Annotated in this window: 56 protein-coding genes (2 of these 56 cut by a window edge); 12 read left to right on the forward strand and 44 right to left on the reverse strand. The window is 69.5% G+C overall.

The window, feature by feature from the left end; genetic code table 11:
* The 7 genes from FHG54_RS11540 to FHG54_RS11570 all read right to left on the reverse strand — a co-directional run.
* A protein-coding gene (locus FHG54_RS11540; protein WP_139417397.1) for a pyridoxal phosphate-dependent decarboxylase family protein crosses the window boundary here: on the reverse strand, positions 1 to 221 show its start. It extends 1,225 nt beyond the left edge of the window; only the first 221 of its 1,446 coding nucleotides appear in the window; it begins with the start codon at positions 219 to 221; the stop codon falls past the left edge of the window.
* A 97-nt stretch (positions 222 to 318) separates the two neighbouring features.
* A complete protein-coding gene (locus FHG54_RS11545) occupies positions 319 to 1,119 on the reverse strand; it encodes an SseB family protein (protein ID WP_139417398.1) in 801 nt (266 codons plus the stop codon).
* A gap of 9 nt (positions 1,120 to 1,128) precedes the next feature.
* Entirely contained in the window at positions 1,129 to 1,875 is a 747-nt protein-coding gene (gene priA, locus FHG54_RS11550) for a bifunctional 1-(5-phosphoribosyl)-5-((5-phosphoribosylamino)methylideneamino)imidazole-4-carboxamide isomerase/phosphoribosylanthranilate isomerase PriA (RefSeq protein ID WP_139417399.1), read from the reverse strand.
* A gap of 100 nt (positions 1,876 to 1,975) precedes the next feature.
* Positions 1,976 to 2,614, reverse strand: coding sequence for an imidazole glycerol phosphate synthase subunit HisH (gene hisH / locus FHG54_RS11555; RefSeq protein WP_139417400.1), 639 nt, complete (start codon positions 2,612 to 2,614; stop codon positions 1,976 to 1,978).
* Positions 2,611 to 3,225, reverse strand: a complete 615-nt coding sequence (gene hisB, locus FHG54_RS11560) for an imidazoleglycerol-phosphate dehydratase HisB (protein WP_139417401.1) — start codon at positions 3,223 to 3,225, stop codon at positions 2,611 to 2,613. Before hisB ends, hisH begins: the two co-directional genes overlap by 4 nt.
* A complete protein-coding gene (locus FHG54_RS11565; RefSeq protein ID WP_139417402.1) occupies positions 3,222 to 4,316 on the reverse strand; it encodes a histidinol-phosphate transaminase in 1,095 nt (364 codons plus the stop codon). The genes hisB and FHG54_RS11565 overlap by 4 nt, the downstream gene beginning before the upstream one ends.
* 39 nt (positions 4,317 to 4,355) lie before the next feature.
* On the reverse strand, positions 4,356 to 4,745 hold the full coding sequence (locus FHG54_RS11570) for a LysM peptidoglycan-binding domain-containing protein (RefSeq protein ID WP_139417403.1): 390 nt from the start codon (positions 4,743 to 4,745) through the stop codon (positions 4,356 to 4,358).
* A 269-nt stretch (positions 4,746 to 5,014) separates the two neighbouring features.
* On the opposite strand from FHG54_RS11570, the gene lexA reads away from it, so the two are divergent.
* Positions 5,015 to 5,692, forward strand: a complete 678-nt coding sequence (gene lexA / locus FHG54_RS11575; RefSeq protein ID WP_139418427.1) for a transcriptional repressor LexA — start codon at positions 5,015 to 5,017, stop codon at positions 5,690 to 5,692.
* Positions 5,693 to 5,743: 51 nt separating this feature from the next.
* Here lexA and FHG54_RS11580 read toward each other — a convergent pair whose 3' ends face one another.
* The 4 genes from FHG54_RS11580 to hflX form a co-directional block, all read right to left on the reverse strand.
* Positions 5,744 to 6,541: an alpha/beta fold hydrolase gene (locus tag FHG54_RS11580; RefSeq protein WP_139417404.1), complete on the reverse strand. Its 798-nt coding sequence runs from the start codon at positions 6,539 to 6,541 to the stop codon at positions 5,744 to 5,746.
* Between the two features lie 85 nt (positions 6,542 to 6,626).
* The gene (metE, locus tag FHG54_RS11585) at positions 6,627 to 8,978 is read right to left on the reverse strand and encodes a 5-methyltetrahydropteroyltriglutamate--homocysteine S-methyltransferase (protein WP_139417405.1); all 2,352 of its coding nucleotides are present in this window, start codon (positions 8,976 to 8,978) and stop codon (positions 6,627 to 6,629) included.
* Complete coding sequence (locus FHG54_RS11590; protein WP_139417406.1) at positions 8,975 to 9,985, reverse strand: methylenetetrahydrofolate reductase; 1,011 nt, start codon at positions 9,983 to 9,985, stop codon at positions 8,975 to 8,977. The genes metE and FHG54_RS11590 overlap by 4 nt, the downstream gene beginning before the upstream one ends.
* A 208-nt stretch (positions 9,986 to 10,193) precedes the next feature.
* On the reverse strand, positions 10,194 to 11,732 hold the full coding sequence (gene hflX / locus FHG54_RS11595; RefSeq protein WP_139417407.1) for a GTPase HflX: 1,539 nt from the start codon (positions 11,730 to 11,732) through the stop codon (positions 10,194 to 10,196).
* Between the two features lie 42 nt (positions 11,733 to 11,774).
* Here hflX and FHG54_RS11600 point away from each other — a divergent pair, with 42 nt between their 5' ends.
* Entirely contained in the window at positions 11,775 to 12,389 is a 615-nt protein-coding gene (locus tag FHG54_RS11600; protein WP_139417408.1) for a class I SAM-dependent methyltransferase, read from the forward strand.
* Between the two features lie 25 nt (positions 12,390 to 12,414).
* Here FHG54_RS11600 and dapF read toward each other — a convergent pair whose 3' ends face one another.
* The 14 genes from dapF to FHG54_RS11670 all read right to left on the reverse strand — a co-directional run bounded on the left by dapF (position 12,415) and on the right by FHG54_RS11670 (position 27,144).
* Positions 12,415 to 13,296: a diaminopimelate epimerase gene (gene dapF / locus FHG54_RS11605; RefSeq protein ID WP_139417409.1), complete on the reverse strand. Its 882-nt coding sequence runs from the start codon at positions 13,294 to 13,296 to the stop codon at positions 12,415 to 12,417.
* A 4-nt stretch (positions 13,297 to 13,300) separates the two neighbouring features.
* Positions 13,301 to 14,221, reverse strand: coding sequence for a tRNA (adenosine(37)-N6)-dimethylallyltransferase MiaA (gene miaA, locus FHG54_RS11610; RefSeq protein WP_139417410.1), 921 nt, complete (start codon positions 14,219 to 14,221; stop codon positions 13,301 to 13,303).
* Position 14,222: 1 nt separating this feature from the next.
* The gene (miaB, locus tag FHG54_RS11615; protein WP_139418428.1) at positions 14,223 to 15,803 is read right to left on the reverse strand and encodes a tRNA (N6-isopentenyl adenosine(37)-C2)-methylthiotransferase MiaB; all 1,581 of its coding nucleotides are present in this window, start codon (positions 15,801 to 15,803) and stop codon (positions 14,223 to 14,225) included.
* Positions 15,804 to 15,848: 45 nt separating this feature from the next.
* Positions 15,849 to 16,538, reverse strand: coding sequence for a regulatory protein RecX (locus tag FHG54_RS11620; protein ID WP_139417411.1), 690 nt, complete (start codon positions 16,536 to 16,538; stop codon positions 15,849 to 15,851).
* A gap of 35 nt (positions 16,539 to 16,573) precedes the next feature.
* On the reverse strand, positions 16,574 to 17,638 hold the full coding sequence (recA, locus tag FHG54_RS11625; protein WP_139417412.1) for a recombinase RecA: 1,065 nt from the start codon (positions 17,636 to 17,638) through the stop codon (positions 16,574 to 16,576).
* 276 nt (positions 17,639 to 17,914) lie between these two features.
* Positions 17,915 to 18,160, reverse strand: coding sequence for a DUF3046 domain-containing protein (locus FHG54_RS11630; protein ID WP_139417413.1), 246 nt, complete (start codon positions 18,158 to 18,160; stop codon positions 17,915 to 17,917).
* Positions 18,161 to 18,230: 70 nt separating this feature from the next.
* On the reverse strand, positions 18,231 to 18,539 hold the full coding sequence (locus FHG54_RS11635; RefSeq protein ID WP_139417414.1) for a helix-turn-helix domain-containing protein: 309 nt from the start codon (positions 18,537 to 18,539) through the stop codon (positions 18,231 to 18,233).
* Between the two features lie 144 nt (positions 18,540 to 18,683).
* Positions 18,684 to 19,208, reverse strand: a complete 525-nt coding sequence (locus FHG54_RS11640; RefSeq protein ID WP_139417415.1) for a CinA family protein — start codon at positions 19,206 to 19,208, stop codon at positions 18,684 to 18,686.
* A gap of 13 nt (positions 19,209 to 19,221) precedes the next feature.
* Complete coding sequence (gene pgsA / locus FHG54_RS11645; protein ID WP_139417416.1) at positions 19,222 to 19,824, reverse strand: CDP-diacylglycerol--glycerol-3-phosphate 3-phosphatidyltransferase; 603 nt, start codon at positions 19,822 to 19,824, stop codon at positions 19,222 to 19,224.
* A 42-nt stretch (positions 19,825 to 19,866) separates the two neighbouring features.
* A complete protein-coding gene (locus tag FHG54_RS11650) occupies positions 19,867 to 22,785 on the reverse strand; it encodes a DNA translocase FtsK (protein ID WP_139417417.1) in 2,919 nt (972 codons plus the stop codon).
* Positions 22,786 to 22,901: 116 nt separating this feature from the next.
* Complete coding sequence (locus FHG54_RS11655; protein ID WP_139417418.1) at positions 22,902 to 24,578, reverse strand: ribonuclease J; 1,677 nt, start codon at positions 24,576 to 24,578, stop codon at positions 22,902 to 22,904.
* A 106-nt stretch (positions 24,579 to 24,684) separates the two neighbouring features.
* Positions 24,685 to 25,608, reverse strand: a complete 924-nt coding sequence (dapA, locus tag FHG54_RS11660) for a 4-hydroxy-tetrahydrodipicolinate synthase (RefSeq protein ID WP_232331455.1) — start codon at positions 25,606 to 25,608, stop codon at positions 24,685 to 24,687.
* Between the two features lie 211 nt (positions 25,609 to 25,819).
* Positions 25,820 to 26,338, reverse strand: coding sequence for a dihydrofolate reductase (locus FHG54_RS11665; RefSeq protein WP_139417420.1), 519 nt, complete (start codon positions 26,336 to 26,338; stop codon positions 25,820 to 25,822).
* A complete protein-coding gene (locus FHG54_RS11670) occupies positions 26,335 to 27,144 on the reverse strand; it encodes a thymidylate synthase (RefSeq protein ID WP_139417421.1) in 810 nt (269 codons plus the stop codon). The genes FHG54_RS11665 and FHG54_RS11670 overlap by 4 nt, the downstream gene beginning before the upstream one ends.
* 136 nt (positions 27,145 to 27,280) lie before the next feature.
* On the opposite strand from FHG54_RS11670, the gene FHG54_RS11675 reads away from it, so the two are divergent.
* Both FHG54_RS11675 and FHG54_RS11680 read left to right on the forward strand, forming a co-directional pair.
* Complete coding sequence (locus tag FHG54_RS11675) at positions 27,281 to 27,706, forward strand: OsmC family peroxiredoxin (protein ID WP_139417422.1); 426 nt, start codon at positions 27,281 to 27,283, stop codon at positions 27,704 to 27,706.
* Between the two features lie 3 nt (positions 27,707 to 27,709).
* A complete protein-coding gene (locus FHG54_RS11680) occupies positions 27,710 to 28,615 on the forward strand; it encodes a TIGR01777 family oxidoreductase (protein WP_139417423.1) in 906 nt (301 codons plus the stop codon).
* A gap of 24 nt (positions 28,616 to 28,639) precedes the next feature.
* Here the strand turns inward: FHG54_RS11680 and FHG54_RS11685 are convergent, their stop codons facing one another.
* Both FHG54_RS11685 and dapB read right to left on the reverse strand, forming a co-directional pair.
* Positions 28,640 to 29,080, reverse strand: coding sequence for a hypothetical protein (locus FHG54_RS11685; protein ID WP_139417424.1), 441 nt, complete (start codon positions 29,078 to 29,080; stop codon positions 28,640 to 28,642).
* Entirely contained in the window at positions 29,077 to 29,829 is a 753-nt protein-coding gene (dapB, locus tag FHG54_RS11690; RefSeq protein ID WP_139417425.1) for a 4-hydroxy-tetrahydrodipicolinate reductase, read from the reverse strand. The genes FHG54_RS11685 and dapB overlap by 4 nt, the downstream gene beginning before the upstream one ends.
* Positions 29,830 to 29,947: 118 nt before the next feature.
* Here dapB and FHG54_RS11695 point away from each other — a divergent pair, with 118 nt between their 5' ends.
* Positions 29,948 to 30,406, forward strand: a complete 459-nt coding sequence (locus FHG54_RS11695; protein WP_338025680.1) for a GNAT family N-acetyltransferase — start codon at positions 29,948 to 29,950, stop codon at positions 30,404 to 30,406.
* A 16-nt stretch (positions 30,407 to 30,422) separates the two neighbouring features.
* On the opposite strand, the gene FHG54_RS11700 is transcribed toward FHG54_RS11695, so the two are convergent.
* The 9 genes from FHG54_RS11700 to FHG54_RS11740 all read right to left on the reverse strand — a co-directional run bounded on the left by FHG54_RS11700 (position 30,423) and on the right by FHG54_RS11740 (position 41,369).
* The gene (locus FHG54_RS11700; protein ID WP_139417427.1) at positions 30,423 to 31,025 is read right to left on the reverse strand and encodes a histidine phosphatase family protein; all 603 of its coding nucleotides are present in this window, start codon (positions 31,023 to 31,025) and stop codon (positions 30,423 to 30,425) included.
* A gap of 36 nt (positions 31,026 to 31,061) precedes the next feature.
* Positions 31,062 to 32,447 (reverse strand): M16 family metallopeptidase, encoded by a 1,386-nt coding sequence (locus tag FHG54_RS11705; protein WP_139417428.1) that lies wholly within the window; start codon positions 32,445 to 32,447, stop codon positions 31,062 to 31,064.
* Positions 32,448 to 32,497: 50 nt separating this feature from the next.
* Complete coding sequence (locus tag FHG54_RS11710; protein WP_233437760.1) at positions 32,498 to 33,643, reverse strand: aldo/keto reductase; 1,146 nt, start codon at positions 33,641 to 33,643, stop codon at positions 32,498 to 32,500.
* 157 nt (positions 33,644 to 33,800) lie between these two features.
* Positions 33,801 to 34,616 carry an HpcH/HpaI aldolase/citrate lyase family protein gene (locus FHG54_RS11715; protein ID WP_139417429.1) on the reverse strand — a complete coding sequence of 272 codons (816 nt, stop codon included), beginning with the start codon at positions 34,614 to 34,616 and terminating at the stop codon, positions 33,801 to 33,803.
* Entirely contained in the window at positions 34,613 to 35,170 is a 558-nt protein-coding gene (locus tag FHG54_RS11720; RefSeq protein ID WP_139417430.1) for a MaoC family dehydratase, read from the reverse strand. Before FHG54_RS11720 ends, FHG54_RS11715 begins: the two co-directional genes overlap by 4 nt.
* Before the next feature lie 9 nt (positions 35,171 to 35,179).
* Positions 35,180 to 36,301: an acyl-CoA dehydrogenase family protein gene (locus tag FHG54_RS11725; RefSeq protein ID WP_232331456.1), complete on the reverse strand. Its 1,122-nt coding sequence runs from the start codon at positions 36,299 to 36,301 to the stop codon at positions 35,180 to 35,182.
* 52 nt (positions 36,302 to 36,353) lie between these two features.
* Positions 36,354 to 38,357, reverse strand: a complete 2,004-nt coding sequence (locus tag FHG54_RS11730; protein ID WP_276528338.1) for an acetyl/propionyl/methylcrotonyl-CoA carboxylase subunit alpha — start codon at positions 38,355 to 38,357, stop codon at positions 36,354 to 36,356.
* A 281-nt stretch (positions 38,358 to 38,638) separates the two neighbouring features.
* Entirely contained in the window at positions 38,639 to 39,502 is an 864-nt protein-coding gene (locus tag FHG54_RS11735; protein ID WP_233437761.1) for an endonuclease domain-containing protein, read from the reverse strand.
* Between the two features lie 259 nt (positions 39,503 to 39,761).
* Positions 39,762 to 41,369, reverse strand: coding sequence for a carboxyl transferase domain-containing protein (locus tag FHG54_RS11740; protein ID WP_139418431.1), 1,608 nt, complete (start codon positions 41,367 to 41,369; stop codon positions 39,762 to 39,764).
* A 104-nt stretch (positions 41,370 to 41,473) separates the two neighbouring features.
* Here FHG54_RS11740 and FHG54_RS11745 point away from each other — a divergent pair, with 104 nt between their 5' ends.
* Positions 41,474 to 42,130: a TetR/AcrR family transcriptional regulator gene (locus FHG54_RS11745; RefSeq protein WP_139417433.1), complete on the forward strand. Its 657-nt coding sequence runs from the start codon at positions 41,474 to 41,476 to the stop codon at positions 42,128 to 42,130.
* A complete protein-coding gene (locus FHG54_RS11750) occupies positions 42,109 to 42,591 on the forward strand; it encodes a GNAT family N-acetyltransferase (RefSeq protein WP_139417434.1) in 483 nt (160 codons plus the stop codon). The genes FHG54_RS11745 and FHG54_RS11750 overlap by 22 nt, the downstream gene beginning before the upstream one ends.
* Positions 42,592 to 42,606: 15 nt before the next feature.
* Here FHG54_RS11750 and FHG54_RS11755 read toward each other — a convergent pair whose 3' ends face one another.
* From FHG54_RS11755 to pdhA, 5 genes are all read right to left on the reverse strand, one after another.
* Entirely contained in the window at positions 42,607 to 42,918 is a 312-nt protein-coding gene (locus FHG54_RS11755) for a 4a-hydroxytetrahydrobiopterin dehydratase (RefSeq protein WP_139417435.1), read from the reverse strand.
* A gap of 12 nt (positions 42,919 to 42,930) precedes the next feature.
* On the reverse strand, positions 42,931 to 43,992 hold the full coding sequence (locus FHG54_RS11760) for a 2,3-butanediol dehydrogenase (RefSeq protein WP_139417436.1): 1,062 nt from the start codon (positions 43,990 to 43,992) through the stop codon (positions 42,931 to 42,933).
* Between the two features lie 68 nt (positions 43,993 to 44,060).
* Positions 44,061 to 45,566 carry a dihydrolipoamide acetyltransferase family protein gene (locus FHG54_RS11765; RefSeq protein WP_139417437.1) on the reverse strand — a complete coding sequence of 502 codons (1,506 nt, stop codon included), beginning with the start codon at positions 45,564 to 45,566 and terminating at the stop codon, positions 44,061 to 44,063.
* A 2-nt stretch (positions 45,567 to 45,568) separates the two neighbouring features.
* Positions 45,569 to 46,579, reverse strand: coding sequence for an alpha-ketoacid dehydrogenase subunit beta (locus FHG54_RS11770; RefSeq protein ID WP_139417438.1), 1,011 nt, complete (start codon positions 46,577 to 46,579; stop codon positions 45,569 to 45,571).
* Complete coding sequence (gene pdhA, locus FHG54_RS11775) at positions 46,576 to 47,745, reverse strand: pyruvate dehydrogenase (acetyl-transferring) E1 component subunit alpha (RefSeq protein WP_139417439.1); 1,170 nt, start codon at positions 47,743 to 47,745, stop codon at positions 46,576 to 46,578. Before pdhA ends, FHG54_RS11770 begins: the two co-directional genes overlap by 4 nt.
* Positions 47,746 to 47,912: 167 nt before the next feature.
* Here pdhA and FHG54_RS11780 point away from each other — a divergent pair, with 167 nt between their 5' ends.
* Together FHG54_RS11780 and FHG54_RS11785 are read left to right on the forward strand one after the other, a co-directional pair.
* Entirely contained in the window at positions 47,913 to 48,374 is a 462-nt protein-coding gene (locus tag FHG54_RS11780) for an Lrp/AsnC family transcriptional regulator (RefSeq protein ID WP_139417440.1), read from the forward strand.
* Positions 48,375 to 48,379: 5 nt separating this feature from the next.
* Positions 48,380 to 49,270, forward strand: coding sequence for an ATP-grasp domain-containing protein (locus FHG54_RS11785; RefSeq protein WP_139417441.1), 891 nt, complete (start codon positions 48,380 to 48,382; stop codon positions 49,268 to 49,270).
* Between the two features lie 24 nt (positions 49,271 to 49,294).
* Here the strand turns inward: FHG54_RS11785 and FHG54_RS11790 are convergent, their stop codons facing one another.
* Positions 49,295 to 50,200, reverse strand: a complete 906-nt coding sequence (locus FHG54_RS11790; RefSeq protein ID WP_168197166.1) for an SGNH/GDSL hydrolase family protein — start codon at positions 50,198 to 50,200, stop codon at positions 49,295 to 49,297.
* A gap of 147 nt (positions 50,201 to 50,347) precedes the next feature.
* On the opposite strand from FHG54_RS11790, the gene FHG54_RS11795 reads away from it, so the two are divergent.
* Both FHG54_RS11795 and FHG54_RS11800 read left to right on the forward strand, forming a co-directional pair.
* Positions 50,348 to 50,995 (forward strand): ArsR/SmtB family transcription factor, encoded by a 648-nt coding sequence (locus tag FHG54_RS11795; RefSeq protein ID WP_139417443.1) that lies wholly within the window; start codon positions 50,348 to 50,350, stop codon positions 50,993 to 50,995.
* Positions 50,996 to 50,997: 2 nt separating this feature from the next.
* Positions 50,998 to 51,210 (forward strand): hypothetical protein, encoded by a 213-nt coding sequence (locus tag FHG54_RS11800; RefSeq protein ID WP_139417444.1) that lies wholly within the window; start codon positions 50,998 to 51,000, stop codon positions 51,208 to 51,210.
* Between the two features lie 104 nt (positions 51,211 to 51,314).
* Here FHG54_RS11800 and FHG54_RS11805 read toward each other — a convergent pair whose 3' ends face one another.
* Positions 51,315 to 53,597, reverse strand: coding sequence for a polyribonucleotide nucleotidyltransferase (locus tag FHG54_RS11805; RefSeq protein WP_139417445.1), 2,283 nt, complete (start codon positions 53,595 to 53,597; stop codon positions 51,315 to 51,317).
* 321 nt (positions 53,598 to 53,918) lie between these two features.
* On the opposite strand from FHG54_RS11805, the gene FHG54_RS11810 reads away from it, so the two are divergent.
* Positions 53,919 to 54,110 (forward strand): DUF5302 domain-containing protein, encoded by a 192-nt coding sequence (locus tag FHG54_RS11810; protein ID WP_139417446.1) that lies wholly within the window; start codon positions 53,919 to 53,921, stop codon positions 54,108 to 54,110.
* A 7-nt stretch (positions 54,111 to 54,117) separates the two neighbouring features.
* On the opposite strand, the gene FHG54_RS11815 is transcribed toward FHG54_RS11810, so the two are convergent.
* Positions 54,118 to 55,339, reverse strand: partial view of a glycosyltransferase gene (locus tag FHG54_RS11815; protein ID WP_139417447.1) — the 3' portion only. 878 nt of this gene lie beyond the right edge of the window; the window shows 1,222 of its 2,100 coding nt (coding positions 879-2,100); its start codon lies beyond the right edge, outside the window; its stop codon occupies positions 54,118 to 54,120.

Here is a 55,339-nt window from a genome sequence, read left to right on the forward strand (position 1 = left end):
GCGATGACCTCGAGATCGGGTTCCCCCACCTGCGGGAGTTCTCGCCCGAGGCGGTCCTTGATGTCGTCGGCGCTCGCATGCGGCGGAATCGCTCGTTCGCGCACTCCCGAGAGCCACCCCAGCGCGTGACCGGCCGCTGCTGCGACGACCTCGTCGTACGAGGCATCCGCTGCTGGAACGCTTTCGCCGATGCCACCGGTCGTCGTGTTCGCATCATGCATGGCACACCCGGATTCCGTGCGCCGAGCGCACACCCCGATTGTGCGCCGCATCGGTGGCCCGGTCAACGGGGTCGCCGCACGCGGCGGGCGGCAGGCCTCAGCCGGCGGGCGAGCCCACGAGCTTCACGGTCAGCGAATCCACCGAGGTCGCGATGAGATCGTCGGCGGCCCAGCGCCGCGCGAGACGCGCAGTGATCGCGTCGAGCTGCTCACGGCTGAGACCGCCGACGAGTTCGAGCCGCACGACGAGCTCGGGCCCGGTCAGGCGTGCCGTCGGATCACCCGCATGCAGGGTCACGTCGAGCACGGCGAGCTCCCGCTCGATCGAGATTCGGAAGGCCGCGCCGACGGCGGGCGACTCGAACGGCGGCTGCCAGTCGAGCGCCTGCGCGACCGACCACACCGCGGGGCGGCGCAGCACGAATTCGGTCGGCGAAGCGGGGTCGAGCACGATGAGGTCGGTACCGTCGTCGGCGGCTGCCAGCGCCACTCGAACGCCGTCGGCCGGAACGGGCCTCGCAACGGGGTTCCAGCGCGACATCGCTTCGACCGAGGCGAACACCGGCAGCACCGTGCGCCCGTCGGGCCCCTGCACCGTGACGATCGAGAGCTCCTGGCTCTTGTCGATCGCGAGCCCGTGGGCCCCGACCGCGGTTGAGCCGTCGGGCTCGCCCTCGTCTGCCGAGGGGTCGCCGTGTTCGGCGAGCAGCGGGATCAGGAGCCGGGAACGCGCGAACTCCGCCACCACGGGCGCCTGACCTGCTTCGCCGGATCGGAAGGCATCGAGCGCGGCGACGAGCGCCTCGGGCGCGCGGCCGTCGTCGGCCGCGTGCGTGTTCGGCTGGAACGACCGCCCGGCCCACGGCACGCCCGCCGAGTCGGCCGCATCACCGGTCACGCGACACCGTCACTGGGAAGCGACATCCAATGCCTCGACCAGTGTGAACGCGCCCGCGTACAGCGCCTTGCCCACGATCGCGCCCTCGAGGCCGAGCGGAACGAGTTCGCGCAGCGCCACGATGTCATCGAGGCTCGAGATGCCACCCGACGCCACGACCGGGCGATGGGTCCGCTCCATCACCTGGCGGAGCAGGTCGAGGTTCGGGCCCTGCAGCGTGCCGTCTTTGGTGACGTCGGTCACGACGTAGCGCGCCGCGCCGGCCTCTTCGAGGCGATCCATGACCTGCCAGAGGTCGCCGCCGTCTTTGGTCCAGCCGCGTGCGGCGAGCGTCGTGCCGCGCACGTCGAGGCCCACGGCGATCGCCTCGCCGTACTGGGCGATGACGGAGGCGGCCCATTCGGGGTTCTCGAGCGCCGCGGTGCCGAGGTTGATGCGCTTGGCGCCGATCTCGAGTGCATGTTCGAGCGACTCGTCGTCGCGAATGCCCCCCGACAACTCGACATTGACCCCGCGCACCTGCCGGATGGTTCGCTTCAGCACGCCCGCGTTCGAGCCGCGGCCGAACGCCGCGTCGAGGTCGACGAGGTGGATCCACTCGGCACCCTGATCGGCCCAGTCGGCCGCGGCGTCGACGGGGTCGCCGTAGCTCGTCTCGGTGCCGGCCTCACCCTTGGTCAGGCGCACCGCCTTGCCGCCGGCGACATCGACCGCAGGGAGCAGCACGAGGCGGGCGGTTCTGTTGAATTCACTCATTCACTGTCCTAGTCATCGCGGTCGCTTCTTGCGAGTCGGCACAGTCACAGCATCCTAGTCCGCCCGGGTCGAAGCGGTCTGCACGTGACGTCGAAACGGCTCAGCCGAGGGTTCCGATCCAGTTCGCGAGCAGGCGGATGCCCGCCTCGGCCGACTTCTCGGGGTGGAACTGCGTCGCCGTCAGCGGTCCGTTCTCGACCGCGGCGAGGAATCTGCCGCCGTGCTCGGCCCAGGTCAGAGCCGGTTCGGGAAACGGCGGTTCGACGTCGAGCAGCCACTCCTGTGCTGCGAACGAGTGCACGAAGTAGAAGCGCTCGTCTTCGATGCCGGCGAAGAGCTCCGAGCCATCGCCCGCCTCGACCGTGTTCCAGCCCATGTGCGGCAGCACCGGCGCCGGGAGCTCGGTGACCACGCCGGGCCATTCGCCGATGCCCTCGGTATCGACGCCGCGCTCGACGCCGTGCTCGAACAGCACCTGCATGCCGACACAGATGCCGAGCACCGCGCGCCCGCCCGCGAGTCGGCGGTCGATGATCTCTTCGCCGCGCACCGCGCGCAGCTGATCCATGACGGCCTTGAACGCCCCGACACCCGGCACGAGCAGTCCGTCGGCCTCCAGTGCCGCCGTTCGGTCGGCGGTCACCGTGACTTCAGCACCGGCGAGTTCGAGTGCCTTCGCGGCCGAGTGCACGTTGCCCGAGCCGTAGTCGAGCACGACGACACGACGGCTGCGGGTCACAGGGCGCCCTTGGTCGACGGCACGCCCGACACCAGCGGGTCGAACGCCTTGGCCTGGCGGAACGCGCGCGCGAACGCCTTGAACTCCGCCTCGGCGATGTGGTGCGGGTCGCGACCGCCGAGCACGGTGATGTGCACGGTGAGGGCCGCGTTGAAGGCGATCGCCTCGAAGACGTGTCGCACCATCGAACCGGTGAAGTGCCCGCCGATGAGGTGGAACTCGAAACCGGCCGGCTCCCCCGTGTGCACGAGGAACGGGCGACCCGAGATATCGATGACCGCCTGTGCGAGCGCCTCGTCGAGCGGCACGAGCGCATCGCCGTACCTGGAGATGCCGCGCTTGTCGCCGAGCGCTTGCCTGATGGCCTGCCCGAGCACGATGCCGACGTCTTCGACGGTGTGGTGCACGTCGATCTGGATGTCACCGCTCGCTCGCACCGTCAGATCCGTCAGCGAGTGCTTGGCGAACGCCGTGAGCAGGTGATCGTAGAACGGCACGCCGGTCTCGATGTCGCTCGTGCCTGTGCCATCGAGGTCGATCGAGAGGTCGATGCTGGATTCGCTCGTCTCACGCTGCACGCGGGCAGTGCGCGATGGGCTGGATGCGGTCATGGGGCCATTCTATTCGGGGCGGAAACGGCGATCGCCTCGAGGAAGGCGGTGGTCTCGGCCTCGGTGCCCGCCGTCACTCGAAGGTGCCCGGGGATGCCGATCTCGCGGATCAGGATGCCGCGCTCGAGCAGCTGCTCGAAGACGCCGCGCGGGTCGGCGACCCCGCCGAACAGCACGAAGTTCGACCCACTGCGGTAGGGGCGGAACCCGAGTCTCGCGAGCTCGTCGCTGATGCGCTCGCGCTGGACGCGGATCTCGTCGACCATCGCGAGCATCTCTGTTGCGTGGGCGAGTGCGCCGAGTGCCGCCGCTTGCGTCAGTGCCGACAGGTGGTACGGGAGTCGCACGAGCCGGAGCGCATCGATCGCGGCGGGATCGCCGGCGAGGTAGCCCACGCGGGCGCCCGCGAACGCGAAGGCCTTGCTCATGGTGCGGGAGACGAGCAGCCGAGGTCGGCCGGCGAGCAGCGTGAGCGCGCTCGGGGTGCCGGGGTCGGCGAACTCGAAGTACGCCTCGTCGACCACGACGATGCCGCGCGCGGCGTCGGCCACCGCTTCGATCGTCTCGATCGAGACCGGCGTGCCGGTCGGGTTGTTCGGGGCGCAGAGCATCACGATGTCGGGATCGTGCTCATGCACTGCCGCGACGGCGGTCGCCGTGCTGAGCTCGAAGCCGTCGTCACGCCCGGCGGTGATCCACTCGGTGCCGGTGCCCGAGGCGAGCAGCCCGTACATGGAATAGGTCGGAGCGAACCCGAGCACGGAGCGACCCGGCCCGCCGTAGGCCTGCAACACCTGCTGCAGCACCTCGTTCGAGCCGTTCGCCGCCCAGATCTGCGCGGGATCGAGCCCGTGGCCGAGGTAGCCGGCGAGTGCACGGCGCAAGGCCGTGAACTCGCGGTCGGGATACCGATTCAGCGTCAGGATCGCTGCGGCCACCCTGGCGACGATGTCGTGTGCGACGTCTTCGGGAATCGGATGCGAGTTCTCGTTGACGTTGAGCGCGACCGGCACGGTCTTCTGCGGGGCCCCGTACGGGGAACGCCCACGAAGGTCGTCGCGGATGGGGAGGTCGTCGAGACTCGTCACCATGCAAGCCTACGAGGCTCGCCAGCGTGTGTCAGACGGCTCTCACGGTGCGATCGGCAGCGCGAGCCGCTGCCCGGGCTCGACCATCGCCCCATCGAGACCGTTGAGACGGATGATCTCATCGATGACCTCGCGCACGTCGGCGTTGGGATCGACCGTTTCAGCGATGCCCCAGAGCGAATCGCCGTGCCCGACGGTCACGTACTCGAAGGAAACGGCAGCGCCCGCACCGTCGATATCGGCGGCGGCACCCCCGGAGCCGAGCACGATGACGAACGCCCAGATCACGATCGGGAGCGCGGCCAGCGAAGTGAAGACGATGCGGCCGCGCCGCGTCAGTCGGAGTCGGGTACGCGAAGACTCATCTCGCACCCGGTCGCGCGGGAGCACCCGTGCGGCTTGAAAGCCCGTCGTTGCGATCACTGCGCTCATGTCACACCTCCTGTGGGAGTCGCACCCGACCCTCGGCCGGGAGGGCCGGGTGCGAATCTCTGTTCCGAACATATCTTCGATTGCTGACGACCGCAAGGCCGAAACCCGGAAACTTCGAGCAGTCTCGAATCTCCGACACACTCGAACAAGTGTTTGCCGCACGCACGTGAGACGGATACAGTTTCGAATGTCTGGAAGACAGTCGACCAGACACCACCGACATCCCGGCCGTTCGGCCGCAACGAGGGGCGGAGACGTTGAGCACCGACATCGACGACACGCAGGCTGCGGGCAGACCTCGCCGCCGCAAGAGTCTGAGCGCGAAGCAGATCGCGATCCTCGAGACGATCCAGCGCTCGGTCTCGAGCCGCGGCTACCCGCCGAGCATGCGCGAGATCGGCGATGCGGTCGGCCTCTCCTCGCTCTCGAGCGTGACGCACCAGCTCAACCAGCTCGAACTCGCCGGGTACCTCAGGCGCGACCCCAACCGTCCGCGCGCACTCGAAGTGCTCATCGAGCTGCCTGGCGTCACCGATCGCACCGCCACTGCGGCAGAGCACACTCCCGTCGGGGATGCGGCGATGGTGCCGCTCGTCGGGCGCATCGCCGCCGGTGTTCCGATCACCGCCGACCAGCAGATCGACGAGGTCTTCCCCCTCCCCCGCCAGCTGGTCGGCAAGGGCGAGCTGTTCATGCTGAAGGTCGTCGGCGAGTCCATGATCGATGCCGCCATCTGCGACGGCGACTGGGTCGTCGTGCGGTCACAGCGCACCGCCGAGAACGGCGAGATCGTGGCGGCGATGCTCGACGGCGAGGCGACCGTCAAGGTGTTCCGCCAGCGCGACGGTCACACCTGGCTGCTCCCCCGCAACAGTGCGTTCGAACCGATCGTCGGCGATCACGCCGAGGTGCTCGGCAAGGTCGTCGCGGTGCTTCGCGCGGTCTGAGACCGCCTTCGCAGGCTGCAGTGCCGGCGGGGAATGAACGGAAGCCGTCCGCTACGCGGAAGAACTCCCGACGGCCGGGCGAACGACTGCCGAACGCGTGACGACTGGAACCGGGCCGGGATCGGTCGGCGCGAGTTCGCGCAGCCATCCGAGCACGGCGTCCATGAAGCCGGCGTGATCGTCTCGGAACACGGTGTGCCCGGTGCCGCGCACGGTCTCGACCGTCATGCCCTGACGCCGCAGCTGCCCGGCGACCTTCGTCGTGATGAGCAGGCTCTTCTCGGCGAGCACGACGAGCGTGGGTGCCACGAGCCGGGCCGGCGGCACGAGCGGACGGGTGTCGGTGAAGCCGAGGATCGTGCGCTTGTCCCAGTCGCGCAGCGTCGCAAGTTCGATGTCGACGTCGACCGCGCTCCATTTCGGGTTCATCCGCACGAGCGCCGAGCGACGGGGCCGCGGCGCCACGGCGAAGAAGGCCTTGAACGCCCAGCCTTTGACGCCCTTCGGGAATGAGAAGGCCGGGTCGATGTAGATCGCCGCGCGCGGGGCGAGTCGATCGGCGACGAGACTCGCGACGAGTCCGCCGAGCGAGTGGCCCATGACGACCTCGGGAGGCCCGTCGAGCAGCGGCTCGAGGGTTTCGACGACATCGCTCGCCCAAGCGGCCGGAGAGTACCTCGCGGCGCGGGGGCTGCGGCCGTGGCCGGCCAGATCGACCGCGAGCACCCGGAATCCCTGCGCCTCGAGTTCGCCGGTGACGCGATGCCAGGCGCGCGAATCCGACATGATGCCGTGGATGAGGATCGCGGTGCGCCCGCCCCCGCCGGATTCGTGGACCGCGAGTTGCATGGCTCGACGGTACGCGACGCCCCTGAGCATCACCCCGGCACGAGCCGAGCGGATGCCGCGAGCCGCGACATCCGCCCGGTCCCTGCTATCCGGCGAGCACCGGGGCGGAGCGCTCTGCCCGAACCGCCACGGTCGCCTCGACGATGTGCCGCAGCGACTCGACGGTCTCGTCGTACCCGCGCGTCTTCAGGCCGCAGTCGGGGTTGACCCACAGCCGCGTCGCGGGGATCGCCCCTGCGGCGCGCTCGAGCAGCGCCTGTACCTCGGCGACACCGGGAACCCGCGGCGAGTGGATGTCGTACACACCCGGGCCGATGCCGTGGTCGAAGCCGCTCGTCTCGAGGTCGTCGACGACCTCCATGCGGCTGCGGGCCGCCTCGATCGAGGTGACGTCGGCGTCGAGGTTCCTGATCGCGTCGATCACCACACCGAACTCGGAGTAGCAGAGGTGCGTGTGCACCTGCGTGCCGGGCACCGCGCCGCCAGTCGCGAGGCGGAACGAACCGACCGACCAGTCGAGGTAGGCCGGCTGATCGGCCAGCTTCAACGGCAGCAGCTCGCGCAGAGCGGGTTCGTCGACCTGGATGATGCGGATGCCCGCCGCCTCGAGGTCGGTGATCTCGTCACGAAGGGCGAGTGCCACCTGTCGGGCGGTGTCGCCGAGCGGCTGGTCGTCACGCACGAACGACCAGGCGAGGATCGTGACCGGACCGGTGAGCATGCCCTTCATGTGCTGCTCGGTGAGCGACTGCGCGTAGCTCGACCACTCGACGGTCATCGGCGCCGGCCGTGAGACATCCCCCCAGAGGATCGACGGCCGCGTGCAGCGCGAACCGTAGGACTGCACCCAGCCGTGCTTCGTCACCGCGAATCCGTCGAGCAGTTCGGCGAAGTACTGCACCATGTCGTTGCGCTCGGGCTCGCCGTGCACGAGCACGTCCAGACCCAGCTCCTCCTGCAGTCGCACGACGCGCTCGATCTCGGCGCGCATGAGCGCCGCATACTCGTCGGCGGGCAGCTCTCCCTTGACGAGACGGGCGCGCGCGCGACGGATCTCGGCCGTCTGCGGGAACGAGCCGATCGTGGTCGTCGGCAGCTCGGGCAGGCCGAGCGACTCCTGCGCCGCGACGCGCTCGTCGTAGCTCACCCGGGCGAAGTCCCGCTCGGCGAGACCTGCAAGTCGGTCGCGTACCGAGGGCACGCGCACGCCGGGCGCGGCATCGCGGTCGGCGAGGGCTGCGGATGCCGCGGCGAGCTCGCCCTCGATCGCGTCGCGCCCCTCGGCCACCCCGCGACCGAGCACGGCCACCTGGCCGACCTTCTGGTCGGCGAACGCGAGCCACGAGACGAGGCGTGCATCGAGCTCGTCTTCATCGGCGACGTCATGGGGCACGTGCAGCAGCGACGTCGAGGTCGACACCGACACGGCCGGCGAGAGGTGCTGCACGGCTGCGACGCGGTCGAACGCGCCGGCGAGGTCGCCGCGCCAGATGTTGTGGCCGTCGATCACACCGGCGACGAGCGTCTTCGCGGCGAGCGACTCGGCCGTCGCCGGGTCGAGGCCGCCGGGCAGCGATCCGCGCACGAGGTCGAGTCCGATCGCCTCGACGGGGGTCGCGGCGAGTGCCGGCAGTGCATCGTCGAGCGAGCCGTAGGGTGCCGCGACGAAGATCGCCGGGCGGGCGTCGAGTGCGCCGAGCGCGTCGTAGGCGATGCCGACCGACTCGATCGCGCGGGCCCGGTCGACGTCGATGCTCTCGCTCACGAGGGCGGGTTCGTCGAGCTGGACCCACTCCGCGCCGGCTGCGGCGAGCTGCTCGAGCAGCGCAGCATAGACCGGGACGAGATCGGCGAGCCGGTCGATCGGCGCGAAGCCGGCCGGAGCGCCCTCGGCCGCCTTGGCGAGGAGCAGGAACGTCACGGGTCCGACGATCACGGGCCTCGTCGTGAAGCCGGCCGCCTTCGACTCGGCGAACTCAGCGAGGATGCGCTCGGCATGCAACGTGAAGTCGGTGTCGGGTGCGATCTCGGGCACGAGGTAGTGGTAGTTCGAGTCGAACCACTTGGTCATCTCGAGCGGGGCGTCGTCGCCGGCGCCGCGGGCGATCGTGAAGGCGGCGGCGAGGTCGAACCGGCCCGCTTCATCGGCGAGGCCGGCGAAGCGGGCGGGAATGGCTCCGACCGCGAGAGCGGCGTCGAGCACCTGGTCATAGAACGAGAAGCTCTCGGGGATCGAAGCATCGTCGCGGCCGAGGCCGAGCGCGGCGAGTCGTTCACGCGTTGCGGCACGGAGCTCGGAGGCCGTGCTCTCGAGCTCCTCGGCCGTGATCGAACCGGCCCAGAACGCCTCGACGGCTCGCTTGAGTTCGCGTCGGCGCCCGATGCGCGGATACCCGAGGATCGTCGCATTCGGGAAGGCGGGTGCAGGGGTGGTCATCGTGCGGTGTTCCTTTCGTCGGCGAGCCGCTCGGCGAGCAGCCCGAGCCGGTCGACGACGTCGAGCACGGCCTCATGGCGGTTGAAGGTGTAGAGATGCAGGCCGGGCGCCCCGCCCGCGATCACTTCGGCGGCGAGCCGGGTGGAGAAGGCGATGCCGAGTTCGGCCTGCGCCGCGGCATCCGGTTCGATCTCGAGGTCGATGGCGAGCGCTGCGGGCGGTTCGACGCCCGTCAGCTGCGTCAGCCGCGCGAGACGAGCCGGAGTCGTGACCGGCATGATTCCCGGAAGGATCGGGATGGTGACCCCGCCCGCGCGAGCGCGCTCGACGAAGCCGAGGTAGTCGTCGGCTCGCCAGAAGAGCTGGGTGATCGCGAGGTTCGCCCCGGCGATCTCCTTCGCGAGGAGGGTGTCGACGTCGTGCCCGAGGTTCCGCGATCGCGGATGCCCCGTCGGGAACGCTGCGACCGCGACCCGCTCGGGGCGAGGCCGCGCCCTGATGCGTGAAGCGCCGGGAATGCCGGGGACCCCGATCTGCTCGAAGGGCTCGCGCTCCTCCTGCACCCGGTGGATGAGCTGCACGAGTTCGGCCGCGCTGCCCAGGTCGCCGATGCCGGAGTCGGGGGCGGAATCCGTCGACAGGCCCGTCGGCGGGTCCGTCGGCGGATCTCCGCGCAGCGCGAGAAAGCTCGTGATGCCCGCGTCGAGGAACTCGCGGACGAGTTGGTTGGCCTCGGCATGCGAGGAGCCGACACAGGTCAGGTGCGCCATCGGCTCGACGTGCGTGTGCTCGAGCATGTACCGCAGCACGGTCAGCGATCGGGCGCGCGAGCTTCCACCCGCGCCGAACGTCACCGAGACGAAGGCAGGGTCGACCTCGGCGAGCCGGTCGATCGTGCGACCGAGCGCGAGCGCCGCCGCATCGGTGCGCGGCGGGAAGAGTTCGAAGGAGATCGGCACGGGGGCCGGACCGTCGGCGCCCGATGCGTCGGGTGCGGTCGATGCCATGGTGCTCCTGCGTGGCGAGCGGCAACGGGAAGAACACGGCAGGCCGCGTTCCCCCGGCCGGAACGGCGGGTGGTTGTCGCGGGCGGGTGCCGGGCTCGGCGGTCGCTCCAAGTGGTCGGCTTCGGGCCGGTCACTGATCGATCATGAGCGACGATACGCGCCGGTGCGCGCCGATGCATGACTGTGACGCACAGTGACGCCGCGCGGCTCAGGCCTCTGCCGGCACCGTCTTCGCTGCAGCGAACTCTTCGAGCTGCCCCGCCAGCTCGGGCGATGCGAGGGCACACACGCGTGTGCCCTCCTCGTCGTACTCGATCGAGAGCACGCGCCCGGTCTCGTGCAGGGTCGAGACGATGTCGCCCCGGTCGTACGGCACGAGCAGGTCGATCTCGACGGCGGGGTCGGGCATCATGCGCCCGATCGCGTCGAGCACTTCGGGGATGCCCTCGCCCGTTCGCGCCGAGGCGAAGATCGCGCGCGGTTCGAGCCCGCGCAGCACGAGTCGGTCTTCGGGAGTCACGAGGTCGGCCTTGTTGAAGACGACGAGTTCGGGGATGTCGCGTGCACCGACCTCGCCGATGACGTCACGCACGGTGGCGATCTGGCCGGCCGGGTCGGGGTGCGCGGCATCGACGACGTGCACGATGAGGTCGGAGTCGCCGACCTCCTCGAGCGTCGAGCGGAACGCCTCCACGAGCTGGTGGGGAAGGTTGCGCACGAAGCCCACAGTGTCGGCGATCGTGTACACGCGCCCGTCAGCCGTGGTGTTTCGACGAACCGTCGCGTCGAGCGTCGCGAACAGGGCGTTCTCGACGAGCACCCCGGCGCCGGTGATGCGATTCAGGATGCTCGACTTGCCGGCGTTCGTGTATCCCGCAATCGCAACCGACGGCACGGCGTTGCGCCGGCGGTTGGCACGCTTGGCCTCGCGGGCCGGCTTCATGCCCGCGATCTGCCTGCGGAGCTTCGCCATGCGCGAGTGGATGCGGCGACGATCGAGCTCGATCTTCGTCTCACCGGGGCCGCGGGAACCCATGCCGGCACCCGCGCCGCCGACCTGGCCACCGGCCTGCCTCGACATCGACTCGCCCCAGCCGCGCAGCCGCGGCAGGAGGTACTCGAGCTGGGCGAGCTCGACCTGCGCCTTGCCTTCGCGGCTCTTCGCGTGCTGGCTGAAGATGTCGAGAATGACGGCCGTGCGATCGATGACCTTGACCTTGATCACGTCTTCGAGGGCGCGCCGCTGGCTGGGCGCGAGCTCGGTGTCGGCGACGACCGTGTCGGCGCCGAGGGAGGCCACGATGTGGCGCAGCTCGTCGACCTTGCCGCGGCCGAGATAGGTGCTCGGGTCGGGGTGCGGCCGGCGCTGCAGCACGCCGTCGAGTACCCGCGCGCCCGCCGTCTCAGCGAGGGCGGCCAGCTCGCGCATGGAGTTCTCGGCCTCCTCCTGCGAGCCCTGCGCGTACACGCCGATGAGCACGACGTTCTCGAGACGCAGCTGCCGGTACTCGACCTCGGTGACGTCTTCGAGTTCGGTCGAGAGACCGCCGACCCGGCGCAGGCCCGCCCGCGCCTCGCGGTCGTACTGCTCGCCGTCGGTGTCGGAGGCCGCATCGCCGGCCGAATCGGGCGACATGAGCGCCTCGGCGGTCTCGATGCCGAAGCGGGTCAGGCCCGCCCTCGTCTCCGCACCCCTGAGCACCCGGTCGACGGCGTCGTCTGCGGAGTTCTGTTCGGCGTCATTCATCGTGTTAACCCTACTTCCCATGCCTGCGATAGGTTCCCGTGTATGGCCTCCGACCACTACTTCTCCTCTCGTCCGGGCGGCGAGGCCACTCTCCGCACCATCACCGTGACCCTTGCCGGGCGCGAACTCTCGCTCGCCACGGCCGGCGGCGTCTTCAGCCCCGAGCACCTCGACACCGGCACCCGCATCCTGCTCGATCGTGCTCCGGCGCCGCCGCCGAGCGGCGAGCTGCTCGACCTCGGCTGCGGGTGGGGGCCGATCGCGATCTCACTGGCACTTCGGTCGCCGGATGCCACGGTGTGGGCCGTCGACGTCAACGAGCGAGCCCTCGACCTCGTACGGCGCAACGCCGCGCGGCTCGGCATCTCGAATGTCAACGCGGTGCTGCCCGGCGATGTTCCCGATGGAGTGCGATTCGCCGGCATCTGGTCGAATCCGCCGATCCGGATCGGCAAGCCCGAATTGCACGCCCTCCTCGAGCACTGGCTCCCCCGCCTGCACGACGATGCGAGCGCGTGGCTCGTCGTTGCGAAGCACCTCGGCGCGGAGTCCCTGCAGCGCTGGATCGCCGAGGAACTCGATCTCGATGTCGAGCGGACGGCGCAGGACAAGGGCTTCCGGGTGCTCGGAGTGAGCGCCGCGGCATCCGCTCGCTGAGCTCGGCCGCTCGCTGAGCGGCGCGTCAGGCGAGGCTGAGCACTCCGTCGAAGACGAGTTCGGCCGGGCCCGAGAGTGCTGCGTGCTCGCCGTCGGCGGCCTGGAACATGCGTACGCCGAGCACGCCGCCCGGCACCTGCACACGCCACCGATCCGGAGCGGCTTCACCTGCCCAGTGGCGCACCGCGAGCGCCGAGGCCACTGCGCCGGTGCCGCACGAGAGCGTCTCGCCCGAGCCGCGCTCGTGCACTCGCATGCGGATGCGTCCGATACCGTCTTCGACGAGCGGTTCGGCGGGCACGACGAACTCGATGTTCGCGCCCGCCTCTGGCTCAGGTTCGACGACCGGCCGGTAGCCGAGGTCGAGCCCGTCGAGCTCATCGTCGTCGGCAAGGGCCACGACGATGTGCGGGTTGCCCACGTCGATGCCGAGACCGGGCCGTGCGACCGAGAGGCTCTTGCCGCGCACGAGCGGTTCCCCGCCGTCGAGGCGCCAGTTGCCGAGGTCGGCTTCGAACCCCGTCGACGTGCGGCGCACGGTGCGAACCCCGGCGCGGGTGCCGATCGCGATCGAGTCGTCGACACCGAGGTCGGCGAGCCCCTGGTCGATCAGGTAGCTCGCGAAGACGCGGATGCCGTTGCCGCACATCTCGGAGACGGTGCCGTCGGCGTTCCAGTAGTCCATGAACCACGACGCGTGCGGCTCTTCCGCGAGCGACGCGGCGCCGGCGTCGAGGTTCTTCGATCGCACGGCGCGGATGACTCCATCGGCGCCCACTCCGAACCGGCGGTCGCAGACGGCGACGATCTGCGCAGGGGTGAGGTCGGACTCCCCCTCGGGGTCGCTGTAGAGCACGAAGTCGTTGCCCGTGCCCTGGCCCTTGGTGAAGCGCAGATCGAATGCCATCCGATCAGTCTATTGTCGTGATGCGCGCGAGTTCGGAGGCCCGCGCGGCTGGATCGTCGGCATCGATCGTGCATGCGTCGCGGTAGCGCTTGAACCAGCTCACCTGCCGACGCGAATAGGTGCGCGTGAGCTGCTGGGTCTCGGCGATCGCCTCCGAACGGTCGAGCCGGCCGGTGAGCTCGCCGAGCGCCTGTGCGTAGCCGATGGCCCGTCGAGCGGTCACTCCGCGCTCGATGCCCGCCGGGATGAGACCCCGCACCTCGTCGACGAGGCCATCGCGCCACATGTCTTCGACACGGGCGTCGAGGCGCTCGACGAGCGCCGCACGATCACTGCGGAGGTGCACGATGCGGTGCGGCCGCCACGGCACGGGCGCCTCGGGCAGCCGGGCGGCCTTCGACTCTCCGGTCACTTCGATCACCTCGAGGGCGCGCACGAGCCTGCGCCCGTTCTGTGCGTCGATGTTCGCGGCCGTCTCGGGATCGATCTCGCGCAGGCGCGCGTGCAGCAGGCCCGGCCCGCGCGCGGCGAGTTCGGCCTCGAGCCGCGCCCGCACCGCGGCATCCGTGCCCGGAAAGCGGAAGTCGTGGATGACCGACGAGACGTACAGACCCGAGCCGCCGACCAGGAGCGCCACGCTGTCACTGGCGAGCACCTCGTCGACCGCGGCGCGCGCCGCCGACTGGTACTCGGCGACGGATGCCTCGTCGACGACGTCGAGCACGTCGAGCTGGTGGTGCGGCACGCCCCGCCGCTCGTCGAGCGGCAACTTGGCCGTGCCGATGTCCATGCCGCGGTACAGCTGCATCGCATCCGCGTTCACGACCTCGGCCGCCCGGCCGATTCGGCCGTACGCCTCGGCGAGGTCGAGCGCGAACGCGGACTTGCCGGTGCCGGTCGCACCGACGATCGCGATGAGGGTCACGTCAGCGTTGGCCGTCAGTGGGATCGTAGATCGGCAGGGTGCCGACGCCGGGTGCGACGAGCGGCTCCGCGCCGCTCGTGCGCAGGGTCGGCAGCCCGAGCGAGACACGACCGGCAGCGGATGCCCCGGTGGCGGCGGCCGGCACGCCGCAGCTCTCGGCCTGCGCGCGGTCCCATGCGTCGCCCGCCCGCGTGCGACGGATGCGGAGCGGGGCATCGCCCTGCGAATCGGCGATGAGGTGGAACGGCGCGGCCTGCGTGACGGTCACCGAGACGACATCGCCGGGTCGCGGCGACTCGGAGCCTGACGGCACTTCGAAGTGCACGAGGCGGCTGTCTTCTCCGCGACCGCTCAGGCGGTGGGTCTCTGCGTCTTTCTTGCCCTCACCGGTGGAGACGAGCACTTCGACGGGTCGGCCGATGAGCCGCTGGTTCTCCTCCCACGAGATGCGGTCTTGGAGGGCGAGGAGGCGTTCGTAGCGCTCCTGCACGACCTCCTTCGGCACCTGATCGCTCATCGTCGCCGCTGGCGTGCCGGGGCGGATGGAGTACTGGAAGGTGAACGCCGATGCGAACCGTGCGGCCTCGACGACGCGAAGCGTCTCCTGGAAGTCGTCTTCGGTCTCACCGGGGAACCCCACGATGATGTCGGTCGAGATCGCCGCGTTCGGAATGCGCGCGCGCACCCGATCGAGGATGCCGAGGAATCGCTCCGAACGATAGGAGCGGCGCATCGCCTTCAGAATGCGGTCGGAGCCCGACTGGAGGGGCATGTGCAACTGCGGCATGACACTCGGCGTCTCGGCCATGGCATCGATGACGTCGTCGGTGAACGCGGCGGGATGCGGGCTCGTGAAGCGGATGCGCTCGAGTCCCTCGATGCTGCCGGCGGCCCGGAGCAGTTTGCCGAATGCCTGCCGGTCTCCGAACTCGACGCCGTACGAGTTCACGTTCTGGCCGAGCAGGGTGATCTCGACCGCACCGTCGTCGACGAGGGCCTGGACCTCGGCGAGGATGTCGCCCGGCCGACGATCCTTCTCTCTGCCGCGAAGCGCAGGAACGATGCAGAACGTGCACGTGTTGTTGCAGCCGACCGAGATGGAGACCCAGCCGCTGTAGGTGGAGTCGCGCTTGGTGGGGAGCGTGGACGGGAACACCTCGAGCGAATCGAGGATCTCGAGCTGCGCCTCGTCGTTGTGTCGCGCGCGCTCGAGCAGGCGCGGGAGCGCGCCCATGTTGTGGGTGCCGAAGACGACGTCGACCCACGGCGCCTTCTCGAGGATGACGTTCTTGTCTTTCTGGGCGAGGCAGCCGCCGACGGCGATCTGCATGCCGGCGTGCCGGCGCTTGACCGATGCGAGGTGGCCGAGGTTGCCGTAGAGCTTGTTGTCGGCGTTCTCGCGAACCGCGCAGGTGTTGATCACCACGATGTCGGGCTCGGCACCATCGGCGGGCACGTATCCGGCGGCCTCCAGCGAGCCCGAGAGTCGTTCGGAGTCGTGCACGTTCATTTGGCACCCGAAGGTGCGGACCTCGTACGTTCGCGGCGACACTGCCGCTTCAGCGACCTCGTCGCGGGGCATCCCGTGCAGGGGTACGTCGTGAATGGTGCTCATGATCGCACCAGTTTACGAGCCTTCTTCGGTCAGTGCGGCCGTCACAGCCTCTCTCACGATGTCGCCCGGGTAGCCCCGCCGCTGCAGGAACGCCGACAACCGGCGCTCGGCGGTGCGCCGGTCGAGGCCGCGCAGTTGCCGCGCCCGGCGCTCGGCCACGGCATGGGCGTTGTCGAGTTCGGTCTCGGGGTCGAGATCGTCGACCGCCGCCCGCGCGACCGTCGTGTCGACTCCGCGTCGCCCGAGCTCCTGCAGGATCGCGCCGCTGCCGCGACCTCGGCGCACGCCATGGCTGTGCACGACCTGCTCGGCGAGCTTCGCATCATCGAGGTAGCCGAGTCGTTCGTACCGCTCGATCCACTCCTCGACCTCGACGTCGTCGAGGCCGTGCTCGACGAGCACCGATCGCACTTCGGACACCGAGAGGGCGGAGCGTCGCAGCCGGGAGACGACGAGCCGGTCGACGCGTTCGTCGCGCTCCGCTCCGGTCTCCGGCTGCTCTTGCGTGACTGAGCGCTCGTCATCACTCGAGACCGAGTGCAGGTCGCTCGGAACGGGGCGCAGACCGCCGCTGCCGCCTTCGCTCTGCGGCCGCCTCTGTGGGGCGGGCGAAGACGACGCGACCGGTGCTGCCGTCGGCTCCGTCTTCGCCCACGGCAGGTACGTGACCGGGGCGAGCTGTTCTGATGATGCGTCGCTCATGTCTGACTCACCCCGGTCATGCTCGTGCACGGAGCTCAGGCGCCCTTGCGCCCGAGCTTCGGTGCGATGGGCTCGACGTTCGACGGAGCGGACGCACCGGCCGGTTGCCCGATGCCGAGCTTGACGAGGATCTTCTGCTCGATGTCGGCGGCGATGTCGGGGTTCTGCAGCAGGAAGCTGCGGGCGTTCTCTTTGCCCTGACCCAGTTGGTCGCCGTCGTAGGTGTACCACGCACCGGATTTCTTCACGATCGCCTGGTCGACGCCGTAGTCGATGAGACTGCCCTCGCGGGAGATGCCGACGCCGTAGAGGATGTCGAACTCGGCCTGCTTGAAGGGCGGCGCCATCTTGTTCTTCACGACCTTGACCCGAGTGCGGTTGCCGACGGCATCGGTGCCGTCTTTCAGGGTCTCGATACGACGGATGTCGAGACGCACCGAAGCGTAGAACTTCAGCGCTTTGCCGCCGGCGGTCGTCTCGGGGCTGCCGAAGAACACGCCGATCTTCTCGCGCAGCTGGTTGATGAAGATCATCGTCGTGTTGGTCTGGTTGAGACCGCCCGTGAGCTTGCGGAGCGCCTGCGACATGAGACGGGCCTGCAGACCCACATGCGAGTCGCCCATCTCACCCTCGATCTCGGCCCGAGGCACGAGCGCCGCGACGGAGTCGATGACGATGAGATCGATGGAGCCGGATCGCACGAGCATGTCGGCGATCTCGAGTGCCTGCTCACCCGTGTCGGGCTGAGAGACGAGGAGTGCGTCGATGTCGACGCCGAGCTTCTTCGCGTACTCGGGGTCGAGCGCGTGCTCGGCGTCGACGAACGCCGCGATGCCGCCGTTGCGCTGCGCGTTGGCGATGGCGTGGAGGGTGAGCGTCGTCTTGCCCGAGGACTCCGGGCCGTAGATCTCGATGATGCGGCCACGCGGAAGCCCGCCCACGCCGAGCGCGACGTCGAGCGCGATCGAACCGGTGGGGATGACCTCGACGGGGGCGCGCTCCTCACTGCCGAGGCGCATGACCGAGCCCTTGCCGAACTGGCGGTCGATCTGCGCGAGTGCGGTCTCGAGTGCTTTCTCGCGGTCTGCTGGTGATGCCATGGGTGGGGCTCCTTCTTGCTCGATGCTGCTGCCTCTAGGCTGTCGTTCCACTCCAGCCGGCCTTCTGGCCGACTGGATCTTGCGACAAGGCGGTTGCGGTGTGTTCCGACGCATCGACCGTATGACCGGCCACCGACATCCGCCGGCGATCTCGACGAGGATGTGGACAGATGCGCTGTTCCTCCTGCTGTTGAGGAGCCTAGCGCAGCCACCGAACGCATGTTCGAAGAATCGCCCGCGTGTCGAACACGCCTTCGGACTCGCCGGCGACCCGCCCTACAACTGCCGCGGCGTGCGCGTCTCCCCGGGCACCGGGCGACCGGCACCGTGCCGGCGCTCCTCCGGGACATCCGTCGCCTCGCAGAGGGCGAGCCAGACCTCACGCGGCCGGACGCCCGCGGCGAGCGCCTCACGGGCGGTACGGCTGCCGAGCGACGTGAGGACGAGGTCACCGACGACCACACCGCCGTACCCGGCGCCGAACTCCTCGGTGACCGCGGTCTGGAACTCGCTCAACTTCACAGGAGCATCTCCCGGACAGACGATCGGCCGGTCGGAGGACCGGCCGATCGTCGATTCGTATCTGGAGTGGTCAGTGGACCATCAGGTCGGCGTCGAACTCGGCCACGAGCTCGTCGGGCAGGCTGTCGGGCACCACCGAGAGGCCTTCGATCACCGCGATGCGGTCACCGACCTCATGCATGATCACCGAGATGGGCGTATCGAGAGCATCGGCGACCGAAGCGAGGATCTCGGAGGAGGCCTCTTTCTGGCCGCGCTCGACCTCACTCAGGTAGCCGAGCGCAACGCTGGCCTTGGATGCGACCTGACGAAGGGTGCGGCCCTTCTGCAGGCGGAAGTCCCTCAGCACATCGCCGATCTCCTGTCGAACCAGGACCATCGGGAACCTCCTTCTCTCTCTCAGCGACTCCGCCGGAGCGGAAAACGAAGCGTCAGTCTAGCCGATTCTCCGTGCTTCCAATCTAGCGTCGCACACTGGGGCTTTCGTGTGAACCTGCCACATGTAACAGGGTGCTCACGATGACTATTCCGCAAGCCGGCGAGAAAATGAGCCGCTCGTGACACGGGCGAGCGCCGCCTCGATCGCCGCCAGCACGGTCGCCGCCCTGATCTCGGTTCGGCTGCCGCGGAGCGCGAGCCCGATCGCCTCGACCTCACCGCCGAACGCGATGCCGACGTAGACGGTTCCCGGCGGCCGGCCGTCTTGATCGGTCGGACCGGCGACCCCGGTGGTCGCGATGCCGAGGTCTGCCGCTCGGTCGTCGACCGCGAGCACGGTACGCACGCGATCGGCCATCTGCCTGGCGACCTCGGGGTGCACGGCGCCCTCGGCCGCGAGCAGCTCCGCCGGCACACCGAGCACCGACCGCTTCACCGCGGAGTCGTAGGCGACGACGCCGCCGCTCACCACGACGGATGCCCCCGGCACGCTCGTGAGCTCGGCCACGACGAGTCCGCCCGTCAGCGACTCCGCGACGGCGACCCGCAACCCGCGCCCAGTGAGTTCGGCGATGAGGCGATTCGCCGGGTCACCCGTTGCAGGAGGCATCCGCTCGCCCGTCTCAGCTCGCGTCGCGCGGCTCACGTGCGAGACGCACGGCGTCGCGCACGTAGGCGAGGCCCGACCACAGCGTCAGCACCACGGCCGCCGTCATGAGCACGCCGTCGACCCAGAAGATCCAGTCGCCGACGACGGTCCAGAGCGGCACGAGCGCGAAGGAGATCGCGACTGCCTGCACGAGGGTCTTGAGCTTGCCGCCGGATGACGCGGGCACGACGTTGCCGCGTCGCAGCTCCACGAGTCGCCACACCGTGATGCCGACCTCGCGCACGACGATGATCGCCGTGACCCACCACGGCAGCTCACCGAGGATCGAGAGGCAGATGAGCGCGCCGCTCGTGAGAAGCTTGTCGGCGATCGGGTCGAGGATCTTGCCGAGATCCGTGACGAGGCCGCGGGACCGGGCGATGTGGCCGTCGATGCCGTCGGTCGCGATCGCGAGGATGAAGAGGGCTGCCGCGGCCCAGCGCAGCCAGCCGTCGTCGCCCGCGTCGGCCAGCAGCATCCAGAAGAAGACGGGTGCCGCGATGATGCGGACGACGGTGATCGCGTTCGGAAGGTTCCAGTTCGCCGATCGCGCGGGCGTTCCGGCGGAAGAGGTCATGGTGCCAGACTACCCGGCGGACCCGCCGACGACCGTGTCGCCTCAGTCGCGTCCGGTCAGTCCCCAGGCGTCTTCGTCGGCGTCGCCGTCGACCTCGGGAAGCCCTTCGCTCATGCGGGCGACGGGGTCGGTGTAACGCTCGTCGGGCGCGTCGTACGCCTCCTTCGCGGCGATGCCGTCACCGAGCGGACCGGTCTGCGCGCCGGCGGGTGCCGCAGGGCGCGCGGCGGGCTGCTGTGCCGCTGCTGCAGCCGGCGCGGCAGCGGGCTCTTCGCCGCGCAGTCGCGCGAGCACGCCCGGCAGTTGCTCGGCGGTCACGAGCACGTCGCGCGCCTTCGAGCCCTCGGACGGGCCGACGATCTCACGCGACTCGAGCAGGTCCATGAGGCGGCCGGCCTTCGCGAAGCCGACGCGGAGCTTGCGCTGCAGCATCGACGTCGATCCGAACTGGGTCGACACGACGAGCTCGGCGGCGGCGAGGAGCAGTTCGAGATCGTCGCCGATGTCGGAGTCGATCTCCTTCCGTTCGACGGCTGCCGCGACATCCTGCCGGTATTCGGGCCGAGCCTGCCGGGTGACGTGCTTGACGACTCGCTCGATCTCGTCTTCGTTCACCCATGCACCCTGTACGCGCAGGGGCTTCGACGCGCCCATCGGCAGGAAGAGCGCGTCGCCCTGACCGATGAGCTTGTCGGCTCCCGGCTGATCGAGGATGACTCGGGAGTCGGTGACGCTCGTGACCGCGAACGCGAGCCTCGAGGGCACGTTGGCCTTGATGAGACCGGTGACGACATCGACGGACGGTCGCTGGGTGGCCAGCACGAGGTGGATGCCGGAGGCGCGGGCGAGCTGCGTGATGCGCACGATCGAGTCCTCGACGTCGCGCGGGGCCACCATCATCAGGTCGGCGAGCTCGTCGACGACGACCAGCAGGTACGGATACGGCTTGAGTGTGCGCTCCGAGCCGGCCGGCAAGACGATCTCGTCGTTGATGACGGCCTTGTTGAAGTCGTCGATGTGACGGAAGCCGAACGACGCGAGGTCGTCGTAGCGCATGTCCATCTCCTTCACGACCCACGAGAGCGCCTCAGCGGCCTTCTTCGGATTCGTGATGATGGGCGTGATGAGGTGCGGCACACCGGCGTACGGCGCGAGCTCGACGCGCTTCGGGTCGATGAGCACCATGCGCACGTCGGAGGGCTTCGCCCGCATCAGAAGCGACGTGATCATCGAGTTCACGAAGCTCGACTTGCCGGAACCCGTGGAGCCGGCGACGAGCAGGTGCGGCATCTTCGCAAGGTTCGCGACGACGTAGCCGCCCCCCACGTCTTTGCCGACGCCGATCGTCATCGAGTGTGCGGCATTCGCCGCATTGCCGGAGCGGAGCACGTCGCCGAGCGTCACGATCTCGCGGTCGGCATTCGGGATCTCGATGCCGATCGCACTCTTGCCCGGGATCGGCGAGAGGATGCGCACCTCGTTGGAGGCGACCGCATAGGCCAGGTTCTTCGAGAGCGCCGTGACGCGTTCGACCTTGACGCCGGGGCCGAGCTCGATCTCGTACTGCGTCACCGTCGGACCGCGCGAGAAGCCGGTGACCTTCGCGTCGACGCCGAACTGGTCGAGCACGCCCGTGATCTGGCGCACGACGTCGTCGTTGACCTGCGAGCGCTTCTTCGCCGGTGCGCCGGCCGCCAGCGTCGACGCGGCGGGCAGGCTGTATGGGCGCTCGGGTTCGGCGGGCGCCTCCGCATCGAACTCCGAAGACCCGGGCGCGTCGGAGCCGGCCGCCCCGGTCGCGGCGCCTGCGACGTCGAACGCCGCGAGCACATTCGTGGCGCCGGCGTCGTCGCCGCGGAGGCCGGTGCCACCCTGCGGCACGTCGCCCGTGAACTGCTGCAGCGCGGACTCGGCGCGCTCGAGGTCGCCGAGCACTTCGGTGTCGTATCCGGGGCCGCCCGCTCCCTCGAGGGGCGACTCGAAGCCGCCGGCGGCGGAACCCGCTCCGAACACCTCGGTGAGTCCCTCTGCACCGCCGGAGGCGAACGCCGGGTCTTCCTCTCGGTTCGAGTCGTTGCGGCGCCACCACGGCAGCATGCCGCCGCGCGGCTGGTCGTCGTCGCCGTCGCCGAGTGCGTCGATGCCGTCGAGTTCGGCCTGCACCGATTTCCTGCGCTCGCGTCTCGACGGTTTCGGCTCGCCCTCTGGCGCTTCGGTCTCGTCGTGGGTCGCACCGAAGAGCCATTCGTAGAGCTCACGGAACCGCGCGGGAATGCGGGTCGGCGGCGTCTTCGTGATGATGAGCAACGACAGGAGGAGCAGCACGATCACGACGATCGTGGCTCCCACCTGCGTGATGAGCGCGGTGAGCGGCGCCGCGACCATCCAGCCGAGGATGCCGCCGGCACGGGCCAGCACTGCCATGCCGTCGCGCGGCTCGGGCTGGCCGCCGAAGAGATGGCAGAGTGCGGAGACGGTCAGGAGCAGGAGGCCGAGCCCGATGCCGATGCGCGTGTTGTCGTGCACCGAGCTCGGGTGTCGGAAGAGCCAGACCGCGAAGAGCAGCATCACGACTGGCAGGGCGAAAGCGACCCGGCCGAAGAGGCCGCCGAAGGTCCATGAGTCGAGCGTCTGTGCGATGGGTTCGTTGATGAGGAACCACTCGACGACGGCGCCGATGATCGCGAGCACGACGATGAAGAACGGCAGGCCGTCGCGCCGCTCCTCTTTCGAGAGGGTCTCGGGGCCGAGCGCGCGGGCGGCCCCGCCGGTCAGGTGCGCCAGGCCCATCCATGCCCGCACGAGGATGTTCGGCCGCTCTGGGGCCGCGGGCGCCTTCTTCGTCGCGGCGGCGCGGGTGTTCGCCGGCAGCTTCTTCGTGGGTGCGGTGCTCTGGCGCGTCGACGTCGTGCGGGCGGACGTGCCCGATGCACGCTTGTTCGATCGGGTGCCCGTAGCCATGGAGTCAAGGTTACGGCGCGGCGGCGACACCACGCCGCATCCGCCCGCGAGTGTCTGCGATCCGCGGACGCCCGCGCCTGATGCGCCGACGCGCCCCGCGCCTACGCCCCGCGCCTCTACGCCTCGATGACGAGCGGCACGAGCATCGGCCGGCGACGCAGGCGCCGGTTGACCCAACCGCCGAGCACGCGCCGCACGATCTGCGACAGCGCGTGGGAGTCGCGCACGCCGCTGTGTGCGGCCTCGGCGAGGGCGTCGATGATCTTGGGCTTGACATCGTCGAAGACCGAGTCGTCTTCGGCGAACCCGCGCGCGTGGATCTCGGGCCCGGTGATGACTCGGCCCGTGGACGCGTCGACCACGACGATGACCGAGATGAAGCCCTCCTCTGCGAGGATGCGGCGGTCCTTGAGGTCGGCGTCGGTGATCTCGCCGACGGTCGAGCCGTCGACGTAGACGAAGCCGAGGTCGAGCTGCCCGACGACGCCGAGCACGCCGCCCCGCAGGTCGTACACCGTGCCGTTCTCGCCGATGAAGGTGTTCTTCTCGGGGATGCCGGTGTCTTGCGCGAGCTTCGCGTTCGCGAACAGGTGCCGGTACTCACCGTGGATCGGCAGCACGTTCTTCGGCTTCAGGATGTTGTAGCAGTAGAGGAGTTCGCCGGCGGCCGCGTGCCCCGAGACGTGCACCTTCGCGTTGGCCTTGTGCACGACGTCGGCGCCGAGCTTCGTGAGACCGTCGATGACGCGATAGACCGCGTTCTCGTTGCCCGGGATCAGGCTCGAAGCGAGGATCACCGTGTCGCCCTCGCCGATCTCGATCTGGTGGTCGCGGTTCGCCATGCGCGAGAGCACCGCCATCGGCTCGCCCTGCGACCCGGTCGACATGTAGACGATCTCGTCGTCGGGCACGTTGCCGGCCTTCTTGTAGTCGATGAGCACGCCCTCCGGCACCTTCAGGTAGCCGAGATCGGCGGCGATGGTCATGTTGCGCACCATGCTGCGGCCGAGGAGGGCGACCCGGCGGTGGTTGGCCCACGCGGCGTCGAGCACCTGCTGCACGCGGTGCACGTGGCTCGAGAAGCTCGCGACGATGACTCGGCGCGGCGCACGGTTGATGACCTCGTCGATCACGGGGCCGATGGAGCGCTCGAGCGGGGTGAAGCCGGGGACATCCGCGTTCGTGGAGTCGACCATGAAGACGTCGACGCCCTCTTCGCCGAGGCGCGCGAACTCGCGCAGGTCGGTGAGTCGTCCGTCGAGCGGCAGCTGATCCATCTTGAAGTCGCCGGTCGCGAGCACGGTGCCTGCGTCGGTCTTGATCGCGACGGCGAGGGCGTCGGGGATCGAGTGGTTGACGGCGATGAACTCGAGACGGAAGGGGCCGATCTGCTCGTGCCCGCCCTCTTTCACGGTGAGGGTATAGGGCTTGATGCGGTGCTCTTTGAGCTTCGCCTCGATGAGCGCGAGCGTCAGTTGCGAGCCGATCAGGGGGATGTCGCCCCGGAGCTTGAGCAGATAGGGCACCGCGCCGATGTGGTCTTCGTGACCGTGCGTGAGCACGACACCGACGATGTCGTCGATGCGCGACTTCAGGAAGCCGAAGTCGGGCAGGATCAGGTCGACGCCCGGCTGGTGCTCTTCGGGGAAGAGCACGCCGCAGTCGACGATGAGGATCTTGCCGTCGATCTCGTAGCTGGTCATGTTGCGGCCGACCTCCCCCAGGCCGCCGATGGGGATGATGCGGAGCGTTCCGGCCTCGAGCGGGGCAGGATCGATGACTTGGTCGGGCATGAGCCCTCCTTCTGTTGCGGTGTTCAGTTCGGTGCCGGCGCTCTGACCGGCGGATGTCTCGGGGAGGACGTCGCGGCGGGCAGGGCGCGCCGCGGCATCCGCTCGTTCAGCGGGTGGTGCCGGCGACCTTCGGCAGCGCGCCGCCTGCGGCGGCGTTGCGGTCGGGACGGAAGTTGTGGAAGTCGACGCCGTCGATGCCGCTGACGTGGTCGATCTCGTCTTCGATGAGGGCGGCCTCCCACTCTTCGGGGCCGACGAGGGGAAGGCGTACTCGCGGGCTCCCGATGCGGCCGAGACCGTGCAGGATGTACTTCGCGGCGACCGTGCCCGGAACATGGGTCATGACGGCTCGCACGAGCGGCTCGAGACGCTGGTGGGCGGCGGTGGCCGTCGCGAGGTCGCCCGCGTTCACCGCGTCGATGATCTGACGGTAGGGCGCGGCGGCGATGTTCGCCGTGATGCCGATGAGGCCCGTCGCGCCGATCGAGAGGTGCGGCAGCACGTTCGCATCGTCGCCCGAGAAGTACATGAGGTCGGTCTGGTTCAGCACCCGGCTCACCTCGGAGAAGTCGCCCTTGGCGTCTTTCACCGCGAGGATGTTGGGGTGCTTGGCGAGCCGCAGGATCGTCTCGTACCTGATCGGCACGCCCGTGCGCCCGGGGATGTCGTAGAGGATGACCGGCAGATCGGTGGCGTCGGCCACGAGCCGGAAGTGCGTGAGGATGCCCGCCTGCGTCGGCTTGTTGTAATACGGCGTGACGATCATGATGCCGTCGGCGCCGGCCTGCTCGGAGTGCTTGTAGAGCTCGATCGCGTGCGCGGTCTCGTTCGAGCCGCCGCCCGTGATGATCTTGGCGCGGCCTGCGGCGACGTCTTTGCCGACCTCGACCAGGCGGATCTTCTCGGGGTCGGTGAGGGTCGAGGTCTCGCCCGTGGTGCCGGTGACGACTATGCCGTCGGCGCCCGCCGAGATGACGTCGTCGATGTGCTTCTCGACCCCGGGCCAATCGACTTCGCCGTCCGCCGTCATCGGCGTGACGAGCGCGACGAGCACTTGTCCGAAGGGGTTCTGGGAGGTCACGCAGTCCAGCGTATCGGGTCGACGCGGGTCGCGGCCGGGTCGACGCGGGTCGCGGCCGGGTCGGGCCGCCACCCGTGCCATCAACCGCACCACTCCCCTCCCTGCCCGCACCCGGCGTGTCGGCAGCGAGGAGCCGGGGCGAAGGACACAGACCCGGAGGTCAGGGGCGGTCGTAGCGGTGGAAGCGGTAGCCGACGCCCGCTCGAGAGAGGCGAGGACCGTCGGTGTCGACGAGCCGCCAGCTCAGGTCGATCGACGGTGCGTAGGCGTCGCCGGCCACCTCGAGGTCGAGCTCGGTGACCTCGAGGCGGTCGGCACGGTCGATGAGCGCTTCGAAGAGCTCGGCGCCACCGATCACCCAGATCCAGTCGGGGCCGGATGTCGCGGCCGACGCGAGCGCGTCGTCGACCGAACCCGCTCGCACTGCTCCCTCAGCGGCCCATTCCTCGTTGCGGGTGACGACGATGTTGGTGCGCCCCGGCAACGGGCGGAACCGCGCCGGTAGCGAGTCCCAGGTCTTGCGCCCCATCACGACGGGGCCGCCGAGCGTCACGGACTTGAAGTGCGCGAGGTCTTCGGGCACGTGCCAGGGCATCGCTCCCCCGGCGCCGATCACCCCGCCGTGGGCCTCGGCCCAGACGAGTCCGAGCCTCGGCCCCGCGGCATCCGTCTCGCTCATACCGCGACGGCCGCGCGGATCGGCGGGTGGTGCTTGTACCCCTCGACGACGAAGTCGTCGTACTCGTAGTCGAAGACCGAGTCGGGCGTGCGGGCGAGGCGCAGGGTCGGCGGCGCGAACGGCTCGCGAGTGAGCTGCTCGGTGACCTGCTCGACGTGGTTGTCGTAGATGTGGCAGTCGCCGCCGGTCCAGACGAAGTCGCCGACCTCGAGCCCGGTCTGCGCCGCGATCATGTGGGTCAGGAGCGCATAGGAGGCGATGTTGAACGGCACGCCGAGGAAGAGGTCGGCGCTGCGCTGGTAGAGCTGGCACGAGAGCTTGCCGTCGGCGACATAGAACTGGAAGAGCGCGTGGCACGGTGCGAGCGCCATGTCGGGGATGTCGGCGGGGTTCCACGCCGAGACGATGAGGCGGCGGGAGTCGGGGTTCGTGCGGATCTGCTCGACGACCTCGGAGATCTGGTCGATCTGCTCACCCGACGGTGTCGGCCATGACCGCCACTGCACGCCGTAGACGGGGCCGAGCTCGCCGGCGGAATCGGCCCATTCATCCCAGATGGTGACGCCGTGCTCGCGCAGCCAGCCGACGTTCGACGAGCCCTGCAGGAACCAGAGCAGCTCGTACGCGATCGACTTGAAGTGCACGCGCTTCGTCGTGACCAGGGGGAAGCCCTCGGAGAGGTCGAATCGCAGCTGGCGCCCGAACACGCTGCGCGTGCCGGTGCCCGTGCGGTCGGTCTTGACGGCGCCGTGCTCGAGCACGTCGCGCAGCAGGTCTTCGTACGGGGTTGGGATCGTCTCGGCCATCCCGTCAAGGCTATCCCTCCATGGCCGAACGACGGCGAAGGCGAGCGGATGCCGCGACCGCGATCTTCGCCGCGTTCCTCAACGGGCGCCGGCGCTCGCGGCTAGGCTGGAAGTCCGGCTCGACGAGGAGGATGACATGGCAGTCACGAGTGAATCGACCACCGTCTGGAACGGCACGCTCTTCGAGGGATCGGGCGACGTCGCCCTCGACTCCTCGAAACTGGCGACCTTTCCGGTGAACTGGAAGGCACGATCCGAGGGTGCGGCCGGCACGACCAACCCCGAGGAACTGCTCGCCGCCGCGCACTCCTCGTGCTTCTCGATGGCGCTCTCGCTCGGTCTCGCGCAAGCCGGCACGCCCGCTGAGAGCATCCAGACCACCGCGGCGGTCACGTTCGAGGCCGGCAAGGGCGTGCTCGGCAGTCACCTGCTCGTGAGCGCCCGCGTGCCCGGGCTCGGCGAGGAGGCGTTCGAGGCACTCGCCGAAGACGCGAAGAAGAACTGCCCGATCTCGCAGGCACTCGCCGGCATCCCGATCACGATCGAAGCCGAACTCGCCTGATCGATGCGGCTGCTCGTCGCCGGTGCCTCCGGATTCATCGGCACTCCGCTCGTGGCCGCACTGATCGCCGACGGGCACGAGGTCGTGCGCCTCGTGCGACGTCGAGCCGCGGGCGATGACGAGTCGGCGTGGTCGCCCACTGCCGGCATCATCGACTTCACCGTCATGGATCGCGTCGACGCGGTCGTGAATCTCTCGGGAGCGCCATTCACGCGTCTGCCCTGGACGAAGGCGTACCGCTCCGAGCTTCTCGGATCCCGCATCGCGGCGACCCGCACCCTCGCCGACGCGATGCGCAAGGCACGGCGCCCTCCCACCGTCTTCCTGAACGCCTCCGCGGTCGGGTACTACGGTGATCGCCCCGGCGAACTGCTCACCGAGCACTCGAGCGGCGGCACGGGATACCTCGCGGATGTCGTCAGGCGTTGGGAGGCGGCGGCATGCCTCGCACCCGAGGAGACTCGCACGGTCGTCTTCCGTTCCGGCGTCGTGGTGGGGCAGGGCGGGGCCATGAAGCGAGTCGCATCTCTGACCCGGCTGGGCGTGTCGGGCCGGCTCGGCACCGGCGGCCAGCACTGGCCGTGGATCGCGCTCGACGACGAGGTCGGCGCGCTCATGCACTTGCTCGGCTCCTCACTTTCGGGAGCGGTCAACCTCGTCGGCCCCAGACCGTCGACGGCGGATCGGGTGATGACCGCGATGGCCGAACGGATGCACCGGCCGTACGTGCTCGGCGTGCCCGAGCGCATGCTCGAGATCGCACTCGGCCGCGCGGCCGACGACCTGTTGCTCGCGAGCCAGAAGGTACGGCCGCAGCGGCTCATCGACGACGGCTACCGGTTCCGGCACGCGACGGTCGAGACGGCGCTCGACGCGATGTTGAGCGCGCCGCGCACCGTGTCTCAGTAGTCACCCGTGCGCCGTCGTCACTGCTCAGCCTCCGGAGCGTGAAAGCTCGATCGCGCGTCGCACCGCGTGCCGGGCGTTGCGACGGTCGCCTGCCGCATCGTAGGCGAGCCCGAGTCGGAGCACGGCCCGCCACGAGTCTGGCGTCTCCTCGGCCGCAGCACGGAAGCCGTCGAGTGCGGCGCGCGCCGCGGCGCGCTCGGGTCGACCGCTCGCCATGAGCGGCAGTCCGAGGTCGAGCAGGCCCTCGGCATCGAGCCGCTTCACGAGCTCGTGCGAACGGATGCCGAAGCTGAGTTCGCGCCAGAGCGCCCAGAGGGCGATGAGCGGCAGCACGAGCAGGGCGACCCCCATGGCGATCGCGACCGGTTCGCCGGTCGCGATGAACTGCACGGCGCGCCAGCCCGCGAGCGCGAGATAGAGCACGAGGAGCGCGGCCATGATGAGCGCGCCGAGCTTCGTGGTCATCGGGAGGTGCCGGGCAGTCCGAGGTCGAGCAGGGCGTCGAGGCCGACCGTGACACCGGATGCCTCGGGGGCGTTGCGGATGGCGAGCAGGATGCCGGCCTCATACGACTTCGGGGAGAGCGTCGAGTGCGTGATCGTCAGGGTCTCGCCGTCGCCGCCGAACACGACGCGCTGCTCGGCCGCGACCCCGGCGAGACGCAGGCTGTGCACGGGGACCCCGCTCACGAGCTGCCCCCGCGCGCGCTGGTCGGCATGCGGCGCGGCGATCGGGCCCCCCTGCACGCGCGCGTCGCCGATGAGCTCGGCGGTTCGCACGGCCGTGCCCGACGGCGAGTCGACCTTGCCTGCGTGGTGCGCCTCGACGATCTCGATCGAGTCGAAGAACGGTGCCGCAAGCCTCGCGAAGGCGGTGCCGAGCACACTGCCGATCGAGAAGTTCGGGACGAAGAGCACGGCGCCGGCGTCGGCATGACCCCGCACGAACGCCGAGATCTCGGCGATGCGGTCGCTCGACCAGCCAGAAGTGCCGACGACGACCGGGATGCCGGCGCCCGCGGCGAACTCGACGATCTCGGCGCTCGCTCCGGGATGGGTGACATCGAACGCCACATCGGCGCCGAGCATGAGATCGAGGCTCGAACGGGAGTCGAGCGCGGCGTGCAGTTCGAGGTCGTCGGCCTCCTCGATCAGTCGACGCGCCAGCAGCCCCATCTTGCCGGTGGCTCCCGCCACGGCGACCCGTATCGTCACGGTTTCACCCTAGCAAGAGCGCACCTGGCGACGGACGCCGCGGGGTCGCAGCGGCACGCGGCATCCGCTGCCGACCTGGTCATAGTGTGGAGGCATGCTGCGTCTCAGAGAAGCCTCCGTGACCGACGCCGATGCACACGCATTGCTCGGCGCCTACTTCGCAGAGCGCGCCGCGGGGTTTCCGGCCGCACAGGGCGAGTACCGCCCGGCCTGGCCGACAGCGGAGCAGTTCACGCCGCCCGCCGGCGTCTTCCTGATCGTCGTCGACGAGTCGGACGCCGCCGTCGGATGCGGCGGGGCGCGACGCATCCGGCCCCGTCCAGGCACCCGCGAGGTGCGCTTCGAGATCAAGCACCTCTGGCTGGCGCCCACGGAGCGCGGCGGCGGCGAGGGGCGCCGTCTACTCGCCGAACTCGAGCGGCGGGCGGTGGAGTACGGCGCCCGGGAACTCGTGCTCGACACGAACGCGAGTCTCGAAGCCGCGGGCGGCCTCTACCGCTCGAGCGGATACGTCGACGTCGAGCCCTACAACGACAACCCGAACGCGACGAACTGGTACGGCAAGCGCGTCGGCTGATCAGACCGAGGCCGAATCAGATCAGGTAGGGTTCCGGCAGTCCGGTGCGCAGCTCGGGCGGCAGATGCGCGATGTCGTTGTGCGCGACGAGACTCCAGGGGCGGCCGGGCTTCTGGGTGAGCACGGTGAGACCGCAGTTGGCCTGGTTCAGCGAGACCCAGCGCCAGTCGGGAGCACCGAGCACCTCGCGCACGAACCAGGCGATGACGAAGTTGTGAGTGATGAGCAGCTCGTGGCGATCTTCGCGGTGCGAGCGCAGGAACTCCGCGGCGGCATCGGCCATCTGCGCACTCCCGGCCTCGATCTCGGCCTCGGTCACCGAACCGAAGAATGGATCGTACGCCTTCGGCGTCTCGGGCGCCGGCCCCGACGGAATGCAATCGAAGAGCAGCGCCGAGGGTTCGGAGTTCAGCGCCGGCATCTTCGCCGCGATGATCTCGGCCGTCTCAGCGGCCCGCTGCAGCGGTGAGTGCCACGCGTCGTCGAAGGGCACTCCGCCGAGACGTTCGGCGAGCAGTTCGGCCTGCCGGCGCCCACGGGGTGACAACGGCCCGTCGGGCAGGCCGTGCTCGGCATCGAGCTGTTCGCCGTGTCGGACGAGATAGAGGTGGTTGGCCACGGATATCCGCTCCTCTGCTGCAGGGTGGTGCCGCGGTCAGGCGACGTCGGAACTCGGGGCGACCGCATCGGACGCGCCCGTGAGGCCGGCCTCGTCGATCGCGCCGACGGCAACGAGCGAGAAGGCGCGGGAGGCGAGGTCGGCGGCGAGCTGCTGCACGTCGTCGGCGGTGACGAGTGCGATGCGACGCAGCGCCTCGTCGAGATCGACGAACTCGCCGAGTGTGAGTTCGGCACGGCCGAGCCGCGACATCCGGGTGTCGGAGTCCTCGAGCGCGAGGGCCGAGGCGCCCGCGAGCTGACCCGAAGCCCGGCGCAGTTCGTCGGCGGTCACGCCGTCGGCTGCGAGTCGCTCGAGTTCGTCGCGCATGAGCGCCGCGACGGTGCCCGCCTTCGACGGCGCGCATCCCGCGTACATGCCGAAGAGGCCGGCATCGGAGTAGCCGGGTGCGAAGGAGTAGACGGAGTATGCCAGCCCGCGGCGCTCGCGCACCTGCTGGAAGAGTCGCGACGACATGCCGGAGCCGAAGATCGCGTTGAGCACGCTCATCGTCGGCCGCCGCGCGTCGGTCGCGACGAGGCCGGGCACACCGAGCAGGAGGTTCACCTGCTCGGTCGGACGTGAGACGACGGTGATCTCGGGACCGGCCTCGAGGGCGGCGGGCACGACGGAACGCCGCTCGACCGGTCGCCCCGCTGCGCCGAGGTCCCATCCGGACGTGGAGAGTGCGCGCTCGAGTTCGGCCACCAGCACGTCGTGGTCGACGGCGCCGGCGACGGTGACGACGAGGTCTTGCGGGCGGTAGTTCGCGCGGTAGTGCTCCCACACGCCGCCGCGGGTGGCGCTGCGGATGGTCTCGGGGTTGCCGCCGATGGGGCGCCCCAGCGGGTGAGCGCCGAGCAGCACTTCGAAGAAGCGCTCGTTCGCAACATCTCCGGGGTCGTCACCCGCCATCGAGAGTTCTTCGAGGATCACCCCGCGTTCGCTCTCGAACTCGGTCGGATCCAGCAGCGAGGAGGTGAACATGTCGGCGAGCACCTCGACCGCCATCGGCAGGTCCCGGTCTTGCACCTTGGCGTAGTAGCACGTGTACTCCTTCGCGGTGAGCGCGTTGTGCTCGCCGCCGACCGCGTCGAAGGAGATGGCGATGTCGAGGGCCGATCGGGTGCTCGTGCCCTTGAAGAGGAGATGCTCGAGGAAGTGCGTCGATCCGTAGCTCGCGGGGTGCGCGGCATCCGCTCGCTGTTCGTCACGCGAGCCGACCGCGACCCAGAAGCCGATGGTCGCACTGCGACTGCCCGGCACCTGTTCACTCAGCACTCGCACGCCCGACGGGAGCACGCTGCGCCGAACTCGCGCGTCGCCTGCTGCGGTGAAGGAGAGCTCGGCCTGGCCGAGCGGGAGGTCGACAGCGCCGTTCATCCCGATCAGCCTATGCCACCCGGGCCGGGAGCGGCTCGGGAAGCGCGGGATCAGTGCGACGCGCGGTCGAGTTCGACGATCTCGGATCGCTGCAGCTCGACGCACGCTGCGGCCATGAGCGCCTCGACCTGTTCGGGTCGACTCGCGCTGACGACGGGTGCGACCACCGTGGGCCTCGCGAGCAGCCACGCGAGAGCGATCGTCGCGGGCTGAACGCCGTGAGCGAAGGCGATCTCGTCGACCGCGGCGAGCACGCGGCTCCCGCGCCGGCCGAGGTGGCGGGCCTGGCGCTCGCCCCGGGCATCGCGACGCACGTCTGCCCGGCGACGCACCTGGCCGCCGAGGAACCCGCTCGCGAGGGCGAAATACGGCAGCACGGCGAGCCCCTGCGCGTGCGCGACGAGCTCAGGCGCGCCCTCGAACGGCCGCCGCTCCAGCAGGTTGTACTTCGTGGTCAGTGCCTGGAAGCGGGGCAAACCGTTGGCGGCGAGCACACGCGCCTCGATGAGGCGCTCCGGTGTGAAGTCCGCGGCGCCGATCGCGCCGACCTTGCCTGCGGCGATGAGCGCATCGATGGCACCGAGGCTCTCTTCGAGCGGCACCTCGGGGTCGTCGCCATGGAAGTAGAGCAGGTCGAGGCGTTCGGTGCCGAGGCGCAGGAGCGAGTCGTCGACGGCGGCCGCGATCGCCGCCGGCGCCAGGCCGCGGCGGTCGGGGTGCTGGCCGATCTTCGTCGCGATCGCCATGCGGTCACGCGTGCCGCGCGAGTCCATCCACTTGCCGATGATCGACTCGCTCCGGCCCGCCGCATAGCTGTCGGCCGTGTCGAGGAGCGAGCCACCGACCCCAGCGAAGCGGTCGAGCACGTCGAACGACTGCTCGGTGCTGAGTGTCCAGCCGAACGTACTGCCGCCGAGCGCGAGCGGATGCACTTCGATGCCGGTGTCGCCGATCGGCACCCGCCGGGGAACGCTGATGGGGCCGGAGAGCGGGTTCGAAGCCACGACCTCGACGTGGATGCCGTCGAACGTCGCGGTGCGCGCGTCGGCCGCGCCTCGGTCGACACCGAGTTGGTCGACAGCGTCGACAGCGCGCTCGTCAGCGACGCGCTCGTCAACGTCTCGCTCGTCGACGAGTGCGAGGGCCGCCCCCGTGCCGTTCGCCTCATGCGCCCGGTATATGTGTCGCCGTGCCACGTTCCCCTCCTCCCCAGGATTGACTCCGAGGATACGTGGGCTTCACGCGGTCACGTGCGCGATCCGGTGAACGGCGGTTGAACCGTTATCGAATCGTTTTATTCGACCACCGAATGGGGTGCAGACCAGCGGATTCGGCGGTATGGCAGCCTCGGAATCAGCCGCCCGCGCGGCGCACGAGCGCAGCCGCCTGCCGGAGCACCGGCGCATCGACCATCCCGCCGCGGAAGGCGAACACCCCGCCCTGTTCTTCGGCCGCCGCGAGCACGGCGCGCGCCCACTCGAGCTCTTCGGCTTCGGGCCGGAACGCCTCGCGCACCGTGTCGACCTGCCCCGGATGGATGCACGCCGTCGCGGCGAAGCCGACCGCCATCGCGTCCTCGGCTTCGGCACGAAGCCCGTCGATGTCGCCGATGTCGAGGTGCACGGCGTCGATCGCGGCGATGCCGTTCGCCCCGGCCGCGAGGAGCACCTGGGATCGGGCGTGCCTCGCGACATCGCGGTAACGGCGATCGGCGAATCGGCTCGACGAGCCGCCGAGGGATGCGACCAGGTCTTCGGCGCCCCACATGAGCGCCGTGACGTTCGCCGACGCCGCGGTCTCGTTCGACGCGAGCACACCTCGGGCGGTCTCGCAGAGCGCGATGACCTCGAACCCGGCGAGATCGACGAGGTCGGCCGGGCCTTCGCACTTCGCGAGCATCACCGTGCGGTACTCGGCGGCGGCGAGCGCGGCGAGATCGTCGCCGAGGTACTCGCTCGACGCCGGGTTCACGCGCACGATCACCCGTTCCGGATCGAGCGGCGTGCCGAGCAGCGCGAGGCGCGCAGCGTGCTTCGCATCGCCGGCGACCGCGTCCTCGAGGTCGAGGATCACGGCGTCGGCGCGATCGAGCGCCTTCTCGAATCGATCGGGTCGGTCGGCAGGGCAGAAGAGCAGGGCAGGGCCGAAGCGGAAGGCCGGACGCGTCATCCGCTCGCCTCTGTGTCATCGGACGCGCCGGAGGTGCCGGCCGCGGGCAGCCGCTCCCCCGCCTCGCGGAACCACACGAGCATCGTGCGCGACGCCGTCGCGACGACCTCTCCGTGCTGATTGCGCGCGGTGTGGGCGAGCGTCACGATGCCCTGCCCGGGGCGTGAGGCCGACTCGCGCTTGGCCTCGACCGCACTCTCGCCGTAGAGCGTGTCGCCGACGAAGACGGGGTGCGGAAACGCGACGGCGCCGAAGCCGAGATTCGCGACGAGCGTGCCGCGTGTGAGCTGGCTCACCGACTGGCCGACGAGGGTCGACAGTGTGAAGAGCGAGTTCACGAGCGGTTGCCCGAACGGCTGCGACGCCGACCACGCTGCGTCGAGGTGCAGCGGCTGCGGGTTCATCGTGAGCGTCGTGAACAGCACGTTGTCGGCCTCGGTCACCGTGCGCCCGGGGCGGTGCAGGTAGCGCACGCCCGGCTCGAACTCCTCGTACCAGAGTCCGCGCTCGACGACCTCGCGCGGGGAACTCCGTTCACCGGATGCATCCGTCATGTGAACCGCCTAACCGATGCCGAGCTCGCGTGCGATGACCATGAGCTGCACCTCGTTCGTGCCCTCGCCGATCTCGAGGATCTTCGAGTCACGGTACTGCCTCGCCACGAGGGACTCGTTCATGAATCCCATTCCGCCGAAGATCTGCGTGGCGTCGCGCGAGTTGAGCATGGCGGCGTCGCTCGAGACGAGCTTGGCCATCGCCGCCTCCTTCTTGAACGGAAGGCCCGCGTCGACCCGTCGCGCCGCATCGTGCCACGCGAGACGCGAGGTGTGGACGCGTGCCTGCATCTGGGCGATCGTGAAGGCGATGTACTGGTGCGACGCGATCGGCACGCCGAAGACGTTGCGGGTCTTCGCGTAGGCGAGCGCCTCGTCGAGGCAGCCCTGCGCGGCGCCGGTGGCGAGCGCGGCGATCGCGATCCGCCCCTCGTCGAGCGTGCGAAGGAAGTTCGCGAAGCCGCGGCCTCGTTCGCCGAGCAGGTTGGCGGCGGGCACCCGCACGTCGTCGAAGGTGAGCGGATGCGTGTCGGAGGCACGCCAGCCCGACTTGTCGTACCCCGGAGCGACCGTGAACCCCGGCGTGCCGTTCGGCACGATGATCGTCGAGAGTTCCTTCGAGACGGAGCCGTCGGGGCGCGTGCGCTCGCCGGTCACCGCGGTGACGGTGACGAACCGGGTGATCGACGTGCCGGAGTTGGTGATGAACTGCTTCGAACCGTTGACGACCCACTCGTCGCCGTCGAGCACGGCGGTCGTGCGGGTGGCGCCGGCGTCGGATCCGGCTTCGGATTCAGTGAGGCCGAAACCCGCGAGGGCGCGCCCCGCGACGAGGTCGGGCAGCAGCTCGGCCTTCTGCTCTTCGGTGCCATGACGGTAGACCGGCATGGCACCGAGGCCCACTCCGGCTTCGAGGGTGATCGCGATCGACTGGTCGACGCGCGCGAGCGCCTCGATGGCGAGGCACAGTGCAAGGTAGTCGCCGCCCTGGCCGCCGACCTCCTCGGGGAACGGCAGTCCGAAGAGTCCGAGATCGCCCATCTGCGCGACGACGTCCATCGAGAGCGTGTGGGTGCGGTCGGCCTCGTAGGACTGCGGGGCGACGACGGTGTCGGCGAACTCGCAGACCATGTCGTACAGCTGCTGTTCCTCTGAGCTCAGCTCGGTGCTCACTGCGTGCTCCTCATTCCTGGTGGTGTGCGGTCGGATGCGCGGCCGCGCGCGCTGTGCGTGGCGATGCGGCGTCGGCGGCATCGGTGGTACCGGATGCCTCGTGATGGGGCTCGACGCGGGCGACGGCCTGATCGCGTGCGACCTGCTGCCCCACCGCGATCGAGAGTCGCACGACGCCGGCAATCGCCGCGGTGACGCGATGTTCCATCTTCATCGCCTCGATCGCGACGACGGCGTCGCCCGGTGCGACGGTGTCGCCGTCGGCGACGAGCACGGCGGTGACGGTGCCGGGCATCGGCGCGCGGAGTTCCGGGTCGGCAAGGCCGCCGCGTTCGATCATCGCGAGGCGGGCGTCGAGAGCGGCCCGGCGATCGGCGGCCGGAATCCGCCAGATGCCGCTGGGCGTATGCAGCCAGAGCGCGCCGTCGGCATCGGTTGCGACGGCGTCGGGGCCGTCGGCATCGGTCGCATCGGCGTCGGCGCCGTCGGCGGTAGTCGCGCCGAGTCGCCAGTCACGAGCGGTCAGCCACGCGTGGGCACCGTCGGCGCGCGCCGCGACGATCGCTTCGGCGGAGCGCACGGTCGCAGCGGCTGCGAGCACCTCGGGCGGAGCGGCATCCGCCTCGGGTTCCGGCATGCGGTCGATGAGACCGGTGTCGAGGTCGCCGCGCTGCACGGCGGGCTCGGCGAGGAGGCGCCGGAGGAACCCGAGGTTCGTGTCGATGCCGAGCACGACGGTGTCGGCGAGCGCAGCGTCCAGGCGCGAGATCGCCTCTGCGCGGTCGTCGCCGTACGCGATGACCTTCGCGAGCATGGGGTCGTAGTCGGCGGTGATCTGCTGCCTCGAACGGATGCCGCCGTCGACTCGCACTCCGGCCCCCGCCGGCTCCCGCCAGACGAGCAGTTCGCCGGTCGACGGCAGGAAACCGCGCTCTGGGCTCTCGGCGTAGAGGCGCGCCTCGATCGCATGCCCGGCGAGGTGCACGTCGCCCTGACGCAGCGAGAGCGGCTGGCCCGCAGCGACTCGCAGCTGCTGCTCGACGAGGTCGACGCCGGTGACGAGCTCGGTGACGGGGTGCTCGACCTGCAGCCGGGTGTTCATCTCGATGAAGAAGAAGTCGCCCGGCGCGGCATCCGACACCAGGAACTCGACGGTGCCCGCGCCGCGGTAGTCCACGCTTCGAGCGGCATCGCATGCCGCTTGCCCGATGCGGGCGCGGGTCGCGGCATCGAGCAGGGGCGACGGCGCCTCTTCGATGACCTTCTGATGGCGGCGCTGCAGTGAGCACTCGCGCTCGCCCAAGTGGATGACGTCGCCGAAGTCGTCGGCGAGCACCTGCACCTCGATGTGGCGCGGTCGTTCGATGAGTCGTTCGAGCAGCAGCGTGTCGTCGCCGAATGCGGCGCGGGCGACGCGCCGTGCCGCGGGAATCGCCGCAGCGAGTTCCCTCGCGTCGCGGGCGATCTGCATGCCCTTGCCGCCGCCGCCGGCACTCGGCTTGACGAGCAGCGGATACCCCACCGATTCGCCGGCAGCGGCGAGTGCGGTGTCGTCGAGTGAGGGATCGGCGATGCCGGGAACCGTCGGCACACCGGATGCCTCGACATGCAGCTTCGCGCGGATCTTGTCGCCCATGATCTCGAGCGCCTGGACGCCCGGTCCGATGAAGACGATGCCGGCCGTGCGGCAGGCTTCGGCGAAGCCCGCATGTTCGGAGAGGAAGCCGTAGCCGGGGTGAATGGCCTCTGCACCGCTCTCGCGCGCTGCGGCGATGATGCGGGCCGGGTCGAGGTAACTCTCCGCGGCTGCTGCGGGACCGATGCGCACGCTGTCATCGGCGAGGCGCACGTGCGGCGCGTCGGCGTCGGCGTCGGAGAAGACGGCGATCGAGCGGATGCCGAGGCGCCGGAGCGTGCGGATCACGCGCACCGCGATCTCGCCGCGGTTCGCGACGAGCACCCGGTCGAACGGGCGCGTCGGCCGTGTCGCATCGACGGCGTCGACCATGCCCATTCGCGCCTCCCTGCGCTCGACGTGCGCGACAATCAGTTAACGCACACTAACTGGAACCGATGTTAGTGGTCGTTAACTGAAATCGCAAGCAGGCGGCGAGGGTCAGCCTGCTCGCGGTGCGAGGGCAGCGGCGATGCGCTCGACGCCGAACTCGAATGCCCGATCGACGTCGTCACAGCTGAAGCGAGGAGATCGGCGATTCCGAGGGCGGGCAAGGGCTCGGTCACCCTCGGAATCGCAGATCCCCTCTGAATCGCAGATCCCCTCGGAATCGCGCGGGCTCAGCGTGTGCGGTGCAGCCCTTGCGCCACGGCACGCATGATGAGGTCCTGAACCGTGTGCCAGCGTTCGACGATCTGCCAGTAGCCGATTCGGATCACGTGATACCCGAGCAGCGTCAGCTGCGCATCGTGCTCGATGTCGGACTCGCGCTGCTCGCCGACGTGATGGCCGCCGTCGATCTGCAGCACCAGGCGCTCCCCGATGAGGAGGTCCACCCGATGCCCGGCGAGCCAGACCTGCGGCACGAGCGGGATCTTCATCCATGCCAGTCGCGGCACCACGAACGACTCCAGGCCGGAATCGGAGAACGGCAGTGCGGCAGCGAGAATCTTCCGCGAGACCGCGGGGAGCGGCAACCGTTCCATCGCCTCCCGGTCGACGATCGCCTGTCGCAGCGCTGACTCCCACACCGCGAAGGCCGCCTCGAACGGCTGACACGCCGCCACGAGAACGAGCACGTTCTCGATCGGGTCGACGAGGGCGTCAGGATGCCGCGGTACGAGCGGCTTCGCCCAGTGCACGGTCGCGCCTCTCGGCGTGGCGCATCCGGAGTGCGCTGGCGCGGCGACGTGGGAACGATCCTCTCGGAACACCCAGAGCCCGAGACGCCGGGCCTGGGTGACGCATGAGACCACCACCCCAGCACGTGCGGCCGCGACGAGGTACGCATCGGCGCCGGGAGCCGCCACCCACCCCTTACGCACCCGGAACACGGCTCCGCCCGCGAGGGCCCGCTCGATGCGATGCCGGCTGTACCCGGCCCGGATCAGGCTTCGAGTGCGCGTGACCCCGCCGTCCTCCTGCACATACGCGGCAACGGACGGGGTCGCGGGCTCGCAGTCACCCGCATCGACACTGTTCACACCCCAACCCTGCGCGAGTACTCGATCCGGCATCGTCGTCGAGGCACATCCGAGGACGGTTCGACTCGTCGGGAGGATGTGGAGGAGGGATGTCGCCGTGCAGGAATCGAGGAGACCTGCGATGCCGAGGGCGGCCGCCAGCTCGATCACCCTCGGAATCGCAGATCCCCTCGGAATCGCAGATCCCCTCGGAATCGCCGATCCCCACGACGCTTCCGCAGGGTCACGATTCTTCCGCAGGGTCACGACGCGAACGGAGCTACATGCGGAACAACCCGAACGCCGGCTCGGGCAGCGGCGTGCGGCTCGCAAGTTCGAGCGCGAGAGCGAGCACGGTGCGCGTGTCCTCAGGCGCGATGATGCCGTCGTCCCAGAGCCGCGCCGTCGAGTGGTATGGGCTGCCCTGATCGTCGTATTGGGCTCGGATCGGATCCCTGAACTCCTGCTCCGCGGCATCCGACCATTCTTCGCCCTTCAGCGCGAGCTGGTCGCGCTTGACGGTCGAGAGCACGGATGCCGCCTGCTCGCCCCCCATCACCGAGATGCGCGCGTTCGGCCACATCCAGAGGAACCGCGGCGAGTACGCCCGGCCGCACATCGAATAGTTGCCTGCGCCGAACGAACCGCCGACGACGACCGTGAACTTCGGCACCCGGGTCGTCGCGACGGCCGTGACCATCTTCGCTCCGTGCTTGGCGATGCCGCCCGCCTCGGCGTCGCGGCCGACCATGAAGCCCGAGATGTTCTGCAGGAAGACGAGCGGGATGCCGCGCTGGTCGCAGAGCTCGATGAAGTGCGCGCCCTTCATGGCCGACTCGGAGAAGAGCACTCCGTTGTTCGCGACGATGCCGACGGGGTGGCCGTCGATATGGGCGAAGCCCGTCACGAGCGTGTCGCCGTACTCGCGCTTGAACTCGGCGAACTCACTGCCGTCGACGAGCCTCGCGATGACCTCGTGCACGTCGTAGGGCTGCTGCACATCGACCGGCACTGCGGCGGTGAGCGTCGACGGGTCGACTGCCGGCGGTCGCGGCTCGCGCACCGCCCACGCCCTCGGAGCGGGTTCGGGCAGGGTCGCGACCATGTCGCGCACGAGCTCGAGCGCATGCTCGTCGTCTTCGGCGAGGTGGTCGGTGACGCCCGAGACCCGGGAGTGCAGTTCGCCGCCGCCGAGCTCCTCCGGCGTCACGACCTCGCCGATCGCCGCCTTCACGAGCGGCGGCCCGCCGAGGAAGATCGTGCCCTGGCCCCGCACGATGACGGTCTCGTCGCTCATCGCCGGCACGTAGGCGCCGCCCGCTGTGCAGGAGCCGAGCACGGCGGCGAGCTGAGGGATGCGCATCGACGAGAGCTGCGCCTGGTTGAAGAAGATGCGGCCGAAGTGCTCGCGATCGGGGAAGACCTCGTCTTGCAGGGGCAGGAATGCACCGCCCGAGTCCACGAGGTAGACGCAGGGCAGCCGATGCTCCTTCGCGACCTCCTGGGCTCGCAGGTGCTTCTTGACCGTCATCGGGTAGTAGGTGCCGCCCTTGACCGTGGCGTCGTTGCAGACGACGAGCACCGGGCGGCCATGCACGAGCCCGACGCCGGTGATGATGCCGGCGCCCGGCGAGTCACCGCCGTAGAGCCCCTCGGCCGCGAGCGGCGAGAGTTCGAGGAACGGACTGCCCTCGTCGAGCAGTCGGTCGACCCGGTCGCGCGGCAGCAGCTTGCCTCGTGCGACGTGGCGGTCGCGGGATGCCGCGGGGCCGCCCAGTGCCGCCGTCGCGAGTCGCTCGCGCAACTCGGCGACGAGCTCACGATGGGCGTCGGAGTTGGAACGTGCGGCATCTCCGCTCGGGTCGATGCTCGTCTGCAGGATGGACATTCGTGCCACCAGTCTTCGTCGACGGCGCGCCCACTTGTGGCCGGCGCAGGATTTCGGTTAGTGTGCACTAACTCGATTCCCGATGTTAGCGAGCATTAACCGAGATGGCAACCACACCGAGCACGGCCGAGATCGCCGTCGGCGCACGCGTTCCCGTCGATGACGACGCGGCGACCGCGACCGATCGCAGCCGCCAGAAGGCCGATCGCCGGCAGGCCATCCTCACCTCGGCGGCGACGCTCTTCGCACAGCGAGGGTACGCCGGTGTCACCATCGAAGACCTCGGCGCAGCGGTCGGCGTGAGCGGTCCGGCCGTGTACCGTCACTTCCCGGGCAAGGCCGCGGTGCTCGCCGCGATCCTCGAGGGCGCGAGCCGCGCACTTCTCGACGGCGCCGAACGAGTCATCGGCGCGGCATCCGACCCGAACTCGACGCTTCGCGAACTCATCGCCTTCCACGTCGACTTCGCGCTCGGCGACGCCGACGTCATCGCCGTGCAAGACCGCGAACTCGAGCAACTCGATCTCGCTGCCCGCCATGAGGTGCGACTGCTCCAGCGTCAGTACGTCGAGCACTGGGTCGACGTACTCTCACGACTCCGGCCCGATCGGGCCGAGACGGAGCTCAGGATCCGGGCACACGCCGCCTTCGGACTCCTGAACTCCACTCCGCACAGCGCCCGCATCCCTGGGCGCAGACCCGCCGACGGCACCATCCGCGGCATCCTGGAGGAAATGACATGGGCGAGCCTCATGTCGTGACCCTGCGCGCGACCCGCGCGGGCGATCTCGACGCTCTCTTCACGTTCGGGCAGCAGGCCGAGGCGGTGCAGATGGCCGCGTTCACCGCACCCGATCCGTCGGACCGTGCCATGTTCGATGCGCACTGGCGACGCCTGCTCGATGATCCCCGCACCGCGTCGCGCACGATTCGGGCCGACGGGACCGTGGTGGGCAGTGTCGGCAGGTGGTTCGAAGACGACACGGCCGAGATCACCTACTGGATCGATCGCGCGCACTGGGGCGAGGGCATCGCGACCCGAGCGATGCGCCTCTTCCTCGACACCCTCCCCGATCGGCCGGTGCGCGCACGAGTCGCCGCCGACAACGCTGGCTCGATCCGCGTGCTCGAGAAGCTCGGGTTCCGCCAGGTCGGCACCGACGCAGGCTTCGCGAATGCCCGCGGCGCCGAGATCGAGGAGCGGATCTACGAGCTCGAGTGAGCCTCGAGCCTGCGTTCAGTTGCCGATCCGAGCGCCCTGCTCGTTCGTGATCTCGGTGATGCGCCGTGCCAGGTCGACGTCGCGCGAGGTCACGCCGCCGACGTCGTGCGATGAGAGTTCGAACTCGACACGGCCCCATCCCAGACGTACGTCGGGGTGATGGTCCAGCTCGTCGGCCACCACCGCGACGGCGTCGAGCACTTGCACCGCGGACGCGAAGTCCGCAGTGCGATAGGCGCCCTCGAGGCGGCCCTCCACGTGGATGAAGGCCGTGCCTGCGAGGTCGTCGGCCGTGTCCGCCGGCGTGAGGATGTTGCGTCCGTTCATTCGTGCCGCCCCTCAGAGATTCGGATTCACGATGATCTTGACGTGCTCTTCGTTGTTGTCGATCAGCTGGTCGAAGCCACCGGAGATGAGGTCGTCCAGCGGAATCCTCGCGGTGATGAACGGCGCCAGATCGAGCTTGCCGTCCTGCACGAGCTTGATGGTGCTCGGGTGATCGTTGGCGTATCCGATCGTGCCGCGCAGGTCGAGCTCCTTGAGCACGAGCTTGGGCATGTCCACTTCCGGCTTGCGACCCCAGATCGAGACATTGACGATGACGCCGCCGGGCCGGACGGCGTCGAGGAGCATGTCGAGCACCACCGGAACAGAACTGCACTCGAACCCGACGTCGGCGCCCGCGCCGCCGGTGAGCGCGCGGACCTTCTCGGCGACGTCGCCCTCGCGCGGGTCGAACACGTCATCGGCGACGCCGGTCTTGCGCGCCATCTGCTTACGCGCCTCGCTGAGTTCGGAGATGTACACGGTCAGGCCTTCAGCCTTCAGCACTGCGGCCGTCAACAGGCCGATGGGGCCGGCCCCACCGACGATCGCCGTGTCGCCGGCCCTGGCCTGGCTGCGTACGAAGGCGTGGTGGGCGACCGACAGCGGTTCGATCAGGGCCGCTTGATCGAGCGGAATCTCACCGATCGGGTGCACCCAGCGCCGCTCCACCACGATCTTCTCCGACAACCCGCCGCCGCGACCGCCCAGGCCGATGAAGTTCATGTCCTTCGACAATTGGTACGCGTGACCGGGGCCGACTTCGACGTCGTCGCCGATGATGTATGGCTCTACCACGACGTTCTGACCCACCGCGAGGTCATCGACGCCGTCACCGAGGGCGGTGATCGTGCCGGAGAACTCGTGGCCCATCGTGATCGGCGCCGATTCGCCTGAGATCGGGTGCGGCGAACCCTTGGGCGGGATGAAGATCGGCCCCTCGAGGTACTCGTGCAGATCTGTGCCGCAGATGCCGCACCAGGCGACGTCGATGGCGACCGTTCCGGGCCTCAGTTCGGGTTCCGGAATGTCCTCGATCCGGATGTCCTTCCGGTCGTAGTAGCGTGCAGCTTTCACCATGGGCTCCTTTCCAGGCGATCATCCCGACCGGCCCGTCTCCACCCATCCTCTCGCCGATGCCGGCGTCACGCCATGGTCAACGCCCGGCCCGGCTCGCGCAGGATCGCCCCGACGTCGGCGAGGAAGCGCGAACCCTGCGCGCCATCGACGAGCCGGTGGTCGAACGAGAGACTCAGGGTCATCAGCTCGCGGAGGGCGATCTCGCCCCGGTGCTCCCACGGCTGCCGGCGCACCGCACCCATCGCGAGGATCGCCGCCTCACCGGGGTTCAGGATCGGCGTGCCCGCATCGATGCCGAAGACCCCGATGTTCGTGATCGAGATGGTGCCGCCGGTGAGATCGGCAGGGCTCGTGCGTCCCGCACGTGCGGTGTCGGCGAGCGCTGCGATCGCGTCGGCCAGTTCGCCGAGTGGCATGCGCTCGGCGGCCTTCACGTTCGGCACGACGAGCCCCCGCTCGGTCGCCGCGGCGATGCCGAGGTTCACGCCCGCGAACCGGACGATCTCCTGCGACTCCTCCTCCCACCGCGAATTGACCTCAGGGGTGCGCCGGGCGGCGAGGCACACGGCCTTCGCGACGACCGTGAGCGGGGTCACCTTGCGCCCGGCGAACTCCCGGTCGTTGCGGAGGCTCCGCAGCAGCTCCATCGTGGCTGTCACATCGACCGTGAGGAACTCGGTCACATGCGGCGCCGTGAACGCGCTGCGCACCATCGCCGCCGCGGTGTGCTTGCGAACCCCCTTGATGGGGATCCGGGTCTCGGCCGCCGAACCCGGTTCACTCCCCGAGGACGGCGACGTCGGCGACGCCGGCGCCACGTCGGCAGACTCGGGCAACGAGACTTCGGATGCCGCGCGCTCGACGTCGTCCCGAGTGATCAGGCCGCGCTCGCCCGTGCCGACGATGCCGTCGAGCTCGAGCCCGAGATCGCGTGCGAGCTTGCGCACCGGCGGCGTCGATCGCGGACGCTCGGCGCCCACTGCGGCGGCCGACTCGAAGGCCGCGGGGCTCGGCGCCGCAGCGCTCGTCGCTTCGGTGTTCGTCGCTTCGGTGTTCGTCGCTTCGGTGTTCATCGCTTCGGTGTTCATCGCTTCGGGCGCGCTCGGCACTTCCGGCACGAGATCGGCCGTGAGCGACGCGCGGCGCGCGCGACGCTGCGGTGCGGAGTCGGCCGATGCGCCGTAGCCGACGAGGTTCGGTCCGGGCGCTGCGTCGGGCGCAGCATCCGCCGCCCCATCCTCCGCGCCTGCCGACGGCGACTCCTCCGGGCGCGCCCCGACCGACTCCGCTGAACTCGGGTCCTCCGCCGGTTCGGTGCCGGAGGCATCCGCCGCACCGGTGTCGCAGGAGAAGAGCGGGGCGCCGACATCGACGGTCTCACCCTCCGCCGCATGCAGGGCGGTGATGACGCCCGTGTAGGGCGACGGCAACTCGACGACGGCCTTCGCAGTCTCGACGTCGGCGATGATCTGATTGAGTTCGACGCGGTCGCCCACGCCGACGCGCCACGCGACGATCTCGGATTCGGTGAGCCCTTCACCGAGGTCGGGCAGCGGGAAATCGCGGATCATGGTCACGCCTCGACCCCGCTCAGCGAGTTCGGGCGCCGGAGCACCCGATCGACGCCGTCGAGTATGCGGTCGAGGTCGGGCAGGTGGTGCCGCTCGAGCTTCGCCGGCGGATACGGGATGTCGTGTCCGGTGACGCGTACGGGTGCGGCCTCGAGGAACTCGAAGCAGCGCTCCGTGATCGATGCGGCGAGCTCAGCGCCCACTCCCCCCTGCTGCCCTGCCTCGTGCGTGATGACGAGGCGGCCGGTGCGGCGCACCGACGCCTCGACGGTCGCATAGTCGACCGGAGCGAGCGAGCGCAGGTCGATGACCTCGATCGACACGCCGTCTTCGGCAGCCGCGACCGCGGCGTCGCGCGCCGTCTGCACGAGCGGCCCGTACGTCACGAGCGTCACGTCGCTGCCGGTCGCCACCGTCGTCGCGACGCCCATCGGCCGCGCGTCGGCGAGGCTCGCGGTCTCGTCGACCTCACCTTTCACGTGGTAGCGCCGCTTCGGCTCGAAGAACAGCACCGGGTCGTCGCTCGCGATCGCCTGGCGGATCATCACGTAGGCGTCGGCGGGGTTCGAACACGCCACGACCCGGAGGCCCGCGGTGTGCGCGAAGTACGCCTCGGGCGACTCGGAATGGTGTTCGGCCGCGCCGATGCCGCCGCCGAACGGTACGCGGATCGTGATCGGCATGCGAACGTTGCCGCGCGAGCGGTAGTGCAGCTTCGCGACCTGCGCGACGATCTGGTCGAACCCCGGGTAGATGAACCCGTCGAACTGGATCTCGATGACCGGCCGGAAGCCGCGATACGCGAGACCGACCGCAGTGCCGACGATGCCGGCTTCGGAGAGCGGCGTGTCGACGACACGCTTCGCGCCGAACTCGGCCTTCAGCCCGTCGGTGACCCGGAACACGCCGCCGAGCGTACCGATGTCCTCGCCCATGAGCACGACCTTGTCGTCGTCGTCGAGCGCGCGGCGGAGGCCCGCATTGAGTGCTTTCGCGAGTGTCAGCGTGGTCATCGTGCGCCTCCCCCGGTGGTGCCGGGTGCCGCGGCATCCGCACTGCGCTCCGCCGGAGCATCGGCGAACATCGCCAGATAGCGCGAGTAGTGGTCGCGCTGGCGCTCGATGTGGCTGTTCGGTTCGGCATAGACGTGGTCGAAGACGGTCATCGGCTCGGGTTCGGTGATCGTCGTGAGCGCGGCGCGCAGTTCTGCCGCGGCACGGTCGGCCTCGGCCCCGACCTCGCGTTCGAGGCCCGCGATGTCGACTCCGGATGCCTCGAGCAACGCGAGCACCCGTGAGAGCGGGTCGCGTGCGCGCCACTCGTCGAGTTCGTCGTCGGTGCGATAGCGCTTCGGATCGTCGGCCGTCGTGTGCGGGCCCATGCGGTACGTGACCGCCTCGATGAACGTCGGCCCGTCGCCGCGGCGGGCGCGATCGAGCGCGATGCGGGTGGCCGCGAGCACCGCGAGCACGTCGTTGCCGTCGACGCGAACGCCCGGCATGCCGAAGCCGTCGGCCCGCCGCGCGAGGTGCTGCTTCGACTGCAGGCCCACGGGTTCGGAGATGGCCCAGTGGTTGTTCTGGCAGAAGAAGACGACCGGGGCGTCGAAGCTCGCCGCGAAGACGAGCGCCTCATTGACGTCGCCTTCGCTCGTGGCACCGTCGCCGAAGTACGCGATCGCTGCGGCATCCGAACCCTCCCAGGCGGCGCCCATGGCGTAACCGGTGGCGTGCAGTGCCTGGGCGCCGATGATGATCTGCGGCACTGCCATGCCGTGCTCGAAGGGGTTCCAGCCCGAGGCGGTGGTGCCGCGCCAGACCGAGAGCAGTTCGGCGGGCTCGACCCCGCGGCACCAGGCGAGCGCGTGCTCACGGTAGCTGGAGAAGATGAAGTCGTCGTCGCGGAGCGCACGCCCCGACCCGATCTGCGCGGCCTCCTGACCGGCGAGCGGCGGCCAGAGACCGAGCTCGCCCTGGCGCTGCAGCGCGGTGGCCTCGGCGTCGATGCGGCGCACGATCGCCATGTCGCGGTAGAGGCGGCCGAGGGCTCCGAGATCGATGTCGGCGATCCACGGATCGAACTCGGCGTTCGCGTGGCGTTCGCCAGTGGGGCTGACGAGCTGCAGGAAATCGTCGGGCTTCGTGAGGAGCCCGGTGGCGTCTCGGTCGGATGGGGTCATCGTCGATCCTCGCTTTCGGCGGGCCCGCTTCGTGGGCTGCCCGCGCCCGGCGTCTCTGCCGGTTAACCCCGATGGTACGTCGATCTCGCACACAGCTCAACCGGGTCGAGTTGCATTGAGCAAGTTGCATAGTCAGAGCGAGCGCTGCCGTGCTATCGTCTGGCATTATGACCGGCTACGACGCTGTCGACAGGGCGCTGCTCACGGCGCTCGCGCCCGACCCGCGAGCGACCGTTGTGGCCCTGGCCGATCGCCTCGGCCTCTCGCGCAACACCGTGCAGGCGCGCATGACGCGCCTCGAGGCATCCGGCGCATTCCTCTCATTCGAACGCAGCATGGACCCGGCGCCGCTCGGGTATCCGATCGAGGCGTTCATCTCCGTGCACGTGCGCCAGAAGCTGCTCGGCCAGGTCGTCGACGAGATCGCGCGCATTCCCGAGGTGATCCAGGCGCACGGGCTCTCGGGGTCGGTCGACCTGCTCGTGCGGGTGGTCTGCCGCGATGCACACGACCTCTTCCGCATCGACGGAGAGATTCTCGCGATCGACGGGGTCGAGCGCACCGAGACCTCGCTGGCGATGGGCGAGCTCATCCCGTTTCGGCTCGGGCCGCTGCTCGAACGGATGTGAGCCCGATGCGCGTCGCGGTGCTCCGCTGCGAACGGCTTCCCCGTTTCGTGACGTGGGAGATCCCCGATGCGGACTCCCTGTTCGACGACGACCGCCGGCTCATCGACGCATTCTCCGAGCGCGGCGTGGACGCCGAGCCCGTGGCGTGGACCGACGCCGGCGCCGACTGGGATGAATACGACGCCGTCGTGCTTCGGAGCACCTGGGACTACGTCGACCGCCTGCCGCAGTTCCTCGACGTGGCCGCCGCCATCGAACGGTCGAGTGCCATGCTGTTCAACCCCGCTGCAGCCGTGCAGTGGAACGCCGACAAGCGCTACCTCGACGACCTCGACCGGCTGGGTGTGCCGATCGTTCCGCTCGTGCGCGGAACGGGAGCCGATGCCACGCGCATCCAGGAGTCGATCGCCGAGGCCGGCTGGCACGAACTGGTGCTGAAGCCCGCCATCGGTGTCGGCGGCTCGGGTGTCGTGCGGGCGAACCCCACGACGCTCGGTCTCACGCTCGACGCGTCTGCGCCTGACGCGGAGGTGATGGTGCAGCCGTTCGCGAACTCGATCCTCGACGAGGGCGAGCTCTCATTCATCTTCCTCGGCGGTTCGCTGAGTCATGTGCTCCGCAAGCGACCGGCCACTGGCGACTTCCGAGCGCATGGCATCTACGGCGGAACGGTCGAGCTCACCGATGCCGACCCGGCGGATGCACGAGCCGTCGCGGCGATGCTCGCGCGCCTGCCGTACGAGTTGCTCTACGCCCGATTCGACGTCGTTCGCTACGGCGGGCGGCTCGCGGTGCTCGAGTTGGAACTCATCGAGCCGATGCTCTACTTCGGCCGCGCGCCGGGCAGCGCCGATCGCCTCGCCGACGCGACGATCGCTCGAATCAGCGGCGCCTGAGCCGCGGAGGCCGTTCCGAGAGCGTCAACGGGCGAACACCCGGTCGCTTGCGAGCGCCCTGGCGTAGCCGAGCGCGTTGCCGAGCGCATTCGGGTGGAAGTTCTCAGTGGCGGCGAGGTCGGCCGGGTTGTAGGCGATGTACGGCACGAGGTCGCCGATGGCGTGCCCGGCGAACTCCTGCGTCACGTCGACGTGCATGATCTTCGGGTTGCCGGTGGCCGCCACGGCATCATCCACCGCGACTCGGATCTCTTCGTTCAGGAGGGTGGTCACGGAGTTGATGGCGTCTCCCAGCGGGTCTGCACCTGGCTTGAACAACAGCGGGTAGTTCAGCACGGCCACGCGGGCGTTCGGCAGCGTCGTGGCGATTGTCTCGTAGAGCACGGCGAGCTCATCGCCGACGTGCGGAAGCGATTGAGTGGCGAGGTCGATGGCCGTCGAGCACGGGGGTACGCCGGGATCCGGATACTGGCCGCATGCAGCCAGGACCGTGTTCGAGCCGGCGTCGATGGCACCGACCGTGAGCGTGACGAGCGCCGTGTTGCCGTTGACCGGAGTCGGCACCGTCAGTTGCGCCGCGGTGTCGGCGATCGTCGCTCCTGAGCAGGCCCTGTTCTCGGTCAGCCGATACACGCTGAAGAGGGCGGCGATGGTCGGGTACCCGGCGTACTTGCTCTGCAGACACTGCCCCGGCACGTATGGCGGCGCACCCTGTCCGGCCGTGTACGAATCACCGAGCGCCACAGAGCTGCGGTGCAAGGGGAACCACTTCGAGTGCGTGCCGGCGGTCACCACCGAGTACGACGAGGCCGCTTCGGGGAGTGCTGTCGCCGGCGTCGCGGCGACGCCGACGACCAGTCCGACGGTGACGGCGGAGACAGCGCCGAGGCGCGTCAGGAATCGCGCGTTAACGTGAGCATTTGTCAACATGCGGTGAGAGTACCCCTTCGCCGCGAGGGCCGCCAACCCCCATTTCATGTGGCGTACGGCGGCCCCGCGCCGGCCGATTCCCGCGTGCAAACAATATTTTGCAACGAAACTCTTGCAAAGCTTTCTTTGCAGCGCTATCTTTGCACTATGACGAACTCCGACGAACTCGAAGCGCAGCCGAGTAGTTCACGCCACCCCGGCATCGATCACGTGATCACGAGCGCGAGCCTGAAATCGCTCGCCCACCCGCTGCGCGTGCGCATCTATGACGAACTCTCGGCATACGGCCCGCTCACCGCGAGCGGACTCGCCGATCGGCTGAGCGAATCGAGCGGATCGACGAGCTACCACCTGCGACAGCTCGAGCGCACCGGCCTCGTGCGTGAAGACACGACGCGGGGCAAGGGCCGCGAACGGTGGTGGGAACGCACGCCGGGCTCCATCGCGATCCCCGATGCCCGCTCGCTGCCGCCCGGCAGCGCCGACCGCCTTGCGGTGAAGCTCGTCGAAGACGAGTGGTTCCGATCGCGCGACCAGAACTTCCACGAGTTCGTCTCAGAGGGCGACCAGGTGTTCGGCGACGAGTGGCTCGACGTCGCCACGAGCGACACGATCAACCTCCGCCTCACGCCGGAGCAGCTGCACGGCCTGATCACCGACATCGACGTGGTGCTGGGGCACTACATCGATGCACACAAGAAGACCCCCACGCCGGGTTCGCGCCCGGTGCAGATCCAGATCAACGCCTTCCCGCTCGTCCGCGGGGAGCCGACCGAAGACGCACCGACAGGATGACGATGAACACCGCACTCCTCTCCCCCACCACCGGGCTCCTGGCCGGATGGGCCGTTCGCAGCGGTCTCAGCCTGGCGAGCTGGGGCCTCCAGCGCGCGACTCGTCGTACCGATCGCGATCGACTCCAACGTCGCCTCGAGGCACGGGCCGCTGCCGAGGCAGCCCTGGCCGACCGCGACGCGGCGTATCGATCGACGACGTACGGACTGATGTAGGCGCTCGTTCACGAGCTGCGCCGAAGACGACGGATGCCCCGCCGGCCCCTCCCCTCGAAAGCTCGGGGTGGGAACGACGGGGCATCCGCTGTGCTGACTGCGCCTTACGCGTCGGCGCCCTCGGCGGGCTCCTCGGAGTGCGTGCTGTGCGAGTCACGACCGTTCGTGTCGGCCTCCTCTGCGAGCACCGGGGCGAGCGAGAGCTTGCCGCGGTCGTCGATCTTCGTGATCTCGACGAGAATCTTCTGGCCGACGCCGAGTACGTCGTCGACGCTCTCGACGCGCTTGCCACCGGCGAGCTTGCGCACCTCGCTGATGTGCAGCAGCCCGTCTTTGCCCGGGAGCAGCGAGATGAAGGCGCCGAACGCGGCGATCTTCACGACGGTTCCGAGGAACTGTTCGCCGATCTCGGGGTTCGTCGGGTTCGCGATCGCGTTGACCTGGGCACGTGCGGCCTCGGCCGAGGGGCCGTCGGTCGCGCCGATGTAGACGGTGCCGTCCTCCTCGATGGAGATGTCGGCGCCGGTCTCATCCTGGATCGCGTTGATCGTCTTGCCCTTCGGGCCGATCAGCTCGCCGATCTTGTCGACGGGGATCTGCACCGAGATCACGCGGGGCGCGGTCGGAGCCATCTCGTCGGGCGCGTCGATCGCGGCGTTCAGCACGGCGAGAATCGTCGTGCGAGCGTCTTTCGCCTGCGTCAGCGCGCCGGCAAGCACCGAGGCGGGGATGCCGTCGAGCTTCGTGTCGAGCTGGATCGCGGTGACGAACTCGCTCGTTCCGGCGACCTTGAAGTCCATGTCGCCGAGCGCGTCTTCGGCGCCGAGGATGTCGGTGAGCGCTGCGTAGCGGGTCTCACCGTCCACGGTGTCGGAGATGAGGCCCATCGCGATGCCGGCGACGGGTGCGCGCAGCGGCACGCCCGCGTTCAGGAGCGCGAGGGTCGAGGCGCAGACGGAGCCCATCGACGTCGAGCCGTTGGAGCCGAGCGCTTCGGATACCTGACGGATCGCGTAGGGGAACTCCTCGCGCGTGGGCAGCACCGGCACGAGCGCGCGCTCGGCGAGTGCGCCGTGCCCGATCTCGCGACGCTTCGGCGACCCGACGCGACCGGTCTCACCGGTCGAGTAGGGCGGGAAGTTGTAGTTGTGCATGTAACGCTTCTTGGTGACCGGGCTCAGCGAGTCGATCGACTGCTCGAGCTTCAGCATGTTCAGCGTCGTGATGCCCATGATCTGGGTCTCACCGCGCTGGAAGATGGCCGAGCCGTGAACGCGGGGAACGACCTGCACCTCCGCGTCGAGCGGGCGGATGTCGGCGAGCCCGCGGCCGTCGATGCGCACCCCCTCTTCGAGCACGCGAGAACGCACGACGTGCTTCGTGACCGACTTGTACGCCGCGGAGACCTCGGCATTGGCCGACTCGGGGAGCTCCCCGGCCTCGACCTTGGCTGCGACCTGCTCCTTGACGCGAGCCTTGAGCGCGTCGTCGGCGTCTTGACGCTCGACCTTGCCGGCGATCTGGTAGACGCCCTTGAGCTCCTCGAGCGCGAGCGCCTCGACGACGGCCTTCGTCTCAGCCTGGTAGGGCGGGAACGTCGGGTAGTCGGCGGTGGGCTTCGCCGCGGTCTTCGCGACCTGCTGCTGCGCCTCGACGAGCTGCTTGATGAAGGGCTTCGACGCTTCGATGCCCTGCGCGATGACGGCCTCGTCGGGCTTGACGGCGCCGGCCTGGATGAGGTTCCACGCGTTGTCGGTCGCCTCGGCCTCGATCATCATGATCGCGACGTCTTGCGAGCCGTCGGCCTCGGTCACCACGCGACCGGCGACGACCATGCTGAACACGGCGTCGTCAAGCTGCGAGTGCTTCGGGAAGGCGACCCACTGGCCGTCGATGAGTGCCACGCGCACGCCGCCTACCGGGCCCGAGAAGGGGAGGCCGGAGAGCTGCGTCGAGAGCGAGGCCGCGTTGATGGCGAGCACGTCGTAGAGCTCGTCGGGTTCGATCGCGAGCACGGTGACGACGACCTGCACCTCGTTGCGGAGTCCCTCGACGAACGAGGGGCGCAGGGGGCGGTCGATCAGTCGGCAGGTGAGGATCGCCTCGGTCGAGGGGCGACCCTCGCGACGGAAGAACGAGCCGGGGATGCGCCCCGCGGCGTACATGCGCTCCTCGACGTCGATCGTCAGCGGGAAGAAGTCGAAGTGCTCCTTCGGCTGCTTGGAGACCGAAGTCGCCGAGAGCAGCATGGTCTCTTCGTCGATGTAGGCGGCGGCGGAACCCTGCGCCTGCTGGGCGAGGCGGCCGGTCTCGAAGCGGATGGTACGGGTGCCGAACTTGCCGTTGTCGATGACGGCTTCGGCGAACGTGATTTCAGGACCTTCCAAGAGGTCGTCTCCTTTGTTTACCGTCGCACCCCGTGTGGGCGCGACTCATACCGAGGAGCAGGAACAGGCAATACGAATCGCATCGATCGATGCGTTCACGCTGGCCACCAGTAGAAGTCCACCAAACCCGGTTTGGTAATCCACCACAGGGGACCAGCTTCCTGCCGGCCTGCTCCAAACAGTTGCCCACACGAACAGCACGGGCAACCTCTCCCAATGGTAGCAGAGCGGCCGTTTTCGGCCGGTGAACAGCGGATGTCGCGCCCCCCGCGACACCGGCGGGATCCGCGAGCGCGCGGCATCCATGCCAGACTCGAACGCATGAGTCCCGACGAGCAGACCAACCAGGGCCCGTCCGACGAGGCGAAGCGCAAGTTCCGCGAAGCCCTCGATCGCAAGAACAGGGCGGCGAAGCAGCGCGAGGGCGAAGCCCACCTCGATGGCGAGGGCGGCGCGCAGCACACGCAGGGCCCGGCCGACCACAAGCGCGAGTTCCGTCGCAAGAGCGGCTGATCCGACGTCACTCCCCCTGCGCCGACCCTCGAACCACGGTGATCGCCGCATTCCCTGACAGGTGATCCGTCGCCGACACGATGACCGGCAGCAGCGCGGCGCGCTTCGGCGACCGACCGTCGCCCGCCGCACGACCGACGAGTCGGCGTCCCAGCCACGGCGTCGCGTGCCGAAGGAGCCATTCGGCGTCGCCCACCGCAGTGAGCGCGAACTCCTCCTCCCGGTCGTGCATGACGTGGTCCAACTCACCGAGTACGCTCGCGTCGGGCACGCCCAGCACCCGGGCTGCGGCGTACGCGATGCCGCGATGCCCGGCGGCGTTCAGGTGCACGCGATCCGCCGCCCAACGCTCGTCGTCGATGAGCCCGGAAACGGCATCGACGTCGAGGAGCATCGATCCGGTGGCATGGGCGAGCTCACGAAGCCTCGCGTTGTACACCCGGAAGCGGCGCCGGAAGAGCCGGGTCAACGGCCGGCGCGGCAGGAACGCGGTCACGAGCAGCACATCGCATCCGGTCGCCCGAAGCCGGGAGACTGCTTCGCCGAGGTCGTCGGCGAGGCGCACCGGCCGGGCGCCGCGCCCGACGAGGTCGTTCGCCCCGATGAGCACCGTCACCAGGTCGGCCCCGAGCGCCGCGGCCCTCGGCAGTTGTACATCGATCGCGTCGCGCACCCGGCGGCTCCGCACGGCGAGGTTGGCGTACGCGACCGATTCGCCCGCAGAGCTTCCGACGGCGATCAGCATCGCGAGTCGGTCGGCCCAGCCGCGGTACTCCCCTGCCGGCATGCGCGAGGTGTCGCAGAGTCCCTCGGTCAGCGAGTCTCCCACGGCGACGTAGCGACTCCAACGTCGCGGAGCCGGAGCCGGAGCCAGGGCCGAAGCTGAAGCCACGGGCGTGGATGCGGCGGGGCCCGCGTTCTGCGCGGTCGACGCGGGCGCCGGGGCATCCGTTGCGGAAAGGGCCGAAGCATCCCTTGCGGCGTCCGTCGCAGTGACGGGCGCGCGCCCGATCGCCGATTCGTAGTGGCCGACGAGCTCATCGCCGAGGCGGTCCCACCCCCGGCCGGCGACCGAGTCGCGTGCACGCTCGCCGAATGCCCGGCGCTTCGCGTCATCGCCCGTGAGGTCGCGCACTCGTTCGCGAAGGTCGTCGAGGTCGCCCGGGCGGTAGAGCCACCCGTTCGTGCTGTTCTGCACGAGGTCGACGGGGCCGCCGCGCCCGGTTGCG

This window comes from Agromyces laixinhei (genome assembly GCF_006337065.1).
In the GTDB taxonomy this organism is placed as follows: Bacteria; Actinomycetota; Actinomycetes; order Actinomycetales; family Microbacteriaceae; genus Agromyces; species Agromyces laixinhei.

What these genes read in the sequence shown, in the direction of transcription:
- priA (WP_139417399.1), bottom strand. Translation starts at nt 1,875, where the DNA reads ATGAGTGAATTCAACAGAACCGCCCGCCTCGTGCTGCTCCCTGCGGTC.
- hisB (WP_139417401.1), bottom strand. Translation starts at nt 3,225, where the DNA reads ATGACCGCATCCAGCCCATCGCGCACTGCCCGCGTGCAGCGTGAGACG.
- FHG54_RS11565 (WP_139417402.1), bottom strand. Translation starts at nt 4,316, where the DNA reads ATGGTGACGAGTCTCGACGACCTCCCCATCCGCGACGACCTTCGTGGG.
- FHG54_RS11570 (WP_139417403.1), bottom strand. Translation starts at nt 4,745, where the DNA reads ATGAGCGCAGTGATCGCAACGACGGGCTTTCAAGCCGCACGGGTGCTC.
- FHG54_RS11580 (WP_139417404.1), bottom strand. Translation starts at nt 6,541, where the DNA reads ATGCAACTCGCGGTCCACGAATCCGGCGGGGGCGGGCGCACCGCGATC.
- metE (WP_139417405.1), bottom strand. Translation starts at nt 8,978, where the DNA reads ATGACCACCCCTGCACCCGCCTTCCCGAATGCGACGATCCTCGGGTAT.
- FHG54_RS11590 (WP_139417406.1), bottom strand. Translation starts at nt 9,985, where the DNA reads ATGGCATCGACCGCACCCGACGCATCGGGCGCCGACGGTCCGGCCCCC.
- hflX (WP_139417407.1), bottom strand. Translation starts at nt 11,732, where the DNA reads ATGAATGACGCCGAACAGAACTCCGCAGACGACGCCGTCGACCGGGTG.
- FHG54_RS11600 (WP_139417408.1), top strand. Translation starts at nt 11,775, where the DNA reads ATGGCCTCCGACCACTACTTCTCCTCTCGTCCGGGCGGCGAGGCCACT.
- dapF (WP_139417409.1), bottom strand. Translation starts at nt 13,296, where the DNA reads ATGGCATTCGATCTGCGCTTCACCAAGGGCCAGGGCACGGGCAACGAC.
- miaB (WP_139418428.1), bottom strand. Translation starts at nt 15,803, where the DNA reads ATGCCCCGCGACGAGGTCGCTGAAGCGGCAGTGTCGCCGCGAACGTAC.
- FHG54_RS11620 (WP_139417411.1), bottom strand. Translation starts at nt 16,538, where the DNA reads ATGAGCGACGCATCATCAGAACAGCTCGCCCCGGTCACGTACCTGCCG.
- recA (WP_139417412.1), bottom strand. Translation starts at nt 17,638, where the DNA reads ATGGCATCACCAGCAGACCGCGAGAAAGCACTCGAGACCGCACTCGCG.
- FHG54_RS11635 (WP_139417414.1), bottom strand. Translation starts at nt 18,539, where the DNA reads ATGGTCCTGGTTCGACAGGAGATCGGCGATGTGCTGAGGGACTTCCGC.
- FHG54_RS11640 (WP_139417415.1), bottom strand. Translation starts at nt 19,208, where the DNA reads ATGCCTCCTGCAACGGGTGACCCGGCGAATCGCCTCATCGCCGAACTC.
- pgsA (WP_139417416.1), bottom strand. Translation starts at nt 19,824, where the DNA reads ATGACCTCTTCCGCCGGAACGCCCGCGCGATCGGCGAACTGGAACCTT.
- FHG54_RS11650 (WP_139417417.1), bottom strand. Translation starts at nt 22,785, where the DNA reads ATGGCTACGGGCACCCGATCGAACAAGCGTGCATCGGGCACGTCCGCC.
- FHG54_RS11655 (WP_139417418.1), bottom strand. Translation starts at nt 24,578, where the DNA reads ATGCCCGACCAAGTCATCGATCCTGCCCCGCTCGAGGCCGGAACGCTC.
- dapA (WP_232331455.1), bottom strand. Translation starts at nt 25,608, where the DNA reads ATGACGGCGGACGGCGAAGTCGATTGGCCCGGGGTCGAGAAGCACATC.
- FHG54_RS11665 (WP_139417420.1), bottom strand. Translation starts at nt 26,338, where the DNA reads ATGAGCGAGACGGATGCCGCGGGGCCGAGGCTCGGACTCGTCTGGGCC.
- FHG54_RS11670 (WP_139417421.1), bottom strand. Translation starts at nt 27,144, where the DNA reads ATGGCCGAGACGATCCCAACCCCGTACGAAGACCTGCTGCGCGACGTG.
- FHG54_RS11675 (WP_139417422.1), top strand. Translation starts at nt 27,281, where the DNA reads ATGGCAGTCACGAGTGAATCGACCACCGTCTGGAACGGCACGCTCTTC.
- FHG54_RS11680 (WP_139417423.1), top strand. Translation starts at nt 27,710, where the DNA reads ATGCGGCTGCTCGTCGCCGGTGCCTCCGGATTCATCGGCACTCCGCTC.
- FHG54_RS11685 (WP_139417424.1), bottom strand. Translation starts at nt 29,080, where the DNA reads ATGACCACGAAGCTCGGCGCGCTCATCATGGCCGCGCTCCTCGTGCTC.
- FHG54_RS11705 (WP_139417428.1), bottom strand. Translation starts at nt 32,447, where the DNA reads ATGAACGGCGCTGTCGACCTCCCGCTCGGCCAGGCCGAGCTCTCCTTC.
- FHG54_RS11715 (WP_139417429.1), bottom strand. Translation starts at nt 34,616, where the DNA reads ATGACGCGTCCGGCCTTCCGCTTCGGCCCTGCCCTGCTCTTCTGCCCT.
- FHG54_RS11720 (WP_139417430.1), bottom strand. Translation starts at nt 35,170, where the DNA reads ATGACGGATGCATCCGGTGAACGGAGTTCCCCGCGCGAGGTCGTCGAG.
- FHG54_RS11725 (WP_232331456.1), bottom strand. Translation starts at nt 36,301, where the DNA reads ATGGTCTGCGAGTTCGCCGACACCGTCGTCGCCCCGCAGTCCTACGAG.
- FHG54_RS11730 (WP_276528338.1), bottom strand. Translation starts at nt 38,357, where the DNA reads ATGGGCATGGTCGACGCCGTCGATGCGACACGGCCGACGCGCCCGTTC.
- FHG54_RS11740 (WP_139418431.1), bottom strand. Translation starts at nt 41,369, where the DNA reads ATGTCCATCCTGCAGACGAGCATCGACCCGAGCGGAGATGCCGCACGT.
- FHG54_RS11745 (WP_139417433.1), top strand. Translation starts at nt 41,474, where the DNA reads ATGGCAACCACACCGAGCACGGCCGAGATCGCCGTCGGCGCACGCGTT.
- FHG54_RS11750 (WP_139417434.1), top strand. Translation starts at nt 42,109, where the DNA reads ATGGGCGAGCCTCATGTCGTGACCCTGCGCGCGACCCGCGCGGGCGAT.
- FHG54_RS11755 (WP_139417435.1), bottom strand. Translation starts at nt 42,918, where the DNA reads ATGAACGGACGCAACATCCTCACGCCGGCGGACACGGCCGACGACCTC.
- FHG54_RS11765 (WP_139417437.1), bottom strand. Translation starts at nt 45,566, where the DNA reads ATGATCCGCGATTTCCCGCTGCCCGACCTCGGTGAAGGGCTCACCGAA.
- FHG54_RS11770 (WP_139417438.1), bottom strand. Translation starts at nt 46,579, where the DNA reads ATGACCACGCTGACACTCGCGAAAGCACTCAATGCGGGCCTCCGCCGC.
- pdhA (WP_139417439.1), bottom strand. Translation starts at nt 47,745, where the DNA reads ATGACCCCATCCGACCGAGACGCCACCGGGCTCCTCACGAAGCCCGAC.
- FHG54_RS11780 (WP_139417440.1), top strand. Translation starts at nt 47,913, where the DNA reads ATGACCGGCTACGACGCTGTCGACAGGGCGCTGCTCACGGCGCTCGCG.
- FHG54_RS11785 (WP_139417441.1), top strand. Translation starts at nt 48,380, where the DNA reads ATGCGCGTCGCGGTGCTCCGCTGCGAACGGCTTCCCCGTTTCGTGACG.
- FHG54_RS11790 (WP_168197166.1), bottom strand. Translation starts at nt 50,200, where the DNA reads ATGTTGACAAATGCTCACGTTAACGCGCGATTCCTGACGCGCCTCGGC.
- FHG54_RS11795 (WP_139417443.1), top strand. Translation starts at nt 50,348, where the DNA reads ATGACGAACTCCGACGAACTCGAAGCGCAGCCGAGTAGTTCACGCCAC.
- FHG54_RS11800 (WP_139417444.1), top strand. Translation starts at nt 50,998, where the DNA reads ATGAACACCGCACTCCTCTCCCCCACCACCGGGCTCCTGGCCGGATGG.
- FHG54_RS11810 (WP_139417446.1), top strand. Translation starts at nt 53,919, where the DNA reads ATGAGTCCCGACGAGCAGACCAACCAGGGCCCGTCCGACGAGGCGAAG.